At 47.6% G+C, this 57,671-nt stretch carries 53 protein-coding genes and 2 pseudogenes (2 of these 55 running past the window's edge); 5 read left to right on the forward strand and 50 right to left on the reverse strand.

Annotated features, from left to right (window positions below):
• The 37 genes and pseudogenes from ODZ53_RS18350 to ODZ53_RS18530 all read right to left on the reverse strand — a co-directional run.
• Positions 1 to 37: the 5' end (the start) of a hypothetical protein gene (locus ODZ53_RS18350; protein WP_372678945.1), read on the reverse strand. 269 nt of this gene lie to the left of the window's left edge; the window shows 37 of its 306 coding nt (coding positions 1-37); it begins with the start codon at positions 35 to 37; its stop codon lies off the left edge, out of view.
• Between the two features lie 178 nt (positions 38 to 215).
• The gene (locus ODZ53_RS18355) at positions 216 to 491 is read right to left on the reverse strand and encodes a hypothetical protein (protein ID WP_041749578.1); all 276 of its coding nucleotides are present in this window, start codon (positions 489 to 491) and stop codon (positions 216 to 218) included.
• A 39-nt stretch (positions 492 to 530) separates the two neighbouring features.
• Positions 531 to 812, reverse strand: coding sequence for a hypothetical protein (locus ODZ53_RS18360; protein ID WP_372678948.1), 282 nt, complete (start codon positions 810 to 812; stop codon positions 531 to 533).
• 26 nt (positions 813 to 838) lie between these two features.
• Entirely contained in the window at positions 839 to 1,468 is a 630-nt protein-coding gene (locus tag ODZ53_RS18365; protein ID WP_372678950.1) for a hypothetical protein, read from the reverse strand.
• Positions 1,465 to 1,986, reverse strand: a complete 522-nt coding sequence (locus tag ODZ53_RS18370) for an imm11 family protein (RefSeq protein WP_372678952.1) — start codon at positions 1,984 to 1,986, stop codon at positions 1,465 to 1,467. Before ODZ53_RS18370 ends, ODZ53_RS18365 begins: the two co-directional genes overlap by 4 nt.
• A gap of 15 nt (positions 1,987 to 2,001) precedes the next feature.
• Positions 2,002 to 3,105: a pentapeptide repeat-containing protein gene (locus tag ODZ53_RS18375; RefSeq protein ID WP_372678954.1), complete on the reverse strand. Its 1,104-nt coding sequence runs from the start codon at positions 3,103 to 3,105 to the stop codon at positions 2,002 to 2,004.
• 17 nt (positions 3,106 to 3,122) lie between these two features.
• Positions 3,123 to 4,592 carry a contractile injection system protein, VgrG/Pvc8 family gene (locus ODZ53_RS18380; RefSeq protein ID WP_372678956.1) on the reverse strand — a complete coding sequence of 490 codons (1,470 nt, stop codon included), beginning with the start codon at positions 4,590 to 4,592 and terminating at the stop codon, positions 3,123 to 3,125.
• Positions 4,593 to 4,821: 229 nt separating this feature from the next.
• Positions 4,822 to 5,061 carry a DUF7660 family protein gene (locus tag ODZ53_RS18385; protein ID WP_015892686.1) on the reverse strand — a complete coding sequence of 80 codons (240 nt, stop codon included), beginning with the start codon at positions 5,059 to 5,061 and terminating at the stop codon, positions 4,822 to 4,824.
• Positions 5,062 to 5,248: 187 nt separating this feature from the next.
• Positions 5,249 to 5,944, reverse strand: coding sequence for a hypothetical protein (locus ODZ53_RS18390; protein WP_372678958.1), 696 nt, complete (start codon positions 5,942 to 5,944; stop codon positions 5,249 to 5,251).
• A gap of 270 nt (positions 5,945 to 6,214) precedes the next feature.
• Positions 6,215 to 6,682: a DUF6985 domain-containing protein gene (locus tag ODZ53_RS18395; protein WP_372678960.1), complete on the reverse strand. Its 468-nt coding sequence runs from the start codon at positions 6,680 to 6,682 to the stop codon at positions 6,215 to 6,217.
• 78 nt (positions 6,683 to 6,760) lie between these two features.
• Positions 6,761 to 7,297 (reverse strand): hypothetical protein, encoded by a 537-nt coding sequence (locus ODZ53_RS18400; protein WP_372678962.1) that lies wholly within the window; start codon positions 7,295 to 7,297, stop codon positions 6,761 to 6,763.
• Between the two features lie 83 nt (positions 7,298 to 7,380).
• Positions 7,381 to 7,788 (reverse strand): hypothetical protein, encoded by a 408-nt coding sequence (locus ODZ53_RS18405; RefSeq protein ID WP_372678964.1) that lies wholly within the window; start codon positions 7,786 to 7,788, stop codon positions 7,381 to 7,383.
• Between the two features lie 17 nt (positions 7,789 to 7,805).
• Positions 7,806 to 8,106: pseudogene (locus tag ODZ53_RS18410) on the reverse strand (IS110 family RNA-guided transposase); the annotation flags it as partial.
• Positions 8,107 to 8,215: 109 nt separating this feature from the next.
• Positions 8,216 to 8,719, reverse strand: a complete 504-nt coding sequence (locus tag ODZ53_RS18415) for a hypothetical protein (RefSeq protein WP_372678966.1) — start codon at positions 8,717 to 8,719, stop codon at positions 8,216 to 8,218.
• A 220-nt stretch (positions 8,720 to 8,939) separates the two neighbouring features.
• Positions 8,940 to 9,359: a hypothetical protein gene (locus ODZ53_RS18420; RefSeq protein WP_372678968.1), complete on the reverse strand. Its 420-nt coding sequence runs from the start codon at positions 9,357 to 9,359 to the stop codon at positions 8,940 to 8,942.
• Between the two features lie 224 nt (positions 9,360 to 9,583).
• Positions 9,584 to 10,162 carry a hypothetical protein gene (locus tag ODZ53_RS18425; protein WP_372678970.1) on the reverse strand — a complete coding sequence of 193 codons (579 nt, stop codon included), beginning with the start codon at positions 10,160 to 10,162 and terminating at the stop codon, positions 9,584 to 9,586.
• Positions 10,159 to 13,182 carry an RHS repeat-associated core domain-containing protein gene (locus ODZ53_RS18430; protein ID WP_372678972.1) on the reverse strand — a complete coding sequence of 1,008 codons (3,024 nt, stop codon included), beginning with the start codon at positions 13,180 to 13,182 and terminating at the stop codon, positions 10,159 to 10,161. Before ODZ53_RS18430 ends, ODZ53_RS18425 begins: the two co-directional genes overlap by 4 nt.
• 3 nt (positions 13,183 to 13,185) lie before the next feature.
• Positions 13,186 to 13,437 carry a hypothetical protein gene (locus ODZ53_RS18435; protein ID WP_372678974.1) on the reverse strand — a complete coding sequence of 84 codons (252 nt, stop codon included), beginning with the start codon at positions 13,435 to 13,437 and terminating at the stop codon, positions 13,186 to 13,188.
• A gap of 153 nt (positions 13,438 to 13,590) precedes the next feature.
• Complete coding sequence (locus tag ODZ53_RS18440) at positions 13,591 to 14,043, reverse strand: DUF6985 domain-containing protein (protein ID WP_372678976.1); 453 nt, start codon at positions 14,041 to 14,043, stop codon at positions 13,591 to 13,593.
• Between the two features lie 303 nt (positions 14,044 to 14,346).
• Positions 14,347 to 14,826, reverse strand: a complete 480-nt coding sequence (locus tag ODZ53_RS18445; protein WP_372678978.1) for an immunity protein YezG family protein — start codon at positions 14,824 to 14,826, stop codon at positions 14,347 to 14,349.
• A gap of 2 nt (positions 14,827 to 14,828) precedes the next feature.
• On the reverse strand, positions 14,829 to 17,642 hold the full coding sequence (locus tag ODZ53_RS18450; protein WP_372678980.1) for a DNA/RNA non-specific endonuclease: 2,814 nt from the start codon (positions 17,640 to 17,642) through the stop codon (positions 14,829 to 14,831).
• A 13-nt stretch (positions 17,643 to 17,655) separates the two neighbouring features.
• Positions 17,656 to 18,078 (reverse strand): DUF4280 domain-containing protein, encoded by a 423-nt coding sequence (locus tag ODZ53_RS18455; RefSeq protein ID WP_015892706.1) that lies wholly within the window; start codon positions 18,076 to 18,078, stop codon positions 17,656 to 17,658.
• Positions 18,065 to 18,616: an imm11 family protein gene (locus tag ODZ53_RS18460; protein WP_372678983.1), complete on the reverse strand. Its 552-nt coding sequence runs from the start codon at positions 18,614 to 18,616 to the stop codon at positions 18,065 to 18,067. The genes ODZ53_RS18455 and ODZ53_RS18460 overlap by 14 nt, the downstream gene beginning before the upstream one ends.
• Entirely contained in the window at positions 18,613 to 19,758 is a 1,146-nt protein-coding gene (locus ODZ53_RS18465) for a pentapeptide repeat-containing protein (protein ID WP_372678985.1), read from the reverse strand. The genes ODZ53_RS18460 and ODZ53_RS18465 overlap by 4 nt, the downstream gene beginning before the upstream one ends.
• Before the next feature lie 72 nt (positions 19,759 to 19,830).
• A complete protein-coding gene (locus ODZ53_RS18470; RefSeq protein WP_372678987.1) occupies positions 19,831 to 21,255 on the reverse strand; it encodes a contractile injection system protein, VgrG/Pvc8 family in 1,425 nt (474 codons plus the stop codon).
• Entirely contained in the window at positions 21,252 to 21,920 is a 669-nt protein-coding gene (locus ODZ53_RS18475) for a hypothetical protein (RefSeq protein ID WP_372678989.1), read from the reverse strand. The genes ODZ53_RS18470 and ODZ53_RS18475 overlap by 4 nt, the downstream gene beginning before the upstream one ends.
• A gap of 14 nt (positions 21,921 to 21,934) precedes the next feature.
• Complete coding sequence (locus ODZ53_RS18480; protein WP_372678991.1) at positions 21,935 to 22,714, reverse strand: DNA and RNA helicase; 780 nt, start codon at positions 22,712 to 22,714, stop codon at positions 21,935 to 21,937.
• A gap of 44 nt (positions 22,715 to 22,758) precedes the next feature.
• The gene (locus ODZ53_RS18485; protein WP_372678993.1) at positions 22,759 to 25,434 is read right to left on the reverse strand and encodes a molecular chaperone; all 2,676 of its coding nucleotides are present in this window, start codon (positions 25,432 to 25,434) and stop codon (positions 22,759 to 22,761) included.
• Positions 25,435 to 25,486: 52 nt separating this feature from the next.
• A complete protein-coding gene (locus ODZ53_RS18490) occupies positions 25,487 to 26,182 on the reverse strand; it encodes an iron-dependent peroxidase (protein ID WP_173606930.1) in 696 nt (231 codons plus the stop codon).
• Entirely contained in the window at positions 26,173 to 27,450 is a 1,278-nt protein-coding gene (locus ODZ53_RS18495) for a hypothetical protein (RefSeq protein ID WP_016743186.1), read from the reverse strand. The genes ODZ53_RS18490 and ODZ53_RS18495 overlap by 10 nt, the downstream gene beginning before the upstream one ends.
• Positions 27,447 to 29,369, reverse strand: a complete 1,923-nt coding sequence (locus ODZ53_RS18500) for a PP2C family protein-serine/threonine phosphatase (RefSeq protein WP_372678995.1) — start codon at positions 29,367 to 29,369, stop codon at positions 27,447 to 27,449. The genes ODZ53_RS18495 and ODZ53_RS18500 overlap by 4 nt, the downstream gene beginning before the upstream one ends.
• A 20-nt stretch (positions 29,370 to 29,389) precedes the next feature.
• Positions 29,390 to 30,229 (reverse strand): PP2C family protein-serine/threonine phosphatase, encoded by an 840-nt coding sequence (locus ODZ53_RS18505; protein ID WP_015892716.1) that lies wholly within the window; start codon positions 30,227 to 30,229, stop codon positions 29,390 to 29,392.
• A gap of 5 nt (positions 30,230 to 30,234) precedes the next feature.
• Positions 30,235 to 30,765, reverse strand: a complete 531-nt coding sequence (locus ODZ53_RS18510; protein ID WP_015892717.1) for an FHA domain-containing protein — start codon at positions 30,763 to 30,765, stop codon at positions 30,235 to 30,237.
• Positions 30,766 to 30,834: 69 nt separating this feature from the next.
• Entirely contained in the window at positions 30,835 to 31,389 is a 555-nt protein-coding gene (locus ODZ53_RS18515) for an FHA domain-containing protein (protein ID WP_064202727.1), read from the reverse strand.
• 332 nt (positions 31,390 to 31,721) lie between these two features.
• A complete protein-coding gene (locus ODZ53_RS18520; RefSeq protein ID WP_064202726.1) occupies positions 31,722 to 32,174 on the reverse strand; it encodes a J domain-containing protein in 453 nt (150 codons plus the stop codon).
• A gap of 102 nt (positions 32,175 to 32,276) precedes the next feature.
• Entirely contained in the window at positions 32,277 to 32,702 is a 426-nt protein-coding gene (locus ODZ53_RS18525; protein WP_015892720.1) for a hypothetical protein, read from the reverse strand.
• A 150-nt stretch (positions 32,703 to 32,852) separates the two neighbouring features.
• Positions 32,853 to 35,021: a transcriptional regulator gene (locus tag ODZ53_RS18530; protein WP_372678999.1), complete on the reverse strand. Its 2,169-nt coding sequence runs from the start codon at positions 35,019 to 35,021 to the stop codon at positions 32,853 to 32,855.
• A gap of 550 nt (positions 35,022 to 35,571) precedes the next feature.
• On the opposite strand from ODZ53_RS18530, the gene ODZ53_RS18535 reads away from it, so the two are divergent.
• Complete coding sequence (locus tag ODZ53_RS18535; protein WP_372679001.1) at positions 35,572 to 37,605, forward strand: VWA domain-containing protein; 2,034 nt, start codon at positions 35,572 to 35,574, stop codon at positions 37,603 to 37,605.
• Here ODZ53_RS18535 and ODZ53_RS18540 read toward each other — a convergent pair.
• The gene (locus ODZ53_RS18540) at positions 37,586 to 38,512 is read right to left on the reverse strand and encodes a serine/threonine protein kinase (RefSeq protein ID WP_372679003.1); all 927 of its coding nucleotides are present in this window, start codon (positions 38,510 to 38,512) and stop codon (positions 37,586 to 37,588) included. The two genes, ODZ53_RS18535 and ODZ53_RS18540, sit on opposite strands and share 20 nt — an antisense overlap.
• A 97-nt stretch (positions 38,513 to 38,609) precedes the next feature.
• On the opposite strand from ODZ53_RS18540, the gene ODZ53_RS18545 reads away from it, so the two are divergent.
• Entirely contained in the window at positions 38,610 to 38,981 is a 372-nt protein-coding gene (locus ODZ53_RS18545) for a VOC family protein (RefSeq protein WP_142498609.1), read from the forward strand.
• 73 nt (positions 38,982 to 39,054) lie between these two features.
• Here the strand turns inward: ODZ53_RS18545 and ODZ53_RS18550 are convergent, their stop codons facing one another.
• Entirely contained in the window at positions 39,055 to 40,281 is a 1,227-nt protein-coding gene (locus ODZ53_RS18550; RefSeq protein WP_372679005.1) for an MDR family MFS transporter, read from the reverse strand.
• 155 nt (positions 40,282 to 40,436) lie between these two features.
• Between ODZ53_RS18550 and ODZ53_RS18555 the strand changes: the two genes are divergently transcribed.
• Positions 40,437 to 42,296 carry an SgrR family transcriptional regulator gene (locus ODZ53_RS18555; protein ID WP_372679007.1) on the forward strand — a complete coding sequence of 620 codons (1,860 nt, stop codon included), beginning with the start codon at positions 40,437 to 40,439 and terminating at the stop codon, positions 42,294 to 42,296.
• A gap of 515 nt (positions 42,297 to 42,811) precedes the next feature.
• Here ODZ53_RS18555 and nagA read toward each other — a convergent pair.
• The 7 genes from nagA to ODZ53_RS18590 all read right to left on the reverse strand — a co-directional run bounded on the left by nagA (position 42,812) and on the right by ODZ53_RS18590 (position 51,278).
• Positions 42,812 to 43,981 carry an N-acetylglucosamine-6-phosphate deacetylase gene (gene nagA / locus ODZ53_RS18560; protein WP_372679009.1) on the reverse strand — a complete coding sequence of 390 codons (1,170 nt, stop codon included), beginning with the start codon at positions 43,979 to 43,981 and terminating at the stop codon, positions 42,812 to 42,814.
• A gap of 33 nt (positions 43,982 to 44,014) precedes the next feature.
• On the reverse strand, positions 44,015 to 45,088 hold the full coding sequence (locus tag ODZ53_RS18565) for an NAD(P)H-dependent flavin oxidoreductase (RefSeq protein ID WP_372679011.1): 1,074 nt from the start codon (positions 45,086 to 45,088) through the stop codon (positions 44,015 to 44,017).
• A gap of 35 nt (positions 45,089 to 45,123) precedes the next feature.
• Positions 45,124 to 46,158, reverse strand: coding sequence for a VOC family protein (locus tag ODZ53_RS18570; RefSeq protein WP_372679013.1), 1,035 nt, complete (start codon positions 46,156 to 46,158; stop codon positions 45,124 to 45,126).
• Between the two features lie 205 nt (positions 46,159 to 46,363).
• Positions 46,364 to 47,395, reverse strand: coding sequence for a FecCD family ABC transporter permease (locus ODZ53_RS18575; RefSeq protein WP_372679144.1), 1,032 nt, complete (start codon positions 47,393 to 47,395; stop codon positions 46,364 to 46,366).
• Positions 47,396 to 47,397: 2 nt separating this feature from the next.
• The gene (locus tag ODZ53_RS18580; RefSeq protein ID WP_087345904.1) at positions 47,398 to 48,453 is read right to left on the reverse strand and encodes a FecCD family ABC transporter permease; all 1,056 of its coding nucleotides are present in this window, start codon (positions 48,451 to 48,453) and stop codon (positions 47,398 to 47,400) included.
• A gap of 128 nt (positions 48,454 to 48,581) precedes the next feature.
• Positions 48,582 to 50,174 carry a helix-turn-helix domain-containing protein gene (locus ODZ53_RS18585; RefSeq protein WP_372679015.1) on the reverse strand — a complete coding sequence of 531 codons (1,593 nt, stop codon included), beginning with the start codon at positions 50,172 to 50,174 and terminating at the stop codon, positions 48,582 to 48,584.
• 129 nt (positions 50,175 to 50,303) lie between these two features.
• A complete protein-coding gene (locus ODZ53_RS18590) occupies positions 50,304 to 51,278 on the reverse strand; it encodes an ABC transporter substrate-binding protein (protein WP_372679017.1) in 975 nt (324 codons plus the stop codon).
• 274 nt (positions 51,279 to 51,552) lie between these two features.
• On the opposite strand from ODZ53_RS18590, the gene ODZ53_RS18595 reads away from it, so the two are divergent.
• Both ODZ53_RS18595 and ODZ53_RS18600 read left to right on the forward strand, forming a co-directional pair.
• On the forward strand, positions 51,553 to 52,512 hold the full coding sequence (locus ODZ53_RS18595; RefSeq protein WP_372679019.1) for an ABC transporter substrate-binding protein: 960 nt from the start codon (positions 51,553 to 51,555) through the stop codon (positions 52,510 to 52,512).
• Positions 52,513 to 52,615: 103 nt separating this feature from the next.
• Positions 52,616 to 54,262, forward strand: a complete 1,647-nt coding sequence (locus ODZ53_RS18600; RefSeq protein WP_372679021.1) for an ABC transporter substrate-binding protein — start codon at positions 52,616 to 52,618, stop codon at positions 54,260 to 54,262.
• 49 nt (positions 54,263 to 54,311) lie between these two features.
• Here ODZ53_RS18600 and ODZ53_RS18605 read toward each other — a convergent pair whose 3' ends face one another.
• The 4 genes and pseudogenes from ODZ53_RS18605 to phnX form a co-directional block, all read right to left on the reverse strand.
• Complete coding sequence (locus ODZ53_RS18605) at positions 54,312 to 55,100, reverse strand: DeoR/GlpR family DNA-binding transcription regulator (RefSeq protein WP_372679023.1); 789 nt, start codon at positions 55,098 to 55,100, stop codon at positions 54,312 to 54,314.
• 25 nt (positions 55,101 to 55,125) lie between these two features.
• A pseudogene (locus ODZ53_RS18610) lies at positions 55,126 to 56,305 on the reverse strand (saccharopine dehydrogenase family protein).
• 18 nt (positions 56,306 to 56,323) lie between these two features.
• The gene (phnW, locus tag ODZ53_RS18615) at positions 56,324 to 57,442 is read right to left on the reverse strand and encodes a 2-aminoethylphosphonate--pyruvate transaminase (protein WP_372679025.1); all 1,119 of its coding nucleotides are present in this window, start codon (positions 57,440 to 57,442) and stop codon (positions 56,324 to 56,326) included.
• Positions 57,439 to 57,671: the 3' portion of a phosphonoacetaldehyde hydrolase gene (gene phnX, locus ODZ53_RS18620; RefSeq protein WP_372679027.1), read on the reverse strand. The gene runs 562 nt beyond the window's last position; 233 of the gene's 795 nt are visible here — the last part of the coding sequence; its start codon lies beyond the right edge, outside the window; the stop codon is at positions 57,439 to 57,441. Before phnX ends, phnW begins: the two co-directional genes overlap by 4 nt.

Consider the following 57,671-nt stretch of genomic DNA (forward strand, 5'->3'; position numbering starts at 1 on the left):
GTTCTAACGCCTGCTGTTGATTAACCTTGCGTTGCATATAATCAATTTCTACCTGTATAAACGCGTCTCCGTTGGCGTCTCAATATGCTTCGACTGGACAATAGATGTTTCCGATACTTTTTGATAAACAGAATACCAGATTAGGAAGCAGATCCCTAGATAGTACAAGCCTTCAAAATCGTTGCAAAAAGAAGACGATGTCTTAGCATCGTCCCTTATTGCCCTTCCATGCCGATTAAAATAAACGTGATAATTGCGGTTATTGTACCAAAGACGAAGTATAAACCCATAAGAATGGCCATTAACAACAAACCGGCTTTTGCCCAATTTTTACGATTCAGATTTCCATCTGAACCAAAAGCCCAGACAAACAACAAAACAATATTCGCGATCGGAATCATCATGAACAACGAGACGACTATCCAATCTTTCATTGTCATGACTTTTTCGTTTTCCGCTACGCTTCCTTCCACATACGCTTGGTGATCCATTCTATACCCTCCACGTTTTTTGCCAATCCACCGTTCTCGCTATTGTTCAACCGATGCTCCAATGAATGCCAAGATCAGAACAAAAAAGAATACGCATAAGTACAACCCGATGCAAACGCCCATAATCAGCAAGTTCGCTTTTGCCCAGTTCTTTCTATTTAGATTGCCTTCACTGCCAAATGCCCAAACAAAATACATCACAAGATTGACCACGGGCACCATCATAATTAAAAAAGTAATCAACCACTCTTTGACCGACATGACCCGCTCATTTTCAGGCACGCTCACTTGCCATTGCTGTTGATATTGCTGCTGTTCCAATTGGAAACCTCCTTGTTCTGTCTTGATCAAATGTTCTCTACCCGCAGCGTGCGAATCAACGAATGGGCCAAAGGTTGCCACACGAGCACTTCCTCAGACTCAAAATGAAAACTCCCGAGTAGTGCCCGCCCGTTTAGTGATGTCGCGAACAAGATTTGGTAGTAAGTTTTGTCCTCGACCGGGATGATGAATTCGCTGCAGGCAATCCTGCATCCATCCAGCTCGATAAGCTCATGATGTACGACCTGCAAGCCTGCCTGCGCCTTTTTGACTTGCGCTGTCATCGCCTGCACAAACGGTTCTACGCCGCTCATCGGCAACTGATGTGCCATATGATTCATGCCGAGCATGACCGCGCTCTCTTCCTCTTTATAGGAAATCTGCTCGTGCTGAGAATTCCCTCCGCTATTTGACCCGCGTCCCCTCGGCATGAGTTGCATCGAACGGGGCAGCTGAATGCCAAGCTGCCCGTCAAAGAGGAGATTCTCCGCGAATTCGAACCTATGCCCTTCGTACTCCAGGTAGCCTTTTCGCACGCCATCCAGACACTCCTCAAGCGTCAATTGCACCCGTTGTTCTTCCATTTCAGCAAGTTGACGCCGTGTCTGGATGCTGTTCCATACATCCAAAATCTTTTCATCCCAGTAGATCGTCATAGCTCCCTCCGCAGTGCCTGCTCTACTTTTTGTAAAACAAATCCGTTCAAGCTTCTGCGAAGGAAGCTTTCCGCAGCATCCAGACTCACCACGATATACGGCTCCAAGATCCCTTGAACTTTAAAGAAATGATGTGCCTTTATCTTATCGGTATCTAATACAAGTCTTTTTACCGTTCCATTCAAATGAAACGCAGTCTCCATAGAAAGGCAATCTACAGCAGGTACCTGCATGGCCCAGTAAACGTTACGCAGATTGGTTTCGCTGTCAATCAAATCGACGCGCTTCCATTGTATGCTCGGATTGTATTTGGCAGTAATGGTTTTCATCCGCTCCGAAATCATCGGCAGTGGCTTTTCCAACCAATCTGTGTAGGCTTGGGCCCCATCCGTGTTGACCTCAAGAACGGATATCGGCGGGAGTTGATCAAATGTGTTTTCCTTTTGCAGCCCCAGCCCCGATGGCACGATCTTTTGAGCCATTCGACCGTCATCTGCTAGCAAATAATAATCGCGCATGTCATCCCGCCTCCTTTATTCCGTTCTCCACTCAATCTGCTGCATCTGTGCTTCGGTCAATGCAAAGCGCTCACGATCCTTCTCCAAAAAAACGGCATTCCGCATATTCGCTCCATGAAAATTCGCATGATACAGACGAGAATGGCGAAAATCCGCTCCTTGCAAATCAGCATATGCAAATTGGACACCGAGTAAGCCCGGTACACGATGCAGCTCGTCCGCACTGACGCCTTGTCCCTCGGCATATGAGAAGATGGCTCCGCTCAAGTCAGCATGACGAAAATCGGCATCACAAAGAAGCGAATGGCTGAAATCAGTGCGTGGAAGCTTGCTACTGACCCACCTTGTTCCGAATAGGATACACGCACGGAACTGACTGTCTGCAAAATTACTGCCACTAAAATCGCAATAGCGCAAATCTAATGCGTCTACATTGCTTCTTGGCAAATCCATATGGGCGAATGTTTCATGGGTACAAAACGTTCCTTTCGGTTGCCCAAGCAGGCTTCTGCTCTCCTTCTCCTCCCGATTGATTCGCTCTTCTATGTACACCACTTCGCTGATGTCTTTGAATTCTCCCACTCGTATGTACAGACGATCCGCTTTCCTGATCTGTTGGTACTCAGGCAACTGAATGGCCTCCGGAATCGCCACTCGGGCAAGCGCTGTGACAAACTGACCGAAAAGCTCCATTTCCTTTAGCACCATAAACTCTACATCAGTAGCTTGTATGATCCCCATGTACATTTTTCGGCGTTCGTCCAGTAGCGAAATGAGCTTCGAAGCCTCTTGCAGTGCCCATGCTGCATCGTACCGTGCATAGCATTCCACTGGCTCCCAGTACCATTGCTCCGTATAAGCCTCTATCAAAAATGTGTGCGTGCCATCCAATACGGTTGTCCGAAGCAATGAGAAGTGAATAAAACCGACAGGGGGTAGCTCCTGGTTGCTCTGCATGAAATCAATATGCTGAAGCATTTGACGAAAAGACTCCACGAACTCCCGGACGAGCTGATCCTTGTTTTGCTGGAAATAACGCTCGAGTGCCGCTACGCTTTCAGCCAATGCTGGCAGAAAGGTGTTATCGTGCAGATGCTGGAGCGCTTCCTCTTTCTTCATCGATGTAAGTGCCCCCTCTAGTTCATCTTGATTTCCGAACCTTTCAGCTCGATCTTGTCTTCGAGTTTGATCGTATTTCCTTTTCCACTCAGCTCGATTTTATCCGCACTAATATGAAGAGAAGAGGCTGATAGCTTCATGTCCTTATCCGCTGTTATATTCACGTTCTGGCTACTCTTGATATCGATTCCACTCGTATCACTGATCGTGATCGACATATCTCCTGTCGTGATCACAATTTTGTCAGGAGCCAGCACGATTTCCTTACCATATTTGGTACGAAACGTCTTTACAGCAGGGTCCTTCATCCGGTCTCCCCCGCCACCTCCACCTGCATTGCTTTTCGGTGTGGCTTTCTTTTTGGGAGCTGGCTTGTCGTCGTCTGGGATTTCCTTGAGAACAGAGCTAATCGCGATACCGTCCTCTTCTTTTTTGCTCGGGAAATAAATCCGAATCTGGTCGTTCAGCTCTGGCATGACATACCATCCGGTTTGATCCTCGGAGGCGTAAATGGTGGAGTAAGGGAACCAATATGCCGTGCTCTGATCCTGCTGATCATCCATGTCCAGCTTGGCCCTCACATTATCCTTCTGGACTTGCAACACCCGGCCCTGGATGGATGCCCCGATGATGGCATGGTTATACTGCTTTTTACGCGCCAGACCTAGCCGTGGATAAAGCTTGTATGTGTGCGTGACAATGCCTTCCTTCACCTCCGTGACCGCTTCTCCGACGACAAGTGGTCTGGACTTGAAGTTCACCTCATTGCCGACCTCCAGCACTCGTTCACTCTGCACTTCATAAACGGTATAGTCCTGGTCATCGATTCCCGGAACCTTGTTCTCCGCATCACTCTGGTAATCCCCGACACGCTTGTGCACCGTATAATGACTAACCGCAAGCTTTCCTTTATCTTGACCTTTTGGCAAACCGAAATAAAACTTGGGAATGTCAAAAGCCGTTGTCGGGATCAAACCTGTATAAAAACGCGATGCCATCCTCTTCAGAAACTGCCAATCTGTTTCTTCATATTGCATCACAAATGTATTCAACGCCTTGCCGTTCGTAACTGAGTCAATAAAATCAGCTTTGCCGTACCCGGACAGCACCGTTTTCACGAGCCCCGCATAAGTCATCGCCGGGTTTTGAAACGAACGCTTTCTCGTTTTGACATCCAACAAATACGTATGAGAAATTGCCTCCAGCGACAAGTAATAAATACCGCGAACCGCTTTGACATGGACCCGCAAAACGATGCCCTGGAACCATGTTTTCGGCTTGCCCGATTCATCCCCCAGTGCCACGCTAATCAGTGTTTGGGCATTTGTCTGGTTCACGTAGCTATCTTTTCGCTCTTCAGAAATAATCCCTGTGAGCGTCAGTCGCGCATGCTCGTTCATCTTTTTCACGACTTTCATCGTTTGCAAATGAGTAAATTCGTAGGGCGAAACTTGTATATCTCCATAAGTGAGTGTTCGATTGCTCATGGTATCCCCTCCCTGCCAGACGAACCCCCTTCCCTCCGATGCTCCTAGGGAAATGGATTCACCCTTCCAAATAAGACCATTATTTTACACACAATCTTACAATCGGTATTATTTGGGATTTTTTGAATGGGTCGTTAGTCCTGAATGATATGTTTTCGAGGCAAGGAGAGGGGCTTTGTACCTTTCATACCCCTTAAAATCGTCGAAGACCCTAGAATTCCGTTCCTATTTACTCATAACGGCTTCCTGCAATTAAAATGGTAGCAAACAAATTCCAGTCTACCCCTTCAAGATCAGCTAACATATTATCACAATCTTCAATCCATGATTCCATCCCACTTAGAAACTCTTCCAGAGACATATTCGCCCACTCTTTTTTATTTTGCTGATAATCCTTAATCAAATGAGAAATGAATTGAACCATATCCTCTCTACTCTCAACCGTACCCGCTCTCTCTAGAATATCCATGCGAAACTCATCCTCCCCTATGTATTTATTTTCCATTTTAGTATAGATGCTTCAAAGGAGTTTGACGAATCGGGGGAATGACAAAAAGCCCGCTGGCGTGCAACGGGCTTCCTGTCTCTTATGTGAGGGGGAACATCTGACTAGTCAATAACAGGATTCGGGCTGTCATTATTTTCGTAGACGTTCCTTATTGAATAATCTCGGAAATTGCTTGCTTCTGCTCCAAAATCTCGCTCTGTACCTGGGTCAGTTCTTTCAACAGATCAGCGGCCTCTTGCAAGGATGTAGCTGCTTGCTCCTTGTCACCAGCCTTGAATACTTCTTTTGCTTCTTTCACTGTGCTCTTCTCTTTTGTTTTCAGTTCTTTTGCTTGCTCTTTGTTCGCTTTCTTTTCTGTGCGGATTGGCTTCAATTGTTGGTTCATCTCTTTGAAGGACGCTTTTTTCTCTTTTACCTGAGTCAATTCTGTTTGGATTTGCGCCAGTTTTTCTTCAATGGCGGTGTGGTTTGCGGCGATTTCAGTTTTAATGCTCGCTACCTTTTCTTTATCCTTAGCTTTCTTCGCTTCTTTCAGTTCAGCAGACAGTGCCTTGTTCTCTTCGCGGAGTGGCTTTGTCTCTGCCAGCGTGCTTTTCACGGTTTCACGTACTTCTGGCGTCACATCGCCCCAAAGAATGTCCCATGCTTGTTTGTTGGTCTGGGTTTGAGCTTTCAGTTTATCTTGCAAAGCTTTTTGCTCTACATGCAATGCTTTTAGCGCTTGAACTTCAGGCAGACTGCTCCACCCTGTTCCTTTTCCTTCTTTCTCCGCCGCAAAAGCTCCTACCGCACTCGTTGCCAACAAGCACGCTGCGATTACAGATACGGAAAGCATTTTTTTCATGTGTGAACACTCCCTGTCTCCTATTGTTTCTTGCAAACAAATCGTACCGTACGAGCGCCGGGAATGTTCGGGATAACCTCGTGAAAAGTAAGGGGAAAGTGTGGGATTTGGGGAAAACGCAAAAAGCCCAGGGAGGGCCTAGGCGGGTCTGGATTGTTACTATTCGATATAACCGTTCTTAGTGTAATCTAGTTTCACTTGCAAAATTCCTACTATCATTTAGAGCACAACATTCTCGTTCTATCATGATTCCACTTTTCATACAAAAGGTTAAATGGCAACATCCTGGTAGCCAACTTCCGTTACTTCTTCATTTAGAAGGCGAAGTCCTAGACCATTTTCTTCTTCCCAGGTGCAATCGAAGAGTAATCCGATATCTTGCCCTTCAAAAATATCTCCATAGGGAACAACAATTTCAAGTAAAACGATCCTTTCAAGTAGTTGGTCTTGCGTTTCAATTAGGGGATAATCTTCATGGTATCCAATATCGTACCCGAGCTCATGCCGCTTTTGCTTGTAGTAGTCTAGTATCGCTTGCAAAACACTCTGTTGTATGTGCTCCCAATTTTGCATGAGTGATTGATAAGCCACGTATTGTTCTTCATCAAATTTACCGTCTTCCTCACCCTTCACAGTGAGTGCTATCTCGGTTTCTTTCCCGCAAAAATGAATGGTCATGTGCCCTGACCAAACAAGAAAGTATGAAAGTTCACCAAAAACCGGATCATTTATGATCATGACACAGTCTCCTTCCTTGCTGTTTTTCCTCATCATGAAAGTCAGGGTAATTCCATACCTCTTTGGTTTGAGTAATCCTCAAGCTCTTCTTATGTACCCAATCTCTTCTAGCACTTTGTACCATTCATCATCTTTAGAGCCAATAGTACCTATACTCCCTCCAGATTCAACTAACTTCAGCCCAATCTCGCTATATTGTTCCCCTAAAAGATAGTTTTCTAAAAAGTTAAGGAAGTCTCCATATGATTCCAAAACATAATTTTGATCGAGTGGATCTCCTAATAAACAAGCTACTTGACCATCTGCCTTATTAATAAACAGAGGGTATCTTTCAATTTTTCCTATACACATCCAATCACCGTCAAAGCTTTCCATGTCCTCTGCATAGAACTGAATAGTGTTAACTCTCCCTTGACCAAATATAATAATAACTCCTCCATTTACTATCTCATATCTATTTGTAATCACGTAGTAATCTTTCAAAATACTACAATCGATATTTGTGAATTGTTTCGAAGTCGCACTTTTAACAATTTCAGCAAAGATCAGATTGAATGGGTCATCACTTAATATCTCAGCAAGTTTATCGATTTTTTCGATTAACAATTCGGTCATAAGTTTCACCTTTCATCAAGGTTCTCGATATTTCCTCTCAAAACTATAAAATAGCCCTCATTTTAGAAAAGGAATATCTAATCCTAATCCCATTCATTAAGTGGAAATTTTAGTAACTCATTACTGCATTTTGGGCATTTTTGTTTCGAAAAATCCCTTGCCCAAATCCTACAATAGATACACCTTTTGTCGTATAATTCCGGGTGTTGTTTATTTTCCTCATCCGCTTCTGGTTCGAGTATAGCAAATACTTTTTGTCTGGTTTTTTCGTATAAATGACTAACTTCAGGAGAAATATCATACGAATCAGTTGTTGGTTCCCATTCACACCCCTCTATTATTAGTACTGGTCTATCCAAATCTTCTTCTAATCTCTCAAAGGATGTTCTAGGCCAGTCATCATACATATGAACATTTCCATCTTTAGAGCTAACCTCAATGTCAGCATAAGGTTTAACCCTCTCTTGGATGGTGGCAGTCAGACTTTCCAACTACCACTATTCAATCATCAGGCTACTTGTTCGACGAGGGGCGAAGCAAAGTACGGAGTCTTATTCTTCATCATGCCGTAGATAATGTTGACCAGTCGCCGCATGACTCAGGCTAACGCCTGTCCTTTCGTTTGGCCTTCTTCTTGCTTTCTTTTATAGTATAGGGTTACGAGGGAGTTTGCTTACTTTAGAGACTTTCACCTGCTGGATAGCAAGGTTATAGAAGATGCCTTGTAAGGTGCGATTCCCCTGCTTGCCCTTCTGTTCATTACCCTTTCGACCCGAATAAAGCAAGACCGGAACAATTCCTGCAAAACGCAGGAAAATCGGTTGTGTCTCCGAAAAAATTTCAAAAAGCGACAAGTGACTAAACCACCTGTCGCTTTTCGAATATCTCATAAATGTGTCCACTTTGGTAAATTTTAAATTATCCTTTTATTGAGATTCTTTTTAATTGGTGTAAAGCATTCTTTTTAATTTCTTTTTCCTTTAATTTACTTAGGAGTTCTAATTTCTCTTTAGACTCTGGCGTATTAATATCACCTAGAGCCCAGATACATTTTACGGCAAGGGCATTTGTGTAATGAAGATACTCAAATTTTGTTATTGCTGCTTTATAAAGACTTTCTACCGATGAATTTGATTGAAAGTATTGAAGCAAGCCAGCAATATCCTCATGTGCCTTATGCCAAGCTTCAGTAAGTAACTGGTTCAACATTTCCAAATGTCTTTCATCAAACAAATCAAATGTAAATCCTATATAAAATAGTAATCCTAGGTCATCTTTATTTTTTTCTCTACAAGTAGCTTCTAATAGTTTGTCAAAGTAGCTCGTTATTTCTATATTTCCATTGAACAAATCCAAAAATTCTAAATCTGTTATTTCACCGCCAATAAGTTTTTTGATTAGTATTCTTAGTCCTTGATTCATTTTTCTATCCTCTCAAAACTAGTAATATGATCATTAAAAATATCCTGCCGTGCGTATCCATGTGATAGGACAAATAATTTTTTATCAGTTAGATCGTTACTTCTTTCGTCAACAGCCGTTCAAACAATGAAACCTTGAAAGGCAAGCAGCCAATCAAGGTTCTGGATATTTCCACTCAAAACTTTAGACTAACCCATCATTTAGGCAAAACTTTCTAATCCTAATCCCATTCATTAAGTGGAAAGTCTAGTAACTCATTACTGCATTTCGGGCATTTTTGTTTCGAAAAATCTCTTGTCCAAATCCTACAATAGATACACCTTTTGCCGTATAATTCCGGGTGTTGTTTATTTTCCTCATCCGCTTCTGGTTCCAGTATAGCAAATACTTTTTGTCTGGTTTTTTCATATAAATGACTAACTTCAGGAGAAATATCATATGAATCAGTAGTTGGTTCCCATTCACGCCCCTCTATTATTTGTACTGGTCTATCCAAATCTTCTTCTAATCTATCAAAGGATGTTCTAGGCCATTCATCAGTATGAAAAATATCTATCTCAATTTTGTACCAATCTTCCCAACTACATATTTTTTCTAAATCACTATTTAATTTGCTTGTATCAATATTAATATTGAACATAATATTCACCTGCCTTGGTGTTGGTGGTTATCTGTATATTGCTCAATGACCACCCATGTCTATCAACTAAACAGTGCAAATAATCCTTCACTAAGTAAAAATGTCTCGGTGGATATTAACTCCACCAAGACATTTGGGTCTTTAATTCAATAACTCCGATCATAACATCCAATTTTTAATTCATATTTTTTAGACTATATATTTTTATGGACATGATATCAAATCTATTCTTTATCTGGTGAACCTTCTTCCTCTTCTTCCCTTTCAACTTCAAATGTTACCATCCAATAATTAGCCCTAAAAGCTATCATGTCATTTGACGAATCTACTAAGGTAGCAATAAACTCCTCTGCTTGTTCGTCACACCAAACTAGTGTTTCAAAGTATTTCTCAATTATTGGTTCTGTCCAATTTGGATCATTCGCCATTAGTTTTCTCAATCCGGGAACAGCATGTTCAGAAATCTCATCAGGCATATAGGCAATTACATCCAGTACCCAGTAAAGGATAATTTCTGAATCCTCTGTTTGTAATACCTCGTTAAAAATATCTATATACTTCACCGAAGGATGTTCGTGAGCAGATGGAATCCAAAAATCAGCTTTGTCCCATTTTCTCGACGTAATATTTTCATTTAAGTAGGCTATCAACTCCTCCTCCACTTTTTCAGTACTCAATTTTCGAACTTGTTCTTTAAAGTCTTTCATACTCTTATCAATTTCTTCGTAAGCTAATTTCTCGCCTAGTTCCGATACTTTATTACTGTATCTACTTATCAGTTCAGTTAAACTACCAACCCTCATGTTATTTCCCTCCAAGCAACTATATTATCATTGAAGTGTTTTAGCCCTTTTTCACTACTTCCTAATCCCAAACTTATTACTCCAAGCTTTTCAGATTTCACTTCCACCAAGCCAGGTCTATGCGGCGGTAAATGTGAATACTTTTCATGGTTCCTTGTTGATACATGCGTGCCACCAAATTGATTAATTAGAGTCTCTGTTGTACCTGGTTTAACCTCAAATTCAACGTAACGTGTATACTTCCTATCCTTTTGTTTTTTCCTTTTTGACAGGTCATGAATGCCATAATCCGGATCATCAGTAATTTTCAACTCACTTGCTCCATTTTCCCTCTTACTTAATTTTCCATCATTATTTTTCAATCTCTCAAATTCTTTCTCTGACATTACTCTATAAAACTTTTCAGTTTGTTGATTACTTCCCGTCTCCTCTTTACACTTCATCAACCCCAACGGATCAATGAACCCAATCGGATCCCCATTCACATAAGCAAAGCGGTTAAACGTCTGCCCGTCCGTCATGTCCCCTTGGAGAACGTCTCGGTTCAGGAACCGCTTCAACCCCGGATGGTAATATCGCGCTCGCATGTAATACAAACCATTCGGATCGGTCATGACTCCATCACGGCCGTTGTAGCAAAACGGCTGTTTTGTCCTGCCCTCGTGTACTTCCAGTTCCCCGTACAATCCGTAGGTATAACGGTCTGTGACTCGACCATGCTCGTCGGTCAACAGGGTCGTGCTTCCGCGCGTATCCGCGTGATAGGACAAATAATCGCCTTGTGCATCCTCGCGACCAATGAGCCCCAGTCCATATACATAATACGCTTTGGCTACTCCATTTTCCTCCAGTTCCATAAGAACCTGAGTCAGGTCAGCGTTTTGATCGACCACATACCGCGTCGTCTTTCCGTTCCAAGTCATGGAGGTACGGACGTATTCGGCATCATAGGTGTAGCGAGCTTGTCCGGCACGGACGAGACGATTGCGGGCATCGTACGCATACGTTTCTGGCTGTTGCTTACCTGGGAGCAGCAGAAGGTTACCGTCCTCATCATACTGAACGTGTTGACCATCTACGGTGTCCAGTCGGTTGTCCTTGGCGTACGTCATCGCCGTAGCAAGACTCGAACCTGAATCCCCAATCGCGGTAATATTCCCGCCCTGGTCATAGGTATAGAGAATCTTTCGTCCTGCCATGGCTCCGCTCGTCAAGCGTCGTAGAGCATCATAGGTGTACTGCTTTTCTTCCTCATGCATGATCTGCCCGAGCTCGTTGTACACAAACCGATATTGCTGGAGCATGACGCCTTGTGCATTTTGATCCCAAAGACGGAGAAGCTGCCCGGCTGCGTCATAGTGACGCTGCTCTACCGTGCCGTTCGGTCGCTCTGTACGGATGAGGCGGTAATTTCCATCGTACGTGTACCTTGTGACACGACCTGCCCAGTCTGTGACCGTGGTCAATTGACCTGCGAGATCGTAGGTATAGCGAACCGACTTGCCATTTGGATAGACGAGCGTTGCGAGTCTGCCTCCCGCATCGTAGGTGTACTGGAGCGTATTCCCATACTGATCTGTACTGGAGACGATTCGTCCCAATAGATCGTAGGTACGGCGCTTGGTGTCTTTTCCATCTTCTTTGACACTTACCACGCGACCCTCGGCGTCGAAAGTCCTGCGAACAGTCCCCGCTTCGTCCTGCTGCTCAATGAGCTGTCCTGCTGCATCGTAGCGGTAGTGCGTTTCCTGACCGCGTGCATTGGTCTTGTTGGTCAGCCATCCGCGCTTGTCATAGCGATAGGTCGTTCCTTCTCCGGTAGCATTGCGTTCTGCTAAAAGCAAGCCACTGGCATCGTAGGAGAGGGTGGTGGCATTACCATTGGCATCCGTATAGCTCGTTAGACGTCCTTCTCCGTCGTATTGCTGCTTGTAGACGGCTGCTTCGTTTTCCAATACCTCTGTCAGTCGTGCGGCTGCATCGTAGGAGAACTTGGTTTTCTGTCCAGCCGCATTCGTCGTAGCAATGACTTGATGGAGCTTGTTGAATTGGTATTGAGTTGTTCTTCCGAGTCCGTCAATATGGGCAAGCATATTGCCTGCGCCATCATAGATGAGCCCGCTCACCTTTTGTCCGGTTGCATCATAGATAGCCAGTAAACGTCCCGCCGCATCGTATTCATAGCGCTGGGTGTTGCCCAAAGGATCGGTGACAGCCGTCACTCTGCCCATGGCATCGCGTTCGAGACTGGTCTTCGCCCCAGTTGGATCTACCACCCCAATGATTTGCCACTCTTTGTCATACTCATAACGAGTGACTCCACCGTAGACGTTCGTAATGGTCTCTACTTTTTCTGTAATCGTGTACCCGATCTTCATCGATGCTCCGGTAGGCGTAGTCTCCCCTACCCGACAATCCTGTGTATCGTAGGTGAAGGAATGCATCCTTCCGAGAGGATCTATGACACCAACAAGATTATCATTGGCATCGAATGCCTGACGCAGCGAACCCCCAAAAGCATCTGTAAAGGTTGTCATCCTGCCTGTAGGGTCGAAGCCAACACGGAAGATGCGCCCTTCTGGGTCTTGAGCGGAAACGAGCATTCCCTGTCCATCGTAATGATAAGTAGTTTTTGCTCCTGTAAAATCAATATAAGTGCTTCTTTGCCCGTGCTCGTTATACCCGATGGAAGAGGTGCAGCCGTCTGGTCGAGTAATACTGACCAGACGCTCGTGCTCATCATAGGCGTAAGTCGTGATTCCGCCTTCCGCGTCTTCTACTGCTATAACGGTTGGATTTTTCTCGCATTTGCATTTGCCGAACGGCATGATGTTCACTTGCGGCATATAGTCATTCACGTTCATTTGTGCCTGATTGCGAATGTACACGCCATGACTAAACGGCGTTTTCAGCTTGTTCTTCTGACTCCCGTAGTCGCACGTGAGAATTGCTCCTGCCACGACGTAGCTTTTTTTCGGAGCGGACGACGGTACAACATCGACATCTTCAATCATGGGCATGACTCATTCTCCTCCCTGCTTGATCCGCTCCCTGTCTACCAGCACGACGGATTTGATAAACAGCTTCGGCGCGAACTCGTGAATGATTGTCTTTAAGCGGTCGGAATAAAGCAGGATCGGTCTGTCGAGAAAATCCAGGTAGTCATTTTCTTTTTTTGTTTGATATTGAATTGTCGCTTCGTCCAGCTCTTCCTGATAATCCGGGGTGAGCCATCGCTCATTTGATTTTGAACATGCAAAAAAAGCTGATTCCATCTCATTGTTGAAAGATGGAATCAGCCTTTGAAAATTAACTAATCATGGTGTTTCTTTTCTTATTTATAAATTGATTTGTATTGTACTTTCATGTTTTTTTGGGGGGACATGGGTTTACCCTAAATTCTTGATAGACCCCCTATCCTAAATTATTTACATCGCAACATCCTGGTATCCTACTCTGGCTACTTCTTCATTTATTAGTAGTAAACCTAACCCATTTTCATCGTCCCATGTGCAGTCGAAAGTTAACCCGATGTATCTGCCTTCCAAACCTTTCGCATAGGGAATAGATATTCCTACTAAACTTATATAATCAAGTAGCTGCACGGCTGTTTCAATTAAAGGGTAATTCTCGTTAAGTCCTGCATCATAATTCTGTTCGTAATAATCTAGAATTGGTTGTAAAATACTTTGTTGAAGTTGCTCCCAACTTTGAATCAATGAGTGATACGCTGCATATTGTTTTTCCGAAAATTTACCATCTTGTTCACCACTTATCATTAATGCAATCTCAACTTCTTCTCCACAAAATTCAATAGTAGTATCCTTAAACCATGCATAATTGTATTCCAGTTCGCCAAAAACTGCATCATTTATTGTCATTTTAAAGTCTCCTTTTTGAAGTTACAGTCAACTTATTGGCAAAGCCTCCTGGCTTATACACCTCAACATTTATCTGCACTTATCCACTAAAATATCGAAAAACTGTTTATGTTTTGTTAAAGAACAAAATTGATATGAACAAAAAAGCTCATTCCTCCTGATGTGACAAGAGTCGGAATAAGCCTTTGAAAGTTTATTTAATGTGTTTGTTAAGTTTTTAATTTTTGGGGGAATTAAATGAACTTACACAAAATTCTTGGATTCCCTTTTCATCTGAAAATGTCGCAGTATTAGCTTGGAAAGCTAATTTTTTTCTTCAAATTCCTTCATTTTCTCAATTTTAATCCTGTCATTCTCATCTTGTGGAATATGATTCAGATATTTACTTTCCCAATATTCTAACCTGTCTGAAGGGCCAAAATTAGATTCTCCCCATTTTGTATAATCGTATTCTATATTTAGTTTCCCTTCAGATGTAAGTTTCATAGTTATTGAAAACCAAGGCTCTTGTCCATTCTCCAAAAATAATTTCTTTAAATCATTTGTAAGGCTTAATAAACTTCTGATCGAATTATTATATGTTTCTTTACTAATATTGTACTGCCTCAAAATATCCCTGCAATAAATATATTCTGGTTGATTGATTGGTTTGAAAAAAAAGAATACGCCACCCTCTCCATTCTCCACTTCTCCATTAAAATAAAAATGTTCCCATTCTACTGGTATCAAGTCATTAATTATTAGCGCTATCTCCCTATACAGCTTATTCATTTGCTGTTCCATAATTATCCCCCAGGTTGATTTTTAATTGTTCGATTAACTTCTCTTTTCCCTTCAATTTGATAAATCACTTCAAATGAATCTGGTCTCATTGTACTCCCCGAATAAATTGGTTCAATTTTTACTGTAACTTTTTTAGGTGGTACTTCATTCAAGGCTTTGGCCCACTCAGTCTCCATCTCATACCATTTCCCGCCACTTCGATTAATCTGGCTATTTTGTGGAACTAGGTTGTCAATATCCTTCGGCCCTTTAAACTGCGCTCCTATTAAGTGTCCACCATCGTCATCAGATTTCCTACCTTGATCTTTTCCTACCGTCCTTTGTGCATATTCACTCCTGTCTCCTGTACCAAGTACAAGTGATCCTTCACATTCAATAATACGCCCTTGGCTATCCGTTCGATAAGTATAACCATCTGGTGATGTATATTCCACATTTGGTTTTAAAGCCTTTTTTCTATTTTTCCTTGTAAAATGGTCACCATAGTTTACTTTTTGATAAACTGGTGGTTTACTACCACTACCACCATTACCCATCGCCGCAGTCTCTGGTGGTTTCTCCGTATCTTGACCATTTCCTCCTCCCGATTTCTTATTTGTATTGTCTTTTTTCGGAATCTCCCCGGAATAGTCAGAATCTCCATTTGCCACTTTTCGTAACTTCTGTTCATTTGCTTGTTCCTCGTCTGGTGACCGATCCTTTTGGGTTGCTTGTGGTTCTGATCTACCCGTGCCAGACCCGCTTGCAGAACCGCCAGTCTTCCTCCCCCTACGCGATCCTGCGACTCCAAATGCCAATGAAGCCACGCCACCTGTTGCCTCGTCCAGTAGTTCCATGCCCACTTCCAGAGCAACTTCTTTTCCAATCTCTATCGATTTCTGTACCGCAGGCTTTTGCATCGCCTTTGCCAGCATGCCATCCTTCATCTTCTGGACAGCCTCCAGCTCGCTCATGTCCTCTTTTGCATTGCGCGCTGCGGTTCTCACTTTTCCCCTGCCATTTCCCGGAGATTTATTCTTCACGATAGCTTTTGCCTTTTTCGTAGCGCTTGTCGCATTCTCCGTGGCCTTGGCGACTTTCTTGCCTTTCGTGACAGCCTTTTGAGCCTTCATTCCCAGCTTTGCACCCGTAGCTCCCCAGCCTGCAAAAGGGATACACGCCGCCAAAGATAGCGCCGCTCCTGCATAGTCTCCTCGTGCGAGCGAGATTCCCGCATTCGCTAAGTCCGCTATTTCTCCCAGACCCGGAATGAGTCCCACAAGATCCAGTCCAAGCTGCAAGCCATCCAGAAATCCACCCCAGCCAGACTCTTCCTCTTCCTGCTCTTCCTCTTCCTCCTCCTGCGGCAAATCCTCCACAACCACAGGCGCCTTCGTCAGCCCAACCATCTCAATCTTCGGCGCTTGAAGATCCACTTCCCCGTCCAAAATCATGCTGCTGGTGCTGCACATGAGGTAGATCGCTTCCTTGGCCTTGATCTCGACCTTCGTATCTGACGTAATCTCCATATCCTTTTCCGAGGAAAAAACAATCGGATGCATGCTATGAATCTCAATGCCGTCCTCTTCATGCAGCTTGATAAAAATATTGCCTTCCTTGCTCTCCTTGGCAGTAAGAACGAGCTCCTTGCCGCCCATCATCAGCTCTTTGCCAAAGTTGGTTCCCCAGTACTTGATGCCGGGATTGCCCGTCTTCGCCGTGCTGCCCCCGCCTTTTCGCACGGAGCTGACTGCCATGGCACCTTCTTCATCTGGTGTGGAGAAGTACAGCTTGACGGAGTCACCCATTTGCGGCATGCAGTGAAAGCCGCTGTTGCCCTCTGCTGAATAAACCGTGGCATACGGGAACCAGCTCGCCTCTGCCTTGGGCTGCTTCGGATCGATGTCGAGGTGGATTTTGACGGTATCCTTCTGGATGTCGATGATCTTGCCTTCCAGGGCAGCTCCGCATATGTCGTCGTTGCGGATAGGGTTTTGGCGGATGCCTGCTTCGGGCATGAGTTGATAGGTGTGAATGAGAAGGGCATGGTCGATCCTCGTTGTTGACCCGGCGACGACCAGCTCTTTGCCTTGGTAGTTCACGCGGTCTCCGAGCTGGAGGACCTGTCCGCTTTCTACTTCATAGGTGAGAAAATCGTTTTCCGACATACCTGCCGCATAGCCGTTTTCTATCGTTTCCATATAGGGCGATAGCCTTTTGCTGATGGTGTAGCTCGCGTCTGTCAGTTGAGCAGTACGTCCCTCGGGCAAGCCGAACCAGAACTTGGGCGTATCTGCCACTGCCTCAGCGACGAGAATGGAACCAAAGCGGGAGGCCAGTCGCTTTAAAAACTGCCAGTCTGTCTCCTGATACTGGATGGCGATGGTCCCAAGCGGCGCTCCGCTCGAAGCATGGTCCAAATAATCCGAGCCAGGATAGTCCTTTGTGATTTCATCCAGCAGACTGGCATACGTCATTTGTTTATGCTGAAAGGAGCGCATCTTGCGCTGTCCGTCCATTCGCTGTGTATGCGAGACCGCTTCCAGCTCCAAATGGTACACACCTCGAACGAAGTTCACACTGACGGAATCCACGAGTCCTTTGAACAGTGTCTTTCTAAGCGAACCGTTTTCCACCAAATTCAGCGCGACTGTATCCTCACTCGTCGCCATCTCAATGTAATGGTCGCTTTTTTCCTCCGGGATGATACCGGTGACGAACAGTCTCGCGTGCTCATTGACTTTCTTCACGATTCTGACATCTTGCAGGCTTTGGGTTTCAAAGGGTGAGACCAACTGAATATTCTCGTATCCAGCCAGCTTCTCTGTCGTATTCATACAATCCCCCTCACTATTGCTCCTGTCCGTCGTCTTCGATGCGAATGCAGCCTCCATATATGCACATGTTCGTGCTGGTGTTTAACAGGGCGGGATGATTTTCGACGAGTACATCTGCCTTGCCATCGATCCAGGGCATGGTGACTACTGGAATGCATGGCATCGGCTTGAGTACACCGTTGTTGGCAGCAGTAGCAGCCGCGACGGTTGGATTTTTCTCGCATTTGCATTTGCCAAATGGCATGATGTTCACTTGCGGCATATAGTCATTCACGTTCATCTGTGCCTGATTGCGAATGTACACGCCATGACTAAACGGCGTTTTCAGCTTGTTCTTCTGGCTCCCGTAGTCGCACGTGAGAATTGCTCCTGCCACGACGTAGCTTTTCTTCGGAGCCGACGACGGTACAACATCGACATCTTCAATCATGGGCATGACTCATTCTCCTCCCTGCTTGCTCTGCTTTTTTCAAGCGGATACCGAAAAAGTCCCTGCGCAGCAAAGCTTCCGCCAGCCGCAAATCGATGATGATATACGGTTCGCGAATCCCTTCGATTTGAAAGATCGTATGGCGTCCAATCTTTTCTGGATCGAGAACCAGCCTTTTGAGTGAGCCATCCCTGTGAAACTCGCTTTGCTCGGACAGGCAGTTCACACGAGGCAGGATCATCAGCCAATACAAATCCTGCTTGATCCGCTCCCTGTCTACCAGCACGACGGATTTGACGAACAGCTTCGGTGCGAACTTGTGGATGATTGTCTTTAAGCGGTTGGAATAGAGCGGGATCGGTCTGTCGAGAAAATCCAGGTAGTCATTTGCTTTCTTTTGCTTGATGTCGAACTGGATGACGGCCTCGTCCAGCTCGTCCTGATATTCTGTGGTGAGCCACTCCTGCCGGATGACGTCAAAAACGCCCGTTGGCTCTACTGCACTCGCGATTCGCTCGTCCTGTGACAAGATGAAATAATTCATACTTTACTCCCCTCTCGCCAAATGACATGTCGCTCCTGAAGCTCATCCAACAGAATAGAATCCCTGGCCTCCTCCGAGAAAACGGCTCTCTCCAGAAGCGCGCCGCTAAAATTCGCTCCGGTCAAAATCGCATCTGTAAAGTCTGCGCCGCGCAGATCGGCTCCAGTAAAATCAGTCCCGGTCAAGTCCGCCCCGACGAACAAGACACCATCAAAGCCGGGTGTCTCCCACGCATCTGGTTCCAAAAGCCCCCTTGGCCCGGATGCTTCACGAAAGCTCGCGCCTAGCAGATTCGCTCCGGTAAAATCCGCTCCATGAATGAGACTGTCGCCGAAATCAACCGCTTTTAGCTGGGCACGATGCCATCTCGTTCCGACCAAAACACTTTCGCGAAGGGTTGCTTTCGTTAGCTGACTGTCAGAGAGGTCCGAATAACGAAGATCAAGACCATCGAATTGTCCTTGTCCCAGATCGAGGCCAGCCAAAACCTTGTAGCCGTATTCCAGCTCTTGCTTTTCTTCCAGCCAAGCACGGATCATCCCGGAATCTTTGTGGCGAGTGTCCAGACAATACACGATCTCGCTTTGATCCAGATATTCTCCGACACGCACCTCCAGCTCCGGCTCCTTGTCCACCTGTTGAAAGACTTCCAGCTGAACAGCCTGCACCATGGCATAACGGATCAGGTGAACGACATATTGATGAAACTTCTCTGCCTCCACGAGCTTGATCCGTTCGATATCGGGAAGTCTTACGTGTCCGGCATACGCTCTGGCAGCCTCGTTCCATTCGTCTGCGAGCCGATCCAAAAAGTGGAATGCCCAGCTCGCATCATAGCTGGTTTGACACTCTACTGGATCGAAAAACCAACTGCTGTCCGTAGCTTCCAGCAAATAATGACTGCTTCCAAGAAGAAGCTCCGTCCGCAGCATAGAATAGGTCAAGTGCGCCAGCTTGCGTTTTTCCCCTCGCTCCTGCATGTCAACGACTCGTCGGCAAATCTCTTCAAATGAACGGAGAAATTCTTTTGCAAGCCTCTCTTTATTCGCCTGATAGTAAGTATCCAAGGCATGCAGGCTGGCAATGGTTCTCTTCGGCACCTCGTGCTCCTTGAAATGCTGCAAGGCTTCCTCTCTCTCCATGCCAATCCCCCCTTCTTCTCACCGTTTTTGCATACACCAAACACACGGTTACCCGCGTGGCAACCATGTGTGTCAATTGGTTTTGAGCTCCTGCCCGACGATGCTTGTATTTCCGTCCATCTTGATGTTGCTCTCTTTGCAGGTGAGACTGATCTCCTCTTTCGCCGAGATAATCACCTTCGTGGCAGAGTCCATCAGGATATCCTTTTCGGAGACAACCTTGATATTTTTTTTGCTAAAAATCTGGATGCCGTCCGCGTCGGTCATGCGAATGAGGATTTCCCCGTCCTTTGCGCTAAGCAATACCTCCGACGGGCTGAACATCAGTTCTTTTCCGTTAGCTGTGCGGAAGTATTTGATATCGGGATTCCCGAGCTTGTTCGTTTCGCCCTCGTCTGAATTTTTCCGGACAGAGCTGATCGCAATCCCGTCACTTTCCTTGTTGCTCGGAAAATAGACGCGGACGTAGTCATCGAGCTCCGGCATGCAATACCAACCGCTGTTTCCTTCGGCCGTATAAACGGAAGAGTACGGGAACCAGTGCGCTTCGCTCTTGTTCTGGCTCTCATCGATATCGAGGTGGATTTTGACGTTGTCTTTGGAGACCTCAATGACTTTCCCCTGCACCGATGCCCCTACGATGAGCGAATTGTGGAGCGGCTTTTGGCTCATTCCTTTTTTGGACGCGAGCAAATACTTGTGCTTGAGCAAGCCTTTCCTCATCTCGGTATGGGCTTCATACACATACAGACTCTTCCCTTTGAAATCCACACCGTTGCCCAAATCGAGAACGCGATCCGTCTCTACCTCGTAAAAGATGTAGTCATTTTCATCCACGCCCTTGACCCCGTTTTCCGAGGAATGGCGGAATTCATTCAAATTTTTGCGCACCCGGTAGTGAAAATCGTCCAGCTTGCCTTTCGATGCACCCTCTGGCACACCGAAGCTGAACTTCGGCTTTTCAAAAACGGATGCTGGCATCAGTCCGGTCTGAAAACGCGAAGCCAACCGCTTGAGAAATTGCCAATCCGTCTCCTGATACTGCATGGTAAAGGAGCCTAGCTTCCCACCATTCGAGGCCATGTCCATAATGTCCATGCCTGGGTATTCTCCTGCGATTGTTTTCAAAAGGGTACCGTAGGTCATGGCTTTATTTTGAAACGAACGGCTCTTGCGCTTCACGTCGAGATTGTACGTAGGCGAGACAGCTTCGACGTACAAATAATACACGTCTCGTACGGCCTTGATGCCAATCTCCAGAACGATCCCCGCAAAAAGCGGCGTGGCGTTGCCGTCGTTATCTACCTGACTGATTTCGATCGGGGTCTGTGCTTCTGTCATTTCTACATAGCTGTCCTTCAATTCTTCTGGTACGATCCCCGTAAATGTCAGGCGAGCGTGCTCATTAATCTTTTTCGTAATCGTCAGTTCTACCAGATGCGTCAATTGATAAGGAGAGATTTGCAAATTGTTGTAGGCAATGACAGGAAGACTCATATTTTCCCTTCTCCCTTCCCATTTTCATCCGAATTGGTGGATACGAACGACAAGGAATCCATGATTCCCCAGCCTACTGGCTTCCAATCTGACAGCTCCTGCTCCGTGCAATTGAACGTGCAGAGAAGAGCGCGTCCCTGTAGCGAGACAAAGCTGATTAGGTTGTAAATGTCTGTATCCAATGCGGGTGCAACAAATTCAAAAAATCCGACGCTGGTCCCGGCAATCTCACGTATTCCTTCCTCCTGCCAACGAGCGAGCGGCTGTGTTCTCCGCAAAACCTGCTTCATGACATCCATGAAGGCTTTTAGCTGCGCAGGAGAATCCGTCAGCTTGCTCTCGGTATAGGTAAAAGCCAGGTTAATTGAAGCTGTTTCGTTCGTAAAAATCAGGGAAGGCCTACGTTCCGATGGATACTTCAGAGCTGCTACTTCTGGACTCATGATGGAAAATGTCTTGGGGATTCGAATCTGTATGAGATCGTCGAGGACGCGCTTGTCCTCCATGGGAATTTTCTCTTCACCGACTGTAATAAATGATTTGTTCACCTCATCCAGTCGATTTTTGCCCTTGGGACCAAAACGTATTGCTGCTGGCTGGGCATCCTCACCGGAAAGCTCATTCAACATGCCGATAATGCTTTCATCCATGCGCGCCATTTCCATTCACCATCCTCTCGTTAATCAACAATAACCCGCTGACGCCCGCCTGTTTTCCACTCGGTTTTTGAGGACCTTCCGCCGCTCTTGGCGTCATCCAAGATGCGTGCGAGGTATTTGAGGATCTGCAGGTTCGTGTACTCGCGGTAACCCGTTCCCATTCTGTTGCCTATATAATGAAGAACGAGCCCCCGCTCTACTCTGTCCGCATTCAAGCACTGCATGGCAAAGGCGAGATCATACGGGTGATTGGTGACCGTTTTTAGCATTTCATTCGCAAAATACCGCAGGATGTAGGGAGCAATCGTTGGCTCGTTTCTCCCGGCATGTTCGACATGAACGATATTCCACGTATTGAATTCGGTCGCCATATCGGCTAAGTCCTGATAATCCCCGCGAAGCCTTGCCCCTTGCTTGAGCTTGAAGCGCCCCAACTCCCTTTCATCAGGGCGTGACTCTAGCTCCGTATCGAGAGCATACGACGTCTCGTAAACGTAATAGTCGGTCAGCGAAGTCTCTTCCTGAAAGCGAATCTTGAGCACCGTCTCCATACCTGTGGCCTCATAAGGGATACGCTCTTCGCGTTCAAACAAGTAAATCCGTCCTTGATGCTTGACGATCCCTCTGCCGACAGTGAGGTGCCCCTCGCCTATCGTTACATCCATCCCGGAAATAATGCCGTCTGTATAATCTTGAAAGTATAAATCTACAAAATGTCGCGGGTAATCACGCAGATTCTCAAGCATCTCCCGCTTGAGAATTCGCCCTTTATGAAAATTGGGATAGAGATGGGAAAACACCGCTGTTCCCCCTTCCTGTTCATTTAAGCTGCCTGGTTATTTGCTCATTTCATCCCGTCAAAGAAATCCAGCTCGGACAAGTCACTCTCAAAAGCAAAGAAAACCTTTTTCCCCAAAGCAAGCTGTTCATTCAGACGAGCTACTGGCACGACATGGAATCCCCACTCACTGCCGCTCGCAAAAACGAAGTATTTCGACTCCCCATTTTGAATCGAGTCAGTCTCGTCCTGCGGGATATGCGTACCGTACTTACTCGCGATGTCCTCATACAATACGGTTTTGTATTGAGCGGGTTCATCCATGTACAAGTACCGCTGGCGCAGCTGGCCGTCATTTTCCTTGAGATAAAATTCAACCTCGCTCACGCCGTAGGGACGCGAGATAGAGCCATGCACGAGACTCAGCTTTTCCTGACTGTGAATGAGCACTCTCTCTTGCTTGTTATGCGTGAAGGCGGTCACAGAATACGGGACGATCGGTGCATGATTGGTAATCTGTGCTTCGATGAAACCTGCCTTTTTGGCACTTTGATAGCGCAGTGCCCCACGCAGGCAAGACAGCTTCAGGTCTGGCACCTTGCCCGCATCCTCCGACTTTTGCCGGAACTCGATACTGCGTCCAGGGACAAACTCTTTGAGCGCTTCACGGAAAACATCAATCCGGCACGACTGCCCAGTCAGCTTGATGATCGAGAAGTCAGCCAACCTTCCTTGTTGGTAAAAATCGTCCAAGAATACTCGCAAAATCTCGTAAATATCGGCCTTGATCAGGTGATTGATCTCTTTGGCGTTGAAAACGACATCAGGAAAATCAAACACATCCCGGAAGCGACCATCCTCCCATATCGACAACACCCATCGCTCGACTGCCGTCAGCTTTAGATCGGGCTCTTGGCGATTTTCTGTATCGGATGTGAAGCGATTGCGCAGAATGCCGGTCTGACGGAAAAACTCTTTTTTCATATGGTCAGCGAGGTCCCACAAAAAATGAAAATTGTTGCGGACACGCTGATACTCGTCCCGGCTCTTGTTCTCGTACTCCTTGTAGCGAGTCGGCAAAATCGCCTCGGCTTCCCGATATCTCGCTTCGAAGCGTTCATAGATAGAGTCGACGCCGTATTCATCCACATACCGGAATATTTCCGATCCAGGGATATCGATGATCTGGTCGATGTCGGTCACTTGCCGCCCTTTTCCGTAATAGTCCGCGAAGACGATTTTCATAAACTGCATGATGCGATACGTAATGTTGTTGCCGCCAAAATTGGTGTCGCCGTTTTCATAGGTCGTATCGATATCGATGCGATAGGAGATATGTCCGTCCTCAATCCGGAAATGACAAGATGACAGATCCGTCGTGCCTCCGCCGCAATCGATGACAAGCGCTTGATAGGTCTCCCCATCCAGAAAGCTGTTTTTGTCAATTTGATCGGCAATCGTGTTAAACAGGACGGCCATTCCTTCATCGAGAGCGTGCTCTGATTCAATCCGATACTCAGGCAAAATCTCGGTGAACATCTCAAGAAACTGCGTTTTCAGCTTGACCGGACTTGTGATATGCAGATGACGAAAGCGGCATTTGAATTGATGCTCGGCCATTTGTATGACGTGAAGAAGGTATTGGCGCAGGATGTCGCTTCGTTTCACAGTCGCTGTATTTCCTTGGCTGTCCATGACCTCTTCGATCTTGTGATAGCTGTTCACCCAGCGCTTGATACCTTGAAACACGGTCGCGTTCGTACTGTATCCATTCTTTTTCATGTGCCGAAGTGCTTCATAGCCGATGTGAAAGCGAACGTCATGCGGGGAGGAGCAATCCGCCACGCTGACAGCAGTCGGCAGCACCTCGATCCATTCCTCGTTTTTTTGCGTCGTATCGGGGAAGGAGACGTAATTGATCGCATTCAAGCGTATACGTCCATTCAACAAGTCGTTGCTGGAAGGGGAGCTGACATATTGATGGTCGAGAAAAGCACCCGCTGTCGTCGAGGAGGTACCAAAATCAATCGCGAGAATGGCATCTGTTTCTTCCAATTCCCTGATCTCGAGGTCAGTCACAGGTACTTTGTAGTAGTGGAGATTGACAGGCGGTAACGGATGGTCCTGATGATACGCCTTGTACAAATACTCCGAATCCTGCTTGCGAAAAAAGAGCAGACTGTAGTTTTGATTGACCGTTTTTCTCAGTTGAGCATCTTGGCAAGCGTGCAGCGTAAAATGCCCGGCTCTCCCATCATCTTTTTCCTTGCGCAGATGCAGAATACCGCATAGCTCCATATGGTCATTCACCAAAAGCACATTGGATTCGGACAAGCCTCTGGAGGACTCGACGCTATAGTTGTCCAGCCTGCCAATGGCAAGACCCATGTACAAGCACATCTTCGCTGGAATTTTGATTACATCTACACCTAGCATCGGTGTGTTTAAATATTTGTGGAGTACGGCTTCGAGGCGTTCAACACCACCTGGTACAGTACTTTCAATCAGGAGGTTTTCTTCTGCACCGCGGAAACGCAGAATCGTATGCAGCAGTCCCTCCCGATCGAGATTGTTCACGACAGAGCCGACCAGCTTCTCCTTGTAACAAATATTGCGGAGCTGAAAGGTCGTCATCTCCATCAGCTCGTCCCGTGTATAGGTCGCTTCGCCTGGATGATTGCGTTGATTTCCATCCCCGCTGCTGCCCTTTTGGAGATGAAGCTTATATGAATAGGTAGACATCCCAACTCTCCTCTCTCCCGACCTTTTGTTGGGGTCAATCGTTCAAAAACCTCTAGTAAAGTGCAACATTGTCGATTTGCATCGTTTCCTCGACATCCAAAATGCCAAAATGGTTTCGCCAATAAATCTCTGTATGGAACCGAACCGGTAGAAAAATATCCTTGATTAAAGCGAGCTTGGCTTGTGCGGTTTCACTCTCCGACTGCCCGACGTAAATCAGCAGCTCATCTTTTTCTTCGCAATTCGCGTAAATGGTAGAGTGAGAGAATATTTTTCGCATCGTATCCTTGAGCAGGTACACCGCTTCGCCAGTCTCATACAAGCGCAAAATATTGCCCGCGATAATCTCTCGCTCCTCTTTGGTAAAAAGTCGAATATTTTCCTGTACCCGACTGCCGAATAGCCCCGCTTCCAAGTCGCGCAATACAAAGCGAATGTGGTATTCACGCTTGTTCATCCCTTGCGACAGATCAATCTCGGCCAGCAGATGGATGATGATATCAAACAAGGTATGCCGAAGCTCTGCATCGTCGGAGTAATTGGCGTCAAAAAGGTCACGGAAAATATCATCGAAGCGATAGTACGGATTCACCTCTACCGTTTTTTCCACCGCTTTGGCGTTGATGGCCTCATGACTCAGCTCCATGTAGGGCGAATACACTTTGGCCGCTTTGAACTGGATGTCTTTATTGGCGATCCCGGCGCGTTTTGCACGAATAACCAAATCCCAGATGTAATTCAAGCCCATTCTCCTTCACACTTGTATTCCGGAAAATACATCTGCACCTCGGAAACGAGGAAGCTCATCATGTCTTGGAGAATAAAACTGTTCGCCCCGCGTCTCCGAAAGCCGAGAGCCATGATCTTTTTGTCATTTTCTACGCGCACATTATCGCTAATGAACGGATTCAAACCGTATGTAGCGGGAGGACGATTGTTTTTATCCCGAATCTCAACATTCACTAGCTCCAGCTGTTCAGCGGCTTCAAAGGAATGGACGATCCGGATAATCTCTCCTTTGGCCCGTACGGTCATCGCCTGCTTCCGCGCATAGCTCCCAATGAAGCTGTTTTTGCGACGATTGGACACTAATTCGTAATCCAATCTTCCGATGCGGGTCGTTACAGGCTGCGTAATTTTGCATACATTCCAAACTCCCGACTTCTCTTGAGGCGAGACGATCGTCAGCTCTTCCGGTGACCGCTTGATGTAGCGAATCAGCTCTTCATCTCCATCCACCAAATACCCGTGCTCGCTACCCGTCTTACGTAACGACAGGACATGCTCGAAGTTCACCCGGTCAATGGCAGGTACGGGAAAGCCGATGTTTTTTAAAGCCAAGCGCTCGATGTTCCACAACGGGATGACATCCAGCTTTTTGTAAGGCTCCCACTCATCGAGGGTAATCGACATTTCCAGTATCTCTTCGTCTTCTGTAAATGTGCCCTCACAGGCAACCAGAATGACATCGAAAAACTTGCTCGCGTAAGGATGATTCACTGTTTTCCACGGCATCCCGTTCTTTTGAAACATGTTGTACAGCTTTTCCAGCTCATCCATATACACGCGACTTTGTTGGAGGCGCACCTCGATTGGATAGTGATTGCCTGCCGTGTTCAGACGACCCTTGAAGGTTCGCTTGCTCATCATCAGCTCCTGAACCTTGTCGTACTCACACTCCAAAAAGATCGTCATCATGACCGCTTCTTCCTGGTTGCTGAGCTTGACCGCCAACTCTTTGCGATCACATACCTTCTTTTCCTCATCGCCAGGAATCATCGGGTATAAATACTCGTGGATTGGGTCAAAGTCATCGCGGTGGCAGAGGGTCACATAGATGTCATGCTTATCTTCCTTGTCCTCGATCTCGGAAAAAACACGCTCCTCCAGCTTCTTCTGCATCTCCTCCTGATACTCGACCAGATTGAGGAAGACACCGTTCATGATCTGTTTGAGCAACCTGCGCTGCTCCAGCTCCTCCATTTTGTTTAAACGATCCAGTACGATCTCTTTCATGGCGTTTTCGCTGCCTCCTCCTGTGTCGGGTTGGCTGTAGCTGGTGGATTAGCTTGCGGTGGCTGAACTGGCTGAGTCGCCGGAGCTGTCGCGGCTGGCGGAGCTGCTTGATTGGTCGGCACTACTGGGGGCACCGGAACTAGCTGGTACGTTGGAGCCACCGGATTGACCGGGACTGCCTGATTGATCGGAGCTGTTTGGTTCGTCGGTGCCGTCTGATTCACCGGAGATGTTTGATTTACCGGTGCGGTCTGATTTGCAGGAGCTGTCTGATTAACAGGTACCCCTTGATTCACCTGAACTACCGGAGGTTGACTCCCAGCACCCGTCCCTTGCACAGGAGGCTGACCTGCTGGCGCACCTGCCGAAGGCGGAGCAGCAGGAGGATTCAACTTCTCCTCTGCCTTTGTCACCTTGCGCTCCATCGCCAAAACCTTCTCCAGCACACCAATCTCCTGATAAATTTCCTGCGCCATCGTATACGATTGGATCGCTCCCTCGAAGTCTTGCGCTGCATAGCTCTCGTCGCCTTGCTTCTCCAGCTTGTCGCCGTCGAGCGTCTTCTTTTCCTTATCGATACCTGTCTTTTTGGAAGCTACTTCGTCCAGCTTGGTACGCAGCTCTTTTTCTCCTGTTACAAAGGAAGTTTCCAACGCCAGCTTGCGCGCCTTTTGGTAATAGGCTTCCGCACCAGCGTAATCCTGCCCCTCAAACAAGAGATCGCCTTCCTTTTTCCACTGCATGACGAGCACAGACGATTGCGTCTTTTCTTTTTTCTCCAAAATCTCCGATTCGTTAAAATCATCGCGCCCTTTCATTTCCTTGAGCGCCTTGTCGTACTTATCCAATGCTTTGGTATACTGCTCATCCTTTACAGCCGTATCTCCATCCACGATCAACTGTGTAATGCGGATCTTTTTGGCCAAGAGAGTAGCCTGGATTTTGTTTTTCACGATATTTGCAGCATTTCGGGCATCGCTGTACGCCTTGAGTGCCTTCGGATAATCGCCCTCCGCAATGAAAGCGTCTCCGGCTGTTTCATGCTCGAACATCCCTGTCGCAGCATCCGCAATGCGCTCCGCTTCCTTCATCTTGAACAGCAGAGCGCCGCCTCCAGCCAAAGCAAGCACGAGAAGGATGAGTGCCACCCTTTTGATGATCCGCCACTTTTTTTGCGGGTCTGTCTTGAAAATTTTGTTCGCAAAAATAGCAGCCACCGTGTAGTTTTGAACGACATGCTCCTGCTTGCTCAAAAGCACGTCCTCCAGCGTATCGATCCAGGCTTCTGGATCTTTCGCCTCTTGTAGCCCGTCCTGCATTTCGGCCGGATTCACCTTTTCCCACAGACCAGGGGTAGCAAGCAGAAAAACATCACCGTCATAGAGCGGGAGCTTCTTGGAGACAAACGGACGAAATTCATTGGGTGTCCCCAAATAGCTCAAGAGATTATGGCGCTCCTCATGCTGATCAAGCGCGTCCTCTGCAATTTCCTCCCCATCCACCATCTGTTGGGCAAGACTCTGATCCTTGCTCTGCCATTGCAGTCGGCCATTGCGAAACTGATACAGCCGAGTGTTACCAGCAACCCCGTACCTCACTCTGGCATAGTCCGTTACGATTACGGTCAGGCTCGCTTTTAGTCTGACGCGATGGCTCTCAGCTTGCAGGACACGATGCGCCTCCTGCAAATAGCGGCGAATGCGATAACGCGAAATGGACGGCTTCTGCAAAAAGTAGCCCAGAACGCTTTTGGCCGCCAACTCTGCACTCTCTACTTCCTGATCGTTATCCAATCCACGAGCGATTACCCAGCACGCGATATCATCCAGCTGTGCGTAGGCAAAGTAATCCTTGTTGCGAACGAAGCTGCCTGATTCGGATAGAAACCCGGTAATGAATTCACTGTTGTCCTTTCTCATTCGTACTACCCGCTCCCCCGTTACCAGCCTTTTTCCAGGATGAGAATGGTTGCGTTGTCCTGATTGGCTTTTTGCTTGCTTTCCACCGCTTCAATGATTTGGTCAGCCGCGTCATGGGCAGCGATATTTTGGAACAAAATCTGCTCCAGCTCCATCTCGGTTAACGTATCGTAAACGCCGTCACTACAGAGAATGACCTTGTCTCCCTTTTCAAGCGGAAACGGCTCACGACCAATTTCGATATTTTGAAAGTTATCGTAGCCCAAGTAGTTGATTAACTGTTTTTTCTGCGGATGCTCCAACGCCTCGTCCTTCGTAATCTCACCGGACAGAAAACGCGCCTCCAGCACCGACTCATAAATGTCTTTTTGATTGATTGGAATGAATTCTCCATTCCGGAAAACGGTAATGATACTGTCTCCCACCGCTCCCCAATACAGCTTGTCCTCAACAATTACGCCAGCGACCAGTGTTGTCCCACCCCGACTTCCTCTTAAGGCCTGCAAAATCTCCGAATTGGCAAGAAAAGCAGCCCGGGAAAAGAAGAGGGAGATATGCTTCGGGTTGTCCAGCTTAGTAAATTCACGGATAAATGTAGTCACAGCAAGCGTTGAAGCAAGTCTTCCGTTAGCCAATCCACTGATTCCATCAGCCAAGACTGCAATCGTCCCATGAGACGATGTTGCTGTCGAAAAGTAATCATCCTGTTCTTCTCGCCTGCCGATCGTCTGTCCATTTCCGATCTGGATGACGGGATTCATTTCTTCCCGGATCAAAGCTGCACGCAGACGAAACAAAAGAGTAATGGCAATGATCACGCCAAGGACGACCAGATACGGGATTGCGCCCTGTTGAAACATGCTCATCATTCCTTGCCTTTGTTGGAGTTGTCCCACTCGAAGTGAACACCGCACAGCGGGATGAAAATAAAGGTACTCTTTCCTAGCTGGAGCACATCGTACGCAGTAAGCTCGACTGGTGTGTACACCGCTTCATTGTTATGATAGGCAAGCCCCGATGCATCACCTGGGAGCAAGTAAAAGTTGCGTTTTTTCGGATCGTAGACAATCACCGCATGATTGCGGCGAGAGATCGCGTTGTCTCCGACGATTCGGATATGCATATCCTCTGCGCGACCGATGAAGTTCTTTTCCGCCATAATGCGGTAATCTTGACCTTGTTGCGGCCCCTCAATACATACCAGCCATCCGGTAACAGGTTCGATCCCTTCTGTTTCCCCCAGATATGGCATCGTCTTATCGTCGTCCGCTACTCTCGCCAGTGCTTTGTTGTCCGGTTTCGCCCCAGGCTCGACGACCATACTGCAATAAGGGCAGGTGCTTCCGTGTTTTCTGGTGCTAAACATGTGACCATTCGCGCATCTTGTCAAACTCATTCTTCTGCTCCCCCGTTTCGTTCCGTGCAAGGACGATATGTATGTGTAAAAGCGATGTTTCCCCCGTTGTTATTTCAGCAACAAGCGGGTATTGGCTATGTAAATGATGTCGCCAGCCTTCACTTTATGCGGCTGTTCAATCTCTAGCTTGCTCTTGTCGCGTTTGTTCGGCTGCTTGATGCCCGTGCCATTTTTGGAGTGAATATCCTCGATGAACCAGTCCCCGGACGCTTGATTCAAAACAGCATGCTGCTTGCTGATCAAGGCAGCGTATTCCGCGTCCGCCAAGTCGATGTCAACCTCGTTTTGCGCGGAGCTTTTGCCTATCAAAAGGGATGTCTCCCCTTGGATCAACCACTCCTTCACGCTCTCTCCCTCTTCATCTAATAGAACCAGTTTGGTGACGCCATCCTCTTTCTTTGGCTCCGGTTCGTCGGGGCTTCCGAATCTGACGATAATGACCCCGAACAAAAAGAGTCCGAAGGCGATTCCTGTAAAAATTTTCAGAGCGTTGCTGTCCGTATAACCAAAGACATAAATGAGTGCACTAATCACAAGAATGGAAATCAACAGCTCTATGAGCTTCACTCTGATGGACTTTTGGTATCCTTTTTTCTTCGCCACGTCTTAACCCCCAATCAACTACCTCAAAATGCTCTTGTTCAAAAATTTGTCTTTTCAGCACCGAGAAAGTTACGTGAACCTAAAGAAGGAGGAGCGCAGTGTAGGGGACCTACATGAGCACCGGACTTCAAAGGTGAACGTAAATTTCGATGCCGAATTAACTTCGAGAATGACTTCGTGATCAAAAGACGAATTTTTGAACTTCCTTGTAAGAAAAATGCTCCGAGCTTTGGGAGAATGGTGTATGTATGGACATCCATCCAAAGACAGGAGCAGGTTGCTACTACCTCTATGTCATGAAAGAGCTGTCATCCAAGCCCGATTTTTCCCTCTTATTTTTTCTTCATGCGAAAAAACTGTTCAAACATATCTGTCGTATCCAGTGGATTTTTCTTTTCGGATTTCATGGTGTTTGGGTTAATCTCACCTGTCTTCGGATGAAAACCAAAAAATCGTTCAAAGGTGCTCCCCAAATCTTCGAAGTTCACACCTGGTGCAGACTGCGCTTGCTGTTTGCTTTGTCCTTGTTTTGTGCTGCTTGTATGACTGGTCTGCTGTTGCTTCTTCTGCTGAAAAGCTTCGTAACGCGCGTCGTACGCCTCGCGCAAGGCCGGGTCTTGCAATGTCTGATAGGCCTCGGTAATTTCTTTAAAGATTCGCTCTGACTCCATGCTCCCGGCATTGACATCCGGATGATGCTGCTTTGCCAGTTGACGGTATGCTTTTTTGATGTCATTCGTGGAAGCTTGTTTGGTTAGCCCCAGAATCTCATAATAATTTTTCATGTGCGCACCCTCTGTCTGGCAATGATTTTCGTTATTTTGTAGAGCCGTACCTCGAACACGGCTTTCGAGGTACGGCTCTTCCTACCTTACTTCTCTCAAAACCTAAACAGCGTAGCCGCCTTCGATTTTGGTGAATTCGGTTTTGTCTTTCTTTTGCTTGATGAAGATGCTGAATGTTCCTACACCCTCGGTATCGCCGAAGCTCTCGTTGTAATCTACTACGAATGCGTTCGGGAAGTAGATTTTGCGGATCACTTGATCAGCAGCGATTACTTCCAGTGTTACTTTGCGGTAGCAATCCGCTTTTTCTGCTGGTACCAAAGACCAGAGAGCCAGCTTCATGGTGTCATCCGCACTGTCACCATCTGTTGCAGTGATGATTTTGCCAGTCAGTCTCAGTGTTGCACCCACATCTGTGGAGCGCGCGTTGGAATCGTCTGGCGTGTCAGTGTCGTACTTTACTGTCTGAATGTTGTCCATGCCCAGTTCAATTGTTTCAGAACCTTCTACTTTGAGTCGAAAACCCATGGATAAAACCTCCTTGAAATGAGATCTTGCTCTCGAAATACCTGATTGGCTTCGAGGCTTATGTGTAAGGGTGCGTTTTGGGAAACACACCTCTAACCACCTGCGTAATGTGTCAAAAAGTTTCATAAACAGCTCTCCAGGGGATCAATGCTATGCTTTGACCGGAGTCGTTCCTTTAGTGATGGTGACCTCCAGGTTTTTCACATTGCCGTTGAACACCAGATCGATATGGCACAGATTGCTCTTGTCATCGATGATGTAGCTCATGTCATCGCCGTCGTGAATAATGGAGTTCACGAAGCCTCGTGTGCCCAGCCATTTGCTTTTTTGGCTGCTCGGATTGTTACTGAAGAACTTCACGATGTTATCGTGTTTGAAATCACCCGTCTGGAAGCGGAGAATCCGCTCGATATAGGTGCTGACAAGTGTCTTGTAGATAGAATCAAAGCCGTCCTCTGCCATAGCGAGGCTGCGTGCCTTGTACACCGTAATGCGCTTGATATCTTTGCCTTGGATTTGTGCATTTTCCGAAGAGAAGACGAATCCAAAGTTTTTGCGATTGATGGAATCTTTGATGTTGTTGGTGAAGCCGGAGATTTCTTTGGCCATTGTGGTAATGGCGCGCAATCCATTTTCACCTGCTTCGATGTCAAAGCGCACACCCGGATATTCGCGGCTCACCACTTTGAAGGTTTCGCGTAAGTATTCTGGACACTGGTACGCTGCCACGACACCAGCAGCTACATAGCTGGCACCGACATAAACACCCTCGATCCACAGCTTCAGGATGTCTTCTTTTTCCTGGGACAGCTTCACGCCGTCTTCGGTTTGCAGCATTCTGCTGTCGATGACAACTCCTGATTTATCTTTGGGAATAATCGTGAAGTTCGGAATGCACGGGATTGCGAATTCACTGAATTCCTTGCGCACCAGAATTCCGCACTTGTCGATGTATTTATCAATGCCCGCTGTCGCCATGCTGTTGAAGGTTGTTTCTTCACCTGTACTGAAGCTGAAGAACACTTGCACTTTGAAGTCCTTGACGACCTGGAGCAGCATGGTGAGCGATTCCATCGTATTGCCGTCCTGCTTGACGACTTTTTCGTTGCCACGGAAACGCTCGCGAGTTACTTGTGCTTTTCCGGCGGAATCCATATCAACGGATGGAACGATTCCAAACCAGATCGTATCTGTGAAGTCGTTTTTCGCGTTGACCGTGTTCAGATAGGTCTCCAGACGTGGAATGTTGCTGCTTTTCACGAGCATGTCGAGCTTCGTATTCGTGATCAGCATAGCTGGCTGCATGCCTTTGTTCTTGGTCACGTACTGATCGAAGAACATCTTCACGCCCAAAATTTTCTCAACCAAAGGCTTCACCGTTTTTACGAAGTCGTCCTTGGCGTTTTTATAGAACTCGAGATACGTATTGTAGTTCTGTACTTCTGTCTCAATGTTGACTTCGGTATGTACCGTCGGCAGTGGGCAGAAGGTGCGCACCACGAGATCTTTTACATAGGAGGATGGCGTCTCAGTGATCGACTCGTAATCCTCTTCGAAAACGTTCATCAGTCCGTTTCCGCTGTTTTCATCGAGAACCATCAGCTCGCGGCTGTCACTCTTTGGTGCCTCGATGATCTTCAGTTCTCCGTCTTCTCCAATCGTCAGCATCCCGATCTGAATCGCTTCGGATTGGTTCTCCTCTTGTGCGCCGCCCAAGAGCAGTCGTGTCTTGATATCTTCAATCGCCAGCGGCAGCATCGCCATGACGTTGTTGTAGTTTTTGCTGGCATCCTCGAACATCGTGTTCAGCTTGTCACCGAGATCGAGCTTCTTCGGATCGCCATCATCGAGCTTTTCGTAATGACCGTACAAGTAGTGGATCTCTTTGCGCACCTGACGAATGTCATCCATCACTTTTTTCGGAGAAATCATATCGAGCAAATTCTCGAATTTGAAATCCACGTTGGTGATCCCTTGGCTGCGCTTCGTATCAATCAGGGTAAACAGCATTTTCAAGAAGTCGTTGCTCTGATCGATCTTGATCTCGGAAATCGCATCCTCTGCAATTCCGTCAGGCTTCTTCAAGGTGTACATCACTTTTTGGTTCGCTGCATTGTAGAACGAATACACGCTCGGGGAGAACTTGTCCAAAAACTCATCGAAGCTGCGCACGAGAAGATGCTCGTTGATCTCCTTGATCTTGTCGTCGCTGAGACTATCAATGCCTTTTACATCTCCAACAATGGTGATCAGGTCCAATTTTTCCGGGTTGATCTCTTCGAACAGCATGGTTCGGTTGGTCTGGTTAATAATGTCCATAAATGGCCCCTTTCTGTTGTCTGCATAACCACTTAGTCCTACTTGATAAATGATGAGTCCTACTTCACGAGTAAAGATACAAAACGTGACATTTATACCAAAAACAAACAAAAAATCTTGCCTCTAAATTAAACTTTGCCCGCATTATTTGTCAACATTCCGTGGATTGTGACAAATTTCCTATACCAATACGACCATTCTCAGTATTTCGACCCATTTTATTCCACAAATCTTCCTTTTCTTGGATTCCCGTTTTATGCTGAAGACACAGAGTCTCCTTTCCTAGGTCTTCGGAAAAATAGGGATAAGCCTCGCCTTGTCCCCTCTCTTACTAGGAAAGTAGCACAAGGACTGATAGATAATTCTCCCTAGTTGCCGCTGGGGAGCATTATGCATTCACTTCATATTTACAAAAATAGGTGCAATTAACTTTTATATACATCGGCAATAGGAAACCGATTTTTTATACGAACAACCATTTATAGGTAAATCGTCCCATTTTAGTAAGTCATGAACTTTTTAAAATTTTTTTCAGAAAAAAGGTGAATGTATGTACAAAAATCGTCAGTCAACCCTCTCTCTGCCGCCACTTTTTCGAATGATGGTCATCGGACTGCTCCTCCCCATGCTCTTCTTGTCCGCCCCTCTAACTGCTGGGGCAAATGGAACAGCAGAGGCGGGAGTAGACGCGGTCTTTGTCGTTGATACGAGTAATTCCATGAACAAAACGGACCCTGGCAAAACAGCCGCAGAGGTCATGAGTATGTTCATTGATATGAGCGAAGCCACCCGTACCCGCATTGGCTTTGTCGCCTATAATGATCGAATTGTACAAGCTCAGTCTCCGGCGAGCATGGCCGAAGCAAGAAATCGGGAACAGCTCAAGCGAACCATTCAAGGGTTGCGTTACTCTGGGTATTCCGATTTGGGACTCGGTTTGCGCAGAGGGGCAGAGATGATTGAAAAAGCAAAGGACCCGGCTCGCAAGCCATTTTTGATCCTTCTGTCAGACGGGGGAACAGATTTGCGGCAAAATGCGGGTGGCAGGAGTGTGGCAGCATCCAACAAGGACGTGGAGACCGTTATCTCGAAGGCAAAAGCGCAAGGCTATCCGATCTATACGATTGGTCTCAATAACGATGGCTCCGTCCAGAAGGAACAATTGAAAAAAATCGCAGAAGCAACAGGCGGAACTTCCTTTGTCACACAAAGTACAGATGATCTGCCTGAAATCTTCAATCAGATTTTTGCCAAGCATATTCAATCCCAGCTCGTATCCGTGGCGGCCATGACAGCTACCGGGGGCTTGCAGGAAGTGACCGTGACCATACCTAACTCCAGCATGCAGGAAGCGAACATCATCTTGTTGTCCAACAATCCGCTGCTGGAATCGCAAGTGTACTATCAATCGCAGAATGTCCATTTTATGAAATCCCAAAAATACTCGCTGATGAAAATAGAAAAGCCGAAGAAGGGGAACTATCTCGTTAAATTTAGGGGTAAACCTGGGGATTTGGTGAAGATCAATTTACTGGGGAATTACAGCTTGATGGCTGGTGTAGAGGTCAAGCCTGAACCGGTTATCAAAGGGAATCCGGCCACGTTTACTACCTATCTCCAGCATCTGGAGGGACGACTGGATGACAAGGATGTGTACGCATCCATGCAGGCAGAACTGATCGTAAAAGATCTCGTGGGGAAAAAAGAAGAGAAGGTCCCGATGAAGAATCTTGGCGATAGCTTTACAGTCGACTACGTCTTCCCTCACACGGGCAAGTACGAGTGGAAAATCTTCATGAACGGCCCGGACTTTTATCGCGAAACGGCGACGAGCGTTTATGACATTACGAATATCGCGCCAGTTGCTGCCTCGGTCAATACCTTGATGATTGAGAAGGAAAACGGCGAGCAGGCTATCGATTTGGGTTCGTTCTTCATAGATGCCAATAACGACAAGCTCACCTATACCATCGTCACCGCTGATCCGGAAGAACGATTTGTCGCTACGATTCAAGACACGGCTCTGAAGCTGTCACCAGAGAAAAGCGGTACATCTGAAATCACCATCACCGCCACGGATGCAGAAGGCGCAAGCGTCACAGGCCCGCTTGTCATTACCGTGCACTCGGTATGGGATCGTTACATCACCATCGGCATGATTGTGTTGCTCGTTGCTGCGATCGGCTACGGTGTTTACCTGCTTACACGTCCCAAGCCAGCGTTTGTAGGTCGTCTGGAGGGGTATTTCCTGCACACAGCAAGCGGCAACGACATCCCTGTCAAGTTTTGGCCTCTCGCCTCCTTTGGCAAGAAGCAGCGGATCACCTTGCAGGAGCTGTTCACCAGTTTGGATGTGAATGAGCATTTGCCCGAAGCACAAAAGATTTACCTCCAGCCGGGAAAAAATCAGACGCTGCTCTTGGTCAATCATAGTCACTGCACAGTTGAGCGGGGCAAGGAAACCATGCCCCGACATAAAAAGCTCGTCCTCCAATACAACGACAAGGTGTATGTGACCTTCGAGGATCGGATGACCGAGATCGAAATTCGCTTTAAGAAATCGTCTAGTGAGGAAGCTTCTTAAGAGAGAAGCGTGCCTTTCCCTTCCAAATCAGATGCTCTGCACGAATCGCTGTCGCAAACAGTTTGAGTGTGGGGCATCTTTTTTTCGAGTCGACAGCCAATCCCCACATAATGACATTCGCCAGCAGCAGCGGAACATCAGGGTTCCTTGTTCGAATCGCCGGCAAGGTATCCTCAATGACTCTTGCCGCCACATCAACGGGACGCTCTTTGGTCAGACAGTAATACAGCGTGGCAGCCAGGCTGTAAATATCCGAGACTACTCCTTGCTTGGATTGACCCGAGTAAAACTCAAGCGGTGAATATCCTTCAGTCGTCACAATCGGCTTGGGTTCATCACTCACGAAGTAGATCGCGGAGCCAAAATCAATCAGCATAGGTTGTCCAGCTTCTGTGACCAAGATATTTTTGGGCTTAATATCGCGATGTATGATGCCTTTTTTGTGCAAATAGTCTAATCCGTCAAAGATCGGAACTACCGTCTGATGCAAAAATGCTCCCAGATCAAGCTCGGTTTGGGCCAATACATACGCATCCAGCGTCTTCCCTTTGCAAAAGTCCACGACGAGATAACCTGTGCCATTTTCGGCAAAATGGTCGATGTATCCGATGATATTTGCATGATTCAGTTCCTTGTGCAGGGACGCCTCATGCCAAAAGCTGTCTAGCAGCCTGTCGAATTTGGTTTTTAACGATGGTCTGCGACAAATGACCTTCACGTGATCCAAATCCCGCATTGCCAATGCTTGAGGGAAAAACTCTTTGAGAATGAGTGTCCGCTTGCTTTTCAAATGGTAGACCACATACACATTCGACAGCTCACTTGTGGAAATGATCTTTTTGATCCGATAAGCTTTTTGCAGGATCGTGCCTTTTTTCAGACCTCTTTCCCGTTCTACCTGTCCCATGTCATGGCCTCCCCTATCTTTCCTCTCAAAAAATGATAACGAAAGATGGGGGATTATGGCAATATAAAGAAAAGTATGGAGAGGGGAATGATTGATCATGGCACATTTGGAATCGTTGCTTCACGTACAAATTCCTGTGAAAAATTTGGAAGAGGGCATTGACTGGTACTGCAATCACCTTGGTTTTTCCTTGCAAGCGCGGTATCGTACTTCCGCTTTTCTCGCCCTGTCTGCGGGACCCACCTTGATGATATGGGAAACGGATGAGCAGACGTCCACAACCTTTACCGTTGATCAGCAACCCATGCCTGTCTTTTTGTATACCACTTCCGATGTGCATGCACTCCATGATTATTTGCAGGCACATGAAGTCTCGATTACCCACTACCAAAACGATGGCTTCGGTTGGGTGCTCAAGTTTTTTGACCCGAGCGGAAACATGTGGGGAGTCATTCAGAAGAACAACTAGTCAGTTGGATATGGCAAAAATAAAAAGAAGCATGCCTCGACAGCGTGCTTCTTTTCGATGTTACGTACCCTATTCAAATCATAACTTGTGAAGATTTTTCACAGCCGTTTCTTTGCTGTTGCTGTTGCCGCTGCTCCCATAAATACTGACCGCGTTGATAAAACGGAAGCGCGATAAAGGTCAACAGCATAAGGATCACGAAAATGAGAGGCCCTTGTCCAAAGCCGAGCACCTGGAGCAACACGCCACCTATCCACGCACAAACACTCTGTCCAAGAAAGGCAAAGCCGCTGGCGCCGTAATATGCTCCACGCAAATGCTGGGGAGCGATCTCCCCGATCAGGATATCCCCAACGACAAAGCACAAGATTTCGCCGATCGTAAACACCACCATCGACACAGAGAGCCAAAACAAATTCGTAAATAGCCCGAAACCGAACAGCCCTAATCCAAACAATAGACAGCCCAGCTTCAATGCAGTCATCGATGAGTAGCGCTTCATAAACTTGGCGAGCGGATATTGAAGCGCTAAAACGGAGATGGTATTCACTACAAATAAAAAGGAATACGCCTCTATCCGATCATGCCCAATGTACAGGGAGAGTGTCGTGTCCAGATGGGAGTAGGCACCAGCAACGAACAAATTCCCGAGCAACAAGTAAAGAAATACTTTGTCTGTAAAAACAATGCGTGCCATCTGATTCATGGTGACCGGATCAGCAGCCACGTCCTTCTTCAGCTGTTCCTTGAACATGACCATAAATACCACCAACACAGCTGCATACACGGCAAAAATGATGGCGGTAACGAGGAACGGTAACAAGGATGTGCTTCCTGCTCCCAATTGCAAGCCGATGAGCGGACCGATTGCTCCACCCAGATTGATCGCGAAATACCTGGCGTTGAAAACAGCTGCCCGCTGATCATCCGACGTGACATCCGCCAGCAAGGCACGGGCTGTCGGCTCAAATACATTTCGAAAAAGGCCGTTGCAAGCACTTAAAACAAAGAACATCCACGTCTCCGTCGCAAAAACGTATCCAATCAATACGATGCTCCAAGCTCCCATCGCAGTGATCATCACTGGATATCTCCCTAATCGGTCTGACAGGGCTCCCCCAGCAAAGCTACTAATCGTTCCAACAAGCAAGCTGAGTGCGAGAATCGAACCAACGATCGCCGGATCAATTCCTTTTACCTTTCCTAAATAAATCCCTAAGAACGGAAGTGTCATAAAAAAGCCTGTACGTGACAAAAATGTACCGATAATGACACCCCATGCCACCGGATGAAATCTCATTCTCCCCATCTCTCTTTCCCATTCCCGTTTGTTATCTCTCGTGTTATCTTCAGTATAGGGAACTAGAAAAAGGGGAAAAAGGGTTCGGTTTGCGTGAATTGGATCACCTTTTTTAAGCATGCGTTTTTATTTTCATCAGAGAAATGGGGGCCAGCATGGTTACCGTTCTGCATTTTTTAGAGCTTCGTTCGGTTTTTCATCAAGAAGAAATCGGGAAACCGTTCCCTGTCACCATTGAAAAGCTGGCTGGGATTTGGCACTGTACACCTCGCCACACCAAGCTGATTGTCCGTAAGCTAGTCGAGCTGGATTGGATCGAATGGAAGGCTGGGCGTGGGCGCGGGAATGTTTCGGTCATGACGCTTTATGCTGATTCCGATGAGATCCTCCTCGCCGAGGTCAAGCTGCAAATAAACAAGGGCGACGTCCAAGAAGCGATGGAGCTCATAAATCGCTACGGCAAAGCTGCCGCCAAAGATCAGATCATGGATTGGCTCTCGGAAGGAATGGGGTTCTCCAGCCAACTCGCAAGCCAATCAGTCTCGCCCCAAGATATCTTGCGCTTTCCGGTGTACCGCAGGATTGTGACGCTGGACCCTGGTCTGGTTTACTACCACTTCGATGCACATCTGGTGGGACAAATTTTCAATACACTCGTCCAATATGATCTGAATAGTCGTTCGATTTTACCTTCCATCGCCCACTCATGGGAAAGCAGTCCAGATGCAAGAGAATGGACCTTTTATTTGAAAAAGAACGTGCTGTTTCATCACGGACGGGAACTGACTGCTCATGATGTTGTTTTTTCCCTGAATCGGCTTCGCTTGTATCCAGACACATATGAAGCAAGCTGGATGTTTCGTGACATAGATCAGCTCATCGCCATTGACGACAGAACCGTGCGCATCCTGCTTAAAGAACCGAATTACTTGCTTCTAAGGCTGTTGGCGACGATACCCGCAAGCATTGTTCCAGAAGAAATCGTTCGCCAGGATGAGAAAGGCTTTGGAGAAAAGCCAATCGGAACAGGCCCCTTTCAACTGGTCCGCCTTACCGAGGGAATCTGTATTCTCGAGGCATTTCCTGCTCATTTTCTTGGAAGACCGCAGTTGGATCGTGTGGAAATTTTGATCTTCCCCGAGTTGGACACGGGTCGCCTAAAAGAACTAAATTGGGCGTCTGTGATGGTGTCGCACGGGGTCCAGTCGAAAGCACTAGCATTGAAAGAAGCGGTCATTCAGGACGGACAGGACTGGTGCGATACGGAGGCGTTTTTTTCCTGCTGTAATTTGCTTGTTTTTAACCAGTGGAAGAGCGGTCCACACAATCATTTCAAGTTCCGTCAGGCGCTTGATCTGCTGATTGATCGGGATCAAATGATTGCCGATTTGGGCGGTGATCGCATCTACCCGGCAAAAGGCTTCCGCACGTATCACCCTGTTTTAAGGGAAGTAAGAGCGAGAGAGAACGGGCAGCCCTGTCATGCCCAAATCATGTCCCTGCTACAAGAAAGCGACTATCAGGGAGAAACATTGCGTCTCGTGACCACAGCCTACCATGAAGAAGATGCGCTATGGATTCAACAGCGCTGTGGCGAATATGGCATTCATCTGGCAGTCGATGTGAGAGAACCATGGGAATTTTCAAATCGCGATTGTTTGCCTGAACATGACTGCCAGCTGTATGGCAATGTGTTTAGCAGCGATCAAATCAGCGAGCTGGAGATGTATTTGCAAAGAAATTACTTTCTCCCCGCATTTGATGAATCGTTGGCTTTGGCCATCAACAAGGAGATTGGCTTGACGTTTCAGGAGCCCGACCGGCTTGCTCGGGAACACCATCTTGCCAGGATCGAAGCCATGATCAAGGAAAACTATGCCGTCTTGTATTTGGTTCAGAAAAAGACCCTTGCTTCTTTTCACAAATCTTTACGAGGCGTGTCGATCAATTCATCGGGGTGGCTGGACTTTCATAAAATCTGGTTTCAACCGGATGCGTTGCAGCAGCAGTTTTAAAAAAGGGGTGTAGTGGGGGAAGAAGTGCATTTCCAGTCTACGCTTCTGCCTCCGCCCCGCAAGGGGTATCACTGTTCGCTTCGGAAAAAATGGCGGGAGCGCTTCAAACGTAGAAGTTTCGAGGAAGTAGTCCATGAGTGAAGCTGAAATTCCCCGCCATTTTTTCCTACGCTGGGGCGGGCTCCAGAGGCGCTTGGACTGGAAATGCACTTCTTCCCGCGCGGCTTTTTGCTAACATTTGAAAGGTCATTCAGGAAGGTGATCGATAAAGTTCTGAAAGGCACTCTGAGTTGATCTTTGAATGCGGGGTAAAAGCCTGAAGTTAACAAAAGCTGTACGAAAGCCCTGTCACATGTTAGGAAGGAGACCGCCCGAACGAAGTGAGGATATAGGCGACTGGAAAACATGTGGCAGGGCTTCACCCCGACCACAACCGATCGGGGACATCTCTATTCTTTCATACTAAAAAAGCAATCCAAGAGCGAACCTTGGACTGCTTTTTTCTATATAAGAAACTATTTTGACTGGTGATAAACTTCTTTACCTGCTACAAAAGTCATGGTCACGTCAAATTGTGTATTCAATACCGTAATATCCGCATCATACCCTGCCGCTAACCGTCCTTTTCGCTCGCCAAAGCCAAGGATACTTGCTGGTGTCAAGGAAGCCATTTCTACTGCATCTGGCAAAGAGACACCGCTCAGCGTCACCATATTGCCGACCGCCCGATTCAGCGTCAGGATGCTTCCTGCAAGGGTTCCATCTGCGAGCTTTGCCTGATTGTCATGGACATGAACCTCTTGTCCCCCAAGATCGTAAGTCCCCTCGCCCATCGCGGCTGCCCGCATGGAATCGCTGACGAGCGCGAGCCGTTCTGCCGTTTTGACCCGATACAAAATCTTCATGACTGCGGGATGCACATGGATACCATCTGCGATCAGCTCTGTGCTCAACTGCTCATGATACATCGCCGCGCCTACTACTCCCGGCTCCCGATGATGTAGCCCTGTCATAGCATTGAAGCAATGTGTAAAATGGCCCACGCCCGCATCTACCGCTTCCGTCGCCTGGGCGAACGTAGCGCCTGTATGTCCAGCAGACACGATGACATCGCGCTCTTTTAACCAAGCAATCGCTTCAAGAGCTTCTGGTTGTTCTGGCGCAATCGTCACGACCTTGATCAGGCCTTCTGACAGCCCGTAAAGCTTTTGCACTGCATCGAGCTTGGGTATCGCGATGTTTTCTTCTTTTTGCGCCCCCTTGTAACGAGGATTGATCCACGGACCTTCCAGATGGATGCCGATCGCTTGTGCCCCCAAAAGCCCTTCCTTGCTGTTCTGCGCGATGTTTACCAGCACCTGCTCCAACTGAGCATAAGGAGCCGTCATCGTCGTTGCCAAAAAAGACGTCACCCCATGCCGCGCAAGTGCAGTCGAGATGGCCTGAAGGGATTCCGGCGTTCCATCCATCGTGTCGTATCCGTCAATCCCATGCATGTGCATATCGACGAATCCAGGGCAAATCCAGCCATCCTCTACTGTCACCACATGATCTGGCAAAGCTTTTCCATACTCATCAGCCTTGCCAGCATAGGTGATCGTTCCATTTCCCACGACTACGAGACCATTATGCAATTCCTGTCCATCTGCGACAAGGTTCCCCTTGAGAGCGTATTCCTGGTTCACTTTGATTTCCTCCGTTTGTAGCGTGGCGTGGCTTCATTGCCCCAGATTGCTGCAAATTCTCTTCGTCTCCGCTGCCAGCTTTTCAACGAGCTCACTCGCGCTGATTTCCTGGCTGAGTGGAGCTGCCTGCCCCGCCCACATCGACATGTACGCACGTTGCTGCTGCTTGCCCGCTGCTGCTCGAATGTCTTTCGTCAGGGCATTTTGTATCGGATAGGTCGGGAGCTCGTGATCAAGTGGGGCGAGCGTTGTCATAAACTCATTTTGAATGCCTCTTGCCCATTTTCCTGAGAAAGCACGTGTCATCACGATAGACTCATCTCTCGTCTCTAGAATGGCTTTCTTGTGCAGGGCATGTGCTCCGCTCTCCTTGCACGTCAGAAAAGCCGTTCCAAGCTGTGCCGCCTGTGCCCCGAGCGCAATTGCTGCTGCGATCCCTCGCCCATCCATAATCCCTCCAGCCGCGATTACGGGTATCTTGACTCGATCTACGATTTGCGGGACGAGCGCCATTGTTCCAATCATATTGCTTGGTGAATCCGGCAAAAAGGACCCACGGTGCCCGCCTGCCTCGCTGCCTTGGGCGGCAATCATATCGACTCCGCTTGCTTCTAATGCAATCGCTTCACGAACGGTTGTCGCTGTTCCGATGACAGTGATTCCCCGCTGCTTCAATTCTGCCATCAAGCGATGATCCAAAACACCAAAGGTAAAGCTGAAAACGGCAGGCACCTCCTCCAGGACGACAGCCATCTGCTCAGCAAACGGCTCTGTAAATTGCGTCACCTGCGGATTATGCGGGATGCCCAATCGATCGCGCACATCATTCATTGCCTGGGCAACGCCTTCTGCGATCGGCTGGTCAGCATCGAAATCTTCCGGGATAAACAGATTTACGCCAAACGGTTTATCCGTTAACGCCCGAATGGACTTGATCGCTTCACGAATCTGCTCAGGAGACATATAGGCTGCACCAAGCGTTCCGAGTCCCCCTGCTTCTGAGACAGCGGCTACCAAGGCAGGTGTGGTCGCTCCCCCTGCCATTGGCGCCTGAATAATCGGCCATTTCAAATGTAAACGCGAAGTGATCGAATTGTTTGTCCACATGGCTTTCCACTCCTCAACTTTTTGAACAAGCGCTTTTATTGTTTATCAGTTGATTGGTCATCGATGTGAATCCATTCAAGAAACTGAGCCAACACCCGGGCCGTTAACCCCCAGATGACACGCCCGTCCACCTCGTAAAACAAATGCTCGACTGTGCCTATTTTCCACGGATATCGCTTGCCACCCGGGATCAGATGATAAGGAAAATCCTCTTCGGGCTCGGACATGACAGTGGAAAGATACTTCGCTGGCTGTGTTGCCAATAGACGATCGAGTGGAAGGATAAAGACCTCTCCGACCTCGTCTGGATTCGGCTTCATCTCTGGTATTCCTTCCACGTATCCAATAAAGGGCGTAATAATAGAGGAGCCTGGCCCAATCACCTGATCGAGCTCGCCTAGATAATGAATTTGATCAAGTGGAATCCCCAGCTCCTCACTTGTTTCCCGAGCTGCCGTCGCCCAACGGGATTCGTCGCTCTCCTCAGCTCGCCCTCCCGGAAAACAAACCTCGTTCGCCTGTCGCCGCATCGTACTGGCTCTTTTTTCAAATAAAATGCCTAGCTGGTTGTCAGCCATTTTGACGAGTGGAAGCAAGACACTGTATGCGCCGCTCGTCCCACGTTCACGTTCTTGCAATCTCCTGGAAATCTCCTTGATGGCAGGAGCAAGGGAATCCTCCCCTGATTCCTGTGGCAAGTACTGCGAGACCTCGATTAAATTTTGATCCGGATCACGAAAATACACCGAACGAATTGGCCCGATGGCCCCTGTTTTTTCAACAGGACCTTCCACCAAATGGACGCCGCATGTATGAATATGCTGGATGACTTGTTCAAGTGGAAGCGACGTGATAAGACACAAATCAGCGGAGCCTGCGACTGGATGCAGCGCTTTTGGCTCCCATTCTTGTCCGATTTGATGCAAATTGATTTTTTGCTGGCCGAAGTGCAGAGCCCTCCTGCCGTCGCCAAAGGTAACTGCCTTCATACCCAGGACCTTTTCGTAAAAGTGACAGGTTGCCTCGATGTCTTTTACCGTCAAAACCAAGTGGTCTAATCGATCGATCATATGCCTTTACCCCTTCTTGTCCCGATACATGCTCATGCTGTTATTATAACAAACACAAGGCGGTTACTTCTTCTCCCCATTGTCCTCCAACCTTTCCCTCTTTTCAATTCCCAAATTGCCTCGTCCCCACTTCGCTATATAAAAAAACGAGCGTCTCCCCCGTAACTCGTCGAGAAAACGCTCGCTATATCCACCTTTTGCGAAACTATGCTTTTGAACGTGCCAGCAGGTACAAGAAATACGGAGCACCGATAATGGCTACAACGATCCCAGTCGGAATCTCTGACGGCTGCATGATCCAGCGTCCGATAGTATCTGCCACGATGACCAGTAGCGCACCCGCCAGCGCAGATGTAGGCAAAAGCATCTCATGCTTTGGCCCCACTAGTCTTCGAGCCAAATGCGGACCGATCAGCCCGACAAAACCGATGCCTCCACTCACTGCCACGCAGGAAGCGGCAAGCCCGACAGCGGCTGCCAGCAGCTTCAATTGCTCTTTGGCAACGGGTGCACCCAAGCCTTTCGCCAACTCTTCTCCCAAATTGAGCACGTTCATGACGCGTGCTTTGTAAAAAACATAGGGGATTAAAATGGCGATCCAGGGCAAGAGCGAAAGAACGAACTTCCAGTTGGTCCCCCAGATACTACCTGCGAGCCAAGTCGCCACGAACTGGTACTTGTCCGGGCTCAGCTTCAGCGTCAAGACGATCATCGCGGCACTCATCCCAGCCGCCACGGCAATCCCAGTCAATATGATACGGGTCGGAGACAATCCCTTGTGTCTTTTATAAGACAATACGAAGATCAGCGCTGCTGTCACGCTGGCCCCAAGCAACGCCAACACTGGCAACAAAAAAACAGGTGCCGCAGACGTTGAAGGATAAAACGAAATGAACAGCATCACCATCAAGCCAGCACCAGCGTTGATCCCTAAAATACCAGGTTCAGCCAACGCGTTGCGGGAAATTCCTTGAATAATACACCCGGATACAGCAAGTCCTGCCCCAATCAGGAGAGAAATGACAATCCGAGGCAAGCGGAATTCAAACAAGATCAGACTTTGTTTGTCTGTTCCTGAACCGATTAGCGTCATCAGAAGATCGCTTGGTGACAACCGTATGTAGCCTGTGTTCATACTGATGATAAACGCGATGAAAATGAGGATAGCGAGTATCGACATAACCGCAAAGGCTTTATTTCTTTTACGGGTTTGGTAATGGGAAACCATTTGCTGCATCATTACATCTCCCTTCTTTCTTTACGCGCCAAGTAAAGGAAGAACGGTACACCGATTAGTGCAATAAGTGCCCCTAACGGCGTCTCATACGGGGGATTTACCATTCTTGCGGCCAAATCGGCGAATACGACGAGCAAGCTGCCCAAAATGGCTGAGCAAGGAATGATCCATCGGTAATCGACCCCAACCAAAAAGCGGGTCATATGTGGAACGATCAATCCAACAAAGCCTACAGCCCCAACAACGGCAACTGCAGATCCTGCCAAAATCAGGACGATGATCATGCCTGCCAGTTTGACTAGTGCCGTACGCTGCCCCAAGCCTTTTGCCACATCTTCTCCAAGACTGAGCATCGTGATGGAACGCGACAACATCATCGCCCCAATAAGAGCTGCGACAATCCACGGAAACATAACTTCAAGCTGAAACCATTTGGTTCCCGCCACACCGCCTGCATACCAGAAGGCCAAATCCTGTCCGATTTTAAAGTAAAGCGCAATCCCTTCGCTTAACGCAGACAATAGGGCAGTCAATGCGGCACCCGCCAAAACAAGGCGCACTGGAGTCAAGCCGCCTTTTGCCAAGGAACCGATCCCGTAGACCATACCTGCCCCTACGCCAGCACCCAAAAAGCTGTAGAGAATCAGGTACATGAACGGCAGACCTGGGAAAAAAGCGAAGCAGAGTGCCAAAACAAATCCGGCACCTGCGTTCAGACCGAGCAATCCCGAATCTGCCAACGGATTGCGTGTCATCCCTTGCATGATGGCACCTGCAACAGCGAGGCTAGCCCCGACCATTGCACCGCCGAGCAAGCGCGGTAATCGAATCTCCTGAATAATTTGGTGTTGCGTAATAGCAGGATTAAATTGAAAAATAGCTTCCCATACAACAGCAAAGTGGATGTCGGCTGCTCCAAATGACACAGACAAAAACATCCCCAGTATTAATGCGAAAACCCCGCCGGTCAAAATGAGCGTCGCTGCCCAAGGCCGAGAGCGAAACGCGACCGGCTTTTCGTTATTCCCCTCATTTAGGGAATGTGCGTGTTGACTCATACGTGCCACCTTTTTTCGTTAGTTTGGAGCTGAGTTGTTGGTGATATTGATTCTTATTATCATATATGAATTTTAGGCGAAGCATGAAAAAAGTGTCAATGGACAATTGCGTGCTTTTCTTTGTAGATTTACGCTAATACTTTTCGGACATCGTCGACCTTTTTTCCGTTGGCGATTACACCGTGATTCATCCAGGTCATGAAATCCACCTGGTACGCCCGCTTGCTTTGAACAGCAGGAAGCGATTGCCACACGGGATGGTTGAGCTGTAGCTGTTCGGCACCTGGTTTACCCTGATGCCATCTGTCAAAGGCGAAAAAAATATGATCGGCATCCAGCGTAGAAAGTTCTTCCCACGATACCCCTTCTCTCACCTGCTTGGCGAATTGTTTTTTTACTAGTAGGGCCGGCTCCATTTCCAAATCTTGAAACAACACCTGCGATGTGTAGCTTTTCTCCACAAGGATTTGATCCGCCGAGATGCGCAAGAAGGCTACCTTCTGACCTTTGAGACTGCGTGCCATTACATTTTTGGCAGCTCTTACTTTTTGTTCATACTGCTCGATTGACCGCTCCGCCAATTCACTTCGGCCCAACCGATCACCGAGGGTGCGCAATGTTTTTCGCCACTCCGGTCCGAACTGCCGAATCACGCATGTTAGGGCAATCCGGGCACATTGGGCATACACATCCGCCTTCCAGCCTGTACACTCCCGAAGCATAATGACATCTGGGGCTCGACTGGACAAGAGCTGCACGTCATCTGTCAGCACATTGTACGTCGGTACATCATGCAGGCCCAAGTAATCCTGCTGTCCCCAATATGTATGCGCCCATTGAACAACGGGTCGAATGCCAAGAGCCAGCAAATAATCCTCCATATAAAGAGAGACGACTCGTAAATCATCCCGATGAATGTTGCGATATTTTCCTGGCGCGAGCCCTACCCGCTGTTTAAAACGACGACTGAAATAATACTCGCTGTTGAATCCGACGTTTTGGGCAATCTCGTTGATCCGATCACCTGTCATGAGCAGAAGTTGCTTCGCCCGATTGATCCGCAGCTGATTCATGTAATCGAGTGGTATTTCTCCCGTCATTTCCTTGAAGAGCTGCGTATATCGCCAACGTGGAACATTCGCTTCGTGTGCTAGCTGGTCTACGGTCAGCGGCTCTCGATAGTGTTTCTCTACATACGCAATCGAACGTTCAACTGCTCTCCTCGGGTCCAACCTTGTTTTGCCTGGCACATTTTGCTGGGCCAAAACACATAGCAATTCCTCAAACCGCACGTGATTATAAAATCGTTGCAGCGCCTCTGTGGCATCGCGATGCTTGTAAATCTCCGCAATCAATTCAACGACACGTGAAAAAGGCGTGCAGGTCAACTCCCCCATACAGAAAAAAACCTCGGAAGCTTGTTCCTCCATCGGAGCTCCCGTGTGGACGACACGAAAAGTAAGAGAATAGTAGTCGAGAACGTGACTCGTGCAACTGATCCGAACGTTCTGACGCGGTGCTGCAATCCAGCACCGCTCCCGAGTGAACCGATATGTCGACGATTCGATTTCCACGAGCCCTTCTCCGTCTGTTGCTACAATCATCGTGTAGTCTTCCGGCTCTTGATAGTCCTGCCATCTTTCCACATTGACCTTTTGAATGGCCGTCATGGCAAAGAATGCTGGTGGAGATAGTTTGGCCCCTGATGCTTCGTTATTCATCTCCCTCATCCTTATCGTGAGAATGATTATCATTTTTATTATAATGAGTTAACACCCCGACGACAAGCTCCACCAATAAAAAAAGAAAGCGCATCAACCGATATGACGCGCTTTCTCTATTAAACTCGATTACTTTACAAACGCTTTGACCAAATCGTCTGCCTTCTTCATATTAGCCAGAATGGCACCAGATTGCCAATGTGTCCGCTCCATTGGGTAGACATGACCTTTTTTCACAGCAGGAACAGATTTCCAGATGGGGCTCTCCAAAATCTTGAGCGCATCCTTGTTTTCTTCGGAAGTCCACGTACCGTTCGACGGGAACACAATGATATGGTCCGCATCGATAGCCGGGATGGCTTCTTCTGATAATACCACGTGGGTTTCCTGATTTTTGGCAGGCGCATACGGTGTAAGGCCCAACTCCTTATACAGCATACCAGTGTAAACATTGCCATCTCCGAAGAGGGCTAAATTCGGCTTATTTCCCACGTTCAAACGAATGACAGCCACTGTTTCATTGCCAATTGCCTTTTCCAGCTTTGCCTTCGTATCCGCAATTTTCTCATTGTACTTTTGGATCGCTTCGTCTGCTTTTTCTGGAATGCCTAACACCTCGGCGATTTTCTTGAGTCTGCCAATCGTATCGTTACGGAGCTCATCCGGCAGCTTGTACGTAGGGGCTACCTTGCTGAATTCCTCGTATTTCTTGGGATCAGCGTAGCCATCCACAATGATGATATCCGGATTGGCTGCAAGTAACGCTTCTATGCTTCCTGTAATATCAAAAAGCGGCACGTCCAAACCGAGGTAATCCTGTTTGCCCCACGCCGGGTGATACCACTGGACAACCGGTGTCACACCCAGTGCTGTCAAAAAGTCCTCCTGATAAATTGCCGCTACCCGCTCTGGCTTTACCGGAATTTCCACATCACCATAGGCATCCTTCACCACTTTGGTTTTCGCAGCGGTGTTCTCTGTCGATGCTTTCTGCTCAGTGGATGTTGGCTCCGCTGCTTTTTCTGCACACGCAGTTAATACGAGCATCATGATCAATAATAATGCCATCCATGCCAATCCTGCATTTCGAACCGTTCTGACCATCTTTCTACCCTCTCTCACAACTGTTGATGATTATCCAATTGATTCTCATTCTCACCTTTTCGCATCCTGATCATATGTGTTTACTCTCCATCTGACAATGCATTTTCTCGATTATTTTTTGTCCAAACTCCACAACTGTCCGTGTGAAATCCTTCCCTTTGTACAAAATCAATGATGCTTATCTGGCGTTTGTCCATTGAGCTGGTAAGATATATCTGATAATGATTATCATTGATAGCAAACAGATTCAAACGACTACTGGAGGAAAGCAGAAATGAAACACATGCGCAACATAAACGGAACGCTAGGAATCTTCGTACTGGCTGGCAGCTTGCTCATCGGATGCAGTCCATCTGCTTCGCAAGCAACGAACACAGCGAGCAGCGAGGCAAGTCAGAAAAGCCAGACGCGTCCCTATACGGATTATCTCGGGCATAGAGGCAACATTCCGGTCTCCCCTGCACGAATCATCTATTCCGGTGAGACCTTTGGCGATATGCTCGCGTTGGGCGTGAAGCCAATTGGGGGATTCGGGTACACCAACCAAATCTTTGAGGACCAACTACATGATGTGGAGAATGTCGGTTTTCCCATTAATCTCGAAAAGGTCCTGGAATTACAGCCTGACCTGATCATCTATGCAAATACCGAAGAAAAAGAATATGAACAGCTAGCCAAAATCGCCCCTACCGTCATTTTTGATACCTTCGCGCCGTTGGAAGAGCGGATGACCCAGCTCGGTGATATTCTTGGGAAACCGGAGGAAGCTACCAAATGGCTTGCCGATTACAAGCGCCAATCGGAGGAGATGTGGAAGAAGCTGAAGGATTCTGGCAGCATGAAAGAAGGGGAAACTGCTTCCGTCTTTACCTATTATCCAGGTGATCGGCTGTTTGTCATGGCAAGAACAGGGCTTTCCCAAGTCCTCTACGATACAAACGGATTCAAGCCCACCGTGCCCATTCAGGAAATACTCGATGCAGAAAAAGGATTTGAGCTCATTTCCGTGGAACGTTTGCCCGAAATAGCGGGAGATCGTATCTTTATTCTGAATACGCCGAGCGAGGAAGCTGAGAAATCAACGCAGGAGCTGCTAAAATCACGCGTCTGGAGAGACCTCCCAGCCGTTAAAAACGGATATGTCTACTTTATCGACATCGAAAAATCTAGCAGTGATGCAACAACAAGAGAGTGGCTCCTGCAAAAGATTCCTGAAATCCTGGCGAAGGGATGAAATAAGAGAAGCTTTTCAACAATGATTGAAAAGCTTCTTTCTTTTGTATACGATGGATAGAACGAATGATAATGATTCTCACAAAATAAGGAGGGTACAACCGATGCTTCACTCTATACCACCAAATCCCCCACTCGGTTCCCTTCATTTTCAGTTGTGTAAAGTAGAACGGTCGGCTAATCCTTCACCCACTCCCTTCCATACCCTACTCTTTTTCAAAAAAGGGTACGGCAGCCTCCGTATTCACGACCAAACCTTTTCACCTTTGGCAGGAAAGTGTTTTTTGCTTTCACCGTCTACTCCTTTTGCTATCGACTCCTTGTACAACAGCGCGACTGAGTGCTACCAAATCTCATTTACCGTCATTCAGTTCGATGCAGAGAATAGACCCATTCCGTACCCATACGCACTGCTTGATGGTCGTATCGAGCTGTCCGCTCACCCTTCTGCTCAGCTCTTGCGCTTATGTGATGCTTTGCTCTTGGGCAGTTCCACTTCTTCTGAATTGGACAGCTTTTGGCAGCAATTGCGGTTCCAGAAGCTGCTCGGATTTTTGCTAGAGCAAAATTTATCTTCTACCCATATGCCCAACAAGAGCAAAGAGGTGGAGAACAGCATTCGTTATATCCAGCAAAATTATCAAGAGAACATGACGGTCAAGCAGTTGGCACAACTGGCCAATGTGCCGTCGTGGCAGTACACGCTGCTCTTTCGCCAGTTGACGGGTAAAAAGCCTTTGGAATATTTGACAGCGCTGCGTATTTATCAAGCGAAAAAGCTCCTGAAAAGCTCAACCGATTCTTTGCGGGACATCGCCTCGCAGGTCGGCTTCACGGATGAGTATTATTTCAATCGTCGCTTTCGAAAAACGACCGGTTACACGCCAAGGCAATATTCCAGGCTGACTCAACGCATGGAGCTCGTGCGGGACTGGACAGGGCATGAGGTAGAGATCCCCCTTCAGCCACAACGCATTATTTATATTGGGGAGACGTTTAATGATTTGCTCGCGCTCCATGTGGAAAACATCGTCGGCGGGAATTTTACCTGGATGGAACGAACGATCTATCGAGACAGAGTAAAACGCGTGCAGGATATCGCCTTTCCCGTTGACTATGACCATTTGACGACATTGAAGCCAGATCTGATCATTTTCGCGAACGCAGAAGAAGACAAATACAAGCAGATGAGCCGGATTGCCCCTACGCTCACGTTTAATTCATTTGCTTCGCTGGAGGAACGATTACGTACACTCGGAGAATGGCTGGGGAAAAAGGACGAGGCGCAAGAATGGCTCAGGAAATACCACATGAACGCTGCCACTATGTGGAATCAGCTCCGCTCCGAGCTTGTGCCTGGTGAGACTGCCTCCGTCTTTATCCATGCGCATGGCGGGCGTCTGTTCGTAATGGGCACTTCTGGACTTTCCTCCGCCCTCTACCATCCAAGCGGCTTTACTCCTGTGGATAAAATTCAAGAAGTACTGCAAGCTGGCTACGGCTTTATCGAAATTCAGGAGAAGGACATCCACCTGTACGCAGGTGATCGGATCTTTATGCTGCTGTCCGAAGACCCCCAATCGCGTCAGGCTACTGCTGCATTCATGCAAAGTGATAAGTGGCACAGTCTGCCTGCCGTTCAAAACGGCTATGTCTATTTAGTAGAAGCGCAAAAATGGAATGGCGGCGCTGCCCTTACCAGAGAGAGATTGCTGCATATGCTGCCTTTTTGGTTACAGCATTCTTCTTAAAGCAAACAGGCCAGCTTCCCTGTCGTGGGGAACACTGGCCTGTTTGCTACTACTCCTCTGCTACCATCCATGCTACATTTTTTGCTTGGAGTTCTTTATTCCATTCTGCTGGTGCTGCCATATCGCTGACCACGATATCGACCTCTCCCAAGTCTGCGATCTTGCACAATGTGCTGACCCCGATCTTGGAGTGGTCCGCTAGCACAATGCTTTCATTAGCATTTTCGATGAAACAACGGGCGAGTTCCGTTCGATCCGGCTCATAGCAGGTCAAGCCTTTATGGAGCAAGATGCCGTCTGCCGCGATAAACGCCTTGTCTACATAAAATTGTTTCATCATCTTCTCTGCATAGGTCCCGCTTACCCGATGATGCTTGGCACTCACTTTCCCACCCAGGAAGTAAATGTCTGCCGCAAGCATTCCATTGTTTTGGTACTCGATTAATCGATTCAGCGCCGTGATCGAGCTAGTGAGGATCGTCAAATCTTTTTTCGTCACGAGAAAGTTGATCATTTTCAGAGTCGTTGTTCCTTCATCGATGACAATGGTATCGCTGTCTTGCACCAAGTCTGCTGCCAACCGTCCAATCCGTTTCTTTTCTTCCGCTCGCAAGACTTCACGAGCAATATGAGAAGGCTCAAAGCGCTCCACTGTCAGCTTTACTGCCCCGCCATAAACCCGCTTCAGCTTTTTCTCCGCTTCCAGCTCTTCCAAATACCTGCGGATCGACTCAGACGAGACTTGCAGCTTTTTTACCAGTTCATTGGTCCGCACCTTGCCATTGGAATTGATCAACTGCAAAATGATTTGCTTACGCTCTTCCCCGAACAACGACACGACAAATGTCCCCCTATATCGTACTTTACGTCATTTCGATTTTCTCTCCATGGATGTAAATCTGACGTTTTGCCAGCTCGTAAAAAATCACAGCCGGATCAAATGCTTCTTCTGGTGTGATGACACCAGTAGCTTTTACGTTTCCTTTTGCGATCTGCTCAGTTGCAATCGCCAGTGGGATTCCTACGTTGCGGGTATAGGCGCGCAGCCCAGCCCAATCGGCTACAGAGCCGTCAGATGCCGGATGTGTATGGTACAGGACGTGTCCTACTTTGCGACCGTCCTTGGTACCTGTTACCTCGACATGAAGCGAATACCCGTATAATTCCGTCTCTTTTCCCTCCCTAGAATTGTAGAGGTATTGGGAGATACAATCAAGGATTCCCACCTTTGTTTCCCCTACTGTGATGGGGTCGTTGCGTAAAAAGCCATAATCATAGAGGGCTTTGACTAGCTCCATGTTTTGCTTCGGCCATGTTTTGCTTCGGCCATGTTCCGCGCACCTCGATCAGCTTTACCCCTTTTGGAGACAAAGCCTGTGCCAGCGTCTTCGTTTCTGCATGAGGAATGATGTACTGAATTGTTTTTCCATACGGCTCGGGAAGCTTTATTTCGCGTGGGCGAGCAAATGGCGGGACTTGAATAAATTCCCCATTTTCATAGACGACGCGCCCTGGCAAGTCTGGATCATACTCATAGGTCGTCGTCTCTGTGATCGATTTGGAAAAGGCAATCGGGCGAAAGGACCCGTGGCTGACGCGGACTTCGTCGACCTCATCGAGCTGGTTTGCTGCATGCATCGCCATCATTTGGGTCAGTCCAGGTGTCATGCCAAAGCCTGGTAGGCAGGTCTTCCCATGGTCACGGAAGATCGCGTCTGATGCGTTTTCTTCCCCAAAACCGTTCAAATTGATGCCATGGCAGCCAGCCTCCGCAATCGCAGCAGTAGACAAACCGTTCAGTGTGATCGTGGTTCCGTCCATAACGATGTCGTAACCGCGCATTTTTTGGACCGTATCCGCATGATCGCGTACATTTACCGGAACAAAATCTACGCGTGGATCGTTCAGCCACTCGACTACCTTGCGACCTTCCTCTTCATGAAAATCGCCGATCGTGATCTGCTCAAAATCTGAATGCATCACGAGATCGAGCACGGCTTCTCGACAAATATTTCCCGCTCCACCCAAGCAAAACACCTTCATCACGATGCCTCCTATTCTTTACTCCAGCCAGAAACGATTGTTTTCCATTGCGGTGATTAATCTCTCGATATCCTCTGGGTAAACCTCTCCGATATTGCCAATCCGAAACGTGTCCGCTTGCGAGATTTTGCCCGGATAGATGACGAAGCCTGCCTGCTTTAGCCGCTCATACAGCTGTGCGAAGGTGAATGCCTCACTTTCGGGATAATAAAAGGAAGTGATGAAGGGCGATTGCGATTCTTTTGGCAACAGGATGCGAAAACCGATGCGCTCCATGCCTTCTGCGAGTAACTGCTGATTTCGCTGGTAACGCTCGTACCGTTTTTCCACTCCGCCCTCTGCCTCAAGCTCTATCAGTGCTTGGTAAAAGGCTCGCACGACATGAGTAGGAGAAGTATAGCGCCACTTTCCGTTTTGCTCCTCCATCGTCTTCCACTGGCTGTACAAATCGAGGGACAATGTACGGGCGATCCCTTTGCAGTTGATGAGCGCAGACGTTTTGGCAATGACAAAGCCGAAGCCAGGCACGCCTTGGATGCATTTGTTGGCGCTTGAGATCAGGAAGTCGATTGAGAGCTCTGCTGCATCCATTGGAATGCCACCGAAGCTGCTCATCGCATCTACGATATAGACTTTTCCGTATTTCTTGACGACTTCACCGATTTCTTTGATGGGATTGAGCATGCCCGTAGTCGTTTCTGAATGCACGACAGCCACATGCGTGATCGTTGCATCCGCCGCTAGTTTCTGCTCCAATGCCTCTGCATCGGCTTTTGTCACTTCGCCAAAATTAATGACCTCCGCCGGGATTCCATGAATTTGTGCCATTTCCACGATCCGATCACCGTATGCACCATTCGTCAGGACGAGCAGCTTGCCGTCTGCGGGAATCGCACTGCTCACCACCGCTTCCACACAAAAGGACCCGCTGCCTTGAATCAAAACGCTCGTATAATCCTCTACCTGCGAAGTTGCCAATCGGACGAGCTTTTGGCGGATTGCCTGTACCAGTTCATTGTAATCACGATCCCACGTGCACCAGTCCCGCAGCATCGCCTCGCGGACGGTTGGGGAAGTGGTCAATGGCCCGGGGGTGAGCAACAAGTACGGATTATCGGTTGGTCTTGTCTGATTCATGGTCTCTCTCCTTCTGCATGACGCATCTCGATCTTTTTCAGCACCTCATCCAAGCATCCGATCTCCTCGATCACGTAGTGCGCACCCGCTGCCATCAGTCGTTCTGTTGCGATAGCCAGTTTTTTATCCAGCTCTTCCTGTGGCATGCTCGTCACTTCCTCCAAGGACAGACCGAGCTCGCTTCCACCCTTCAGAACGCCAACGGTCCACATTCCGGCGTTTCTGCCTT

This window comes from Brevibacillus sp. BD137 (assembly GCF_041644655.1).
GTDB classification, from domain to species: Bacteria; Bacillota; Bacilli; order Brevibacillales; family Brevibacillaceae; genus Brevibacillus; species Brevibacillus brevis_D.

Coding starts and splice junctions, on each gene's coding strand:
- ODZ53_RS18540 (WP_372679003.1), bottom strand. CDS start 38,512: ATGGGACAGGTAGAACGGGAAAGAGGTCTGAAAAAAGGCACGATCCTG.
- ODZ53_RS18380 (WP_372678956.1), bottom strand. CDS start 4,592: ATGAGCAATCGAACACTCACTTATGGAGATATACAAGTTTCGCCCTAC.
- ODZ53_RS18395 (WP_372678960.1), bottom strand. CDS start 6,682: ATGATCATAAATGATCCGGTTTTTGGTGAACTTTCATACTTTCTTGTT.
- ODZ53_RS18535 (WP_372679001.1), top strand. CDS start 35,572: ATGTACAAAAATCGTCAGTCAACCCTCTCTCTGCCGCCACTTTTTCGA.
- ODZ53_RS18470 (WP_372678987.1), bottom strand. CDS start 21,255: ATGAGTCTTCCTGTCATTGCCTACAACAATTTGCAAATCTCTCCTTAT.
- ODZ53_RS18415 (WP_372678966.1), bottom strand. CDS start 8,719: ATGAATCAAGGACTAAGAATACTAATCAAAAAACTTATTGGCGGTGAA.
- ODZ53_RS18550 (WP_372679005.1), bottom strand. CDS start 40,281: ATGAGATTTCATCCGGTGGCATGGGGTGTCATTATCGGTACATTTTTG.
- ODZ53_RS18365 (WP_372678950.1), bottom strand. CDS start 1,468: ATGACGATCTACTGGGATGAAAAGATTTTGGATGTATGGAACAGCATC.
- ODZ53_RS18495 (WP_016743186.1), bottom strand. CDS start 27,450: ATGAAAGAGATCGTACTGGATCGTTTAAACAAAATGGAGGAGCTGGAG.
- ODZ53_RS18490 (WP_173606930.1), bottom strand. CDS start 26,182: ATGGGCTTGAATTACATCTGGGATTTGGTTATTCGTGCAAAACGCGCC.
- ODZ53_RS18400 (WP_372678962.1), bottom strand. CDS start 7,297: ATGACCGAATTGTTAATCGAAAAAATCGATAAACTTGCTGAGATATTA.
- ODZ53_RS18440 (WP_372678976.1), bottom strand. CDS start 14,043: ATGACAATAAATGATGCAGTTTTTGGCGAACTGGAATACAATTATGCA.
- ODZ53_RS18485 (WP_372678993.1), bottom strand. CDS start 25,434: ATGTCTACCTATTCATATAAGCTTCATCTCCAAAAGGGCAGCAGCGGG.
- ODZ53_RS18420 (WP_372678968.1), bottom strand. CDS start 9,359: ATGTTCAATATTAATATTGATACAAGCAAATTAAATAGTGATTTAGAA.
- ODZ53_RS18595 (WP_372679019.1), top strand. CDS start 51,553: ATGAAACACATGCGCAACATAAACGGAACGCTAGGAATCTTCGTACTG.
- ODZ53_RS18370 (WP_372678952.1), bottom strand. CDS start 1,986: ATGCGCGATTATTATTTGCTAGCAGATGACGGTCGAATGGCTCAAAAG.
- ODZ53_RS18445 (WP_372678978.1), bottom strand. CDS start 14,826: ATGGAACAGCAAATGAATAAGCTGTATAGGGAGATAGCGCTAATAATT.
- ODZ53_RS18435 (WP_372678974.1), bottom strand. CDS start 13,437: ATGGAATCAGCTTTTTTTGCATGTTCAAAATCAAATGAGCGATGGCTC.
- ODZ53_RS18505 (WP_015892716.1), bottom strand. CDS start 30,229: ATGTTTCAACAGGGCGCAATCCCGTATCTGGTCGTCCTTGGCGTGATC.
- ODZ53_RS18600 (WP_372679021.1), top strand. CDS start 52,616: ATGCTTCACTCTATACCACCAAATCCCCCACTCGGTTCCCTTCATTTT.
- ODZ53_RS18500 (WP_372678995.1), bottom strand. CDS start 29,369: ATGAGAAAGGACAACAGTGAATTCATTACCGGGTTTCTATCCGAATCA.
- ODZ53_RS18570 (WP_372679013.1), bottom strand. CDS start 46,158: ATGATCGATCGATTAGACCACTTGGTTTTGACGGTAAAAGACATCGAG.
- ODZ53_RS18425 (WP_372678970.1), bottom strand. CDS start 10,162: ATGAGGGTTGGTAGTTTAACTGAACTGATAAGTAGATACAGTAATAAA.
- ODZ53_RS18450 (WP_372678980.1), bottom strand. CDS start 17,642: ATGAATACGACAGAGAAGCTGGCTGGATACGAGAATATTCAGTTGGTC.
- ODZ53_RS18460 (WP_372678983.1), bottom strand. CDS start 18,616: ATGAATTATTTCATCTTGTCACAGGACGAGCGAATCGCGAGTGCAGTA.
- ODZ53_RS18525 (WP_015892720.1), bottom strand. CDS start 32,702: ATGGGTTTTCGACTCAAAGTAGAAGGTTCTGAAACAATTGAACTGGGC.
- ODZ53_RS18475 (WP_372678989.1), bottom strand. CDS start 21,920: ATGGAAATGGCGCGCATGGATGAAAGCATTATCGGCATGTTGAATGAG.
- ODZ53_RS18355 (WP_041749578.1), bottom strand. CDS start 491: ATGGATCACCAAGCGTATGTGGAAGGAAGCGTAGCGGAAAACGAAAAA.
- ODZ53_RS18520 (WP_064202726.1), bottom strand. CDS start 32,174: ATGAAAAATTATTATGAGATTCTGGGGCTAACCAAACAAGCTTCCACG.
- ODZ53_RS18585 (WP_372679015.1), bottom strand. CDS start 50,174: ATGAATAACGAAGCATCAGGGGCCAAACTATCTCCACCAGCATTCTTT.
- ODZ53_RS18430 (WP_372678972.1), bottom strand. CDS start 13,182: ATGCCCATGATTGAAGATGTCGATGTTGTACCGTCGTCCGCTCCGAAA.
- ODZ53_RS18510 (WP_015892717.1), bottom strand. CDS start 30,765: ATGAGTTTGACAAGATGCGCGAATGGTCACATGTTTAGCACCAGAAAA.
- ODZ53_RS18465 (WP_372678985.1), bottom strand. CDS start 19,758: ATGGAGAGAGAGGAAGCCTTGCAGCATTTCAAGGAGCACGAGGTGCCG.
- ODZ53_RS18385 (WP_015892686.1), bottom strand. CDS start 5,061: ATGGATATTCTAGAGAGAGCGGGTACGGTTGAGAGTAGAGAGGATATG.
- ODZ53_RS18590 (WP_372679017.1), bottom strand. CDS start 51,278: ATGGTCAGAACGGTTCGAAATGCAGGATTGGCATGGATGGCATTATTA.
- ODZ53_RS18580 (WP_087345904.1), bottom strand. CDS start 48,453: ATGAGTCAACACGCACATTCCCTAAATGAGGGGAATAACGAAAAGCCG.
- ODZ53_RS18390 (WP_372678958.1), bottom strand. CDS start 5,944: ATGAAAAAAATGCTTTCCGTATCTGTAATCGCAGCGTGCTTGTTGGCA.
- ODZ53_RS18375 (WP_372678954.1), bottom strand. CDS start 3,105: ATGAAGAAAGAGGAAGCGCTCCAGCATCTGCACGATAACACCTTTCTG.
- ODZ53_RS18455 (WP_015892706.1), bottom strand. CDS start 18,078: ATGCCCATGATTGAAGATGTCGATGTTGTACCGTCGTCGGCTCCGAAG.
- ODZ53_RS18555 (WP_372679007.1), top strand. CDS start 40,437: ATGGTTACCGTTCTGCATTTTTTAGAGCTTCGTTCGGTTTTTCATCAA.
- phnW (WP_372679025.1), bottom strand. CDS start 57,442: ATGAATCAGACAAGACCAACCGATAATCCGTACTTGTTGCTCACCCCC.
- ODZ53_RS18575 (WP_372679144.1), bottom strand. CDS start 47,395: ATGCAGCAAATGGTTTCCCATTACCAAACCCGTAAAAGAAATAAAGCC.
- ODZ53_RS18545 (WP_142498609.1), top strand. CDS start 38,610: ATGGCACATTTGGAATCGTTGCTTCACGTACAAATTCCTGTGAAAAAT.
- ODZ53_RS18530 (WP_372678999.1), bottom strand. CDS start 35,021: ATGGACATTATTAACCAGACCAACCGAACCATGCTGTTCGAAGAGATC.
- ODZ53_RS18565 (WP_372679011.1), bottom strand. CDS start 45,088: ATGTGGACAAACAATTCGATCACTTCGCGTTTACATTTGAAATGGCCG.